Here is a 53989-nt window from a genome sequence, read left to right as displayed (position 1 = left end):
GTCGGCGAAAAACTTCAGCCATCCCCAATCAGTCCCCTCTCCCTCCGGGAGAGGGTTAGGGTGAGGGGCTCTTGATTTACAGCTTATTTGCCGGGAGTAAGGGTCAGGCGGGTCTTGCCATACACCCGGTCAAAGTTCTGCGGCTGCATCGGCAAACCGATGTACTGCCCCTTCAGCCACGCATCAATGCCATTGAGGTAATTCGGACTGACCGGATTCCCCGACTGCCCCGTACCGTTCTGGCCCATCAGCGGCTCAGCCTGGCCGAAGTCGACAATGAAACGCATCGACGGAGCACGCGTGGTGGTGAAATCCTGACCCCAGGCAAACGCCGAAGTGTTCAATGTGGTGTGATCGCCACCCGCTGCCATCGGCCCACGCACGGTCTGGCCATTGCTGTTCTTCCAGGCGTAGCTGTGCAATTTGCCCCACTGCCAGGCCCGATGATCGCCCCCCAATTGATTGTCGCCAGCGCTGATCGCTGCGGCGAAGCTGCGGGCAAGAATCACTGCTTTATCCTCTTTCTGCGGCGTGCGAATGTCGTCCCAGAACGGACTGTCCTCGCGCCCCAACAAGTGGTCAGCCTGCGCTGCGTAGGACAAATCCCCGTTAGCAATAAACGCCTTCCATGCCGGGCTCGATTCCGGGCCGAGCTCATCGAGGAAGATCTGCTTCATGCTCTCTTGCAGGAACAGTTCGTAAATCGCCGCATCTGCCGACGTCGGGCTGAGCTTGCCGTCGAACGCCATCAACCGCGTGAACGCCTCGCGCGCCTTGCTGCGATCCGCTTCCGGCAAGGCATCGATCGCCTGTTTCAGCGGTTGTTTCATGCCCGGCGCTTCGAAGACTTTCTTCAACTTGGCGGCGAAGGTGGTGGTCTGATCGTATTGCATCGCGATCACGCTGCGGCTGTCGTGCTTGCCGCTGCCGGCCAGTTCCGCCAGACGTTCGCCACGCTCCGGTGCGGCCCACGAGTTCGACAACTGCATGCCGTAACCATGAGGAATTACGCGCTGGTTGGCGGTGCCGAGCCAGCCTTGCGCCGGGTCCTGATCATACGGGTGCAGCATCGGGTCGGCGTAACCGTCCCAGTCGTAACGACCTTCCCAGCCCGGCGATGGCAGCAGGCCTTCGCCTTCACGGCGATTCGGGAAGCGGCCGGTGACCTGCCAGCCAATATTGCTCGCATCGGCGAAGACCAGATTCAGGGCGATGGCGCGGATTTCCCGGCTGGCATCCGAAGCTCGTTCTACGGTTTGCGCGCGGGTCAGATCAAAAAATGCATCCAGCGACTTGTCGTCGGTGAAGCTCGGCGTTTGCAAGGCCAGGCCGAAACCGTTGCCTTGCGCCGCCGCTTGAGCGCTGTTGAGCAACGCGCCGTGGCGAGTTTCATACACGGCTTCGCGAATCGGCCGCTGGCCTTTGACGAAATAGGTTTCGTTGCGCACGCCCAGCGGTTGCCATTTGCCATTGACCTCGTAGGTCAGGCTGCTGCCCTGGCGGCGGATTTTTTCCAGGAACAGGTCCTGGTTGTCGCCGAGGACGCTGGTCATGCTCCACGCGACTTTGCCGTTGAAACCACCGAGGACCAGCGGCAAACCGGCAACGGTGACGCCCGCCGCCTGATATTTCGGCGCGCGAATCTGCACGAAGCTCCAAAGCGACGGCGCGGCGAGCGGGCCATGGGCGTCGCTGGCCAGCAGGCTCTTGCCGCTGCGGCTGCGTTGCGGGGCAATTGCCCAGTTGTTCGAAGACGTCGTACCGAGCAGGTTCAGCGCCGACAGTTGCTGGCTGGCGCTGCTCAGCTCGGTCAGCCCCGGGATTTGCCCGTTGAGCTTGAGGCCTTGCAGTTTGTCGGCTTCGGCCAGTGGCAGGTTTTCGTCAGGCGCCGACGGCGTCAGCCACGCCAGTTTGTCGGTGGTCACGGTTTGCGCGAGCACCAGCGAGGAAATCTCTTCCGGCAGGTTGGCCGACTGGCTGAAATTCAGCAGGGCGAAAATCAGCGCCGAATCTTCCGGCTTCCAGTATTCAGGCTTGTAACCGCTGGAGGCGAGGTCGCCCGGCAGTTTGTCGGCGTAGCGGAACAGATAGGCGTTGACGCCCCGTGCGTAGACTTCGAAGAAGCGCTTGAGGCGTGGCGACGAGGCTTTGTACAGCTCGCCGGCGCTTTTCTTCAGATTGACCGCGCGCATGTAGCGGTCGGCATCGAGCATCGACGCACCGGACATTTCCGCCAGACGGCCCTGCGCCAACAGACGCAGGGTAACCATTTGATTGATGCGGTCGCTGGCGTGGACGTAGCCGAGGCTGAACAGCGCATCGTGGAAGGTATTACTTTCGATCAACGGCATGCCCATGGCATTGCGGCGCACCGACACGTTTTGCGCCAGGCCCTTGAGCGGTTGCACGCCGGAGGTCGGCGGGAGGGTGTCCTGAGCGTTCCAGGTCTGGCAACCGGACAGGCCCAAAACACCGGCCACTGCTGCGGCAACGCCGAACCGGGGAAGAAAATGAGTAAGGGCTGGCGAGGCCATGGCAAAGCTCCTGCGGGGGGTAGCGTCAGTAAAGGCGCTACGTTAGTGAGCAGGAGGGTGCCGCGCAAGCGGGCGACAGAGTTATTTCTTCAGTTCTCGACGATCGTTCCAACGCGCAGCAAAGGAATGCCTCAGCGGACGCTCCGCGTTCGGCTTTGAAGGGACGCGGAGCGTCCCGGGCTGCATTCCCACGCAGAGCGTCGGAACGATCAGAGTCAGGGCGGTTCAGGCCTTCGGTGGATTGATTTTCTGCACCAGCGCGTAGGCCTTCACGGTCGCCGGGCGATCCTTGATGTGGTTGAACCAGCGTTGCACATGGGGGAAATCCTCAAGGTTCTGGCTCTGCCACTTGTGCGAGACGATCCACGGATAAATCGCCATGTCGGCAATGCTGTATTCGCTGCCAGCAACGAATTCGTTCTCGGCCAGCTGCTTGTTCAACACGCCGTATAACCGTGCGGTCTCGTCGATGTAGCGCTTGATCGCGTAGGGGATTTTCTCCGGGGCGAACTGGCTGAAGTGGTGATTCTGCCCGGCCATTGGCCCCAGCCCACCCATTTGCCAGAACAGCCATTGCAGCGCCGTTTGCCGACCGCGCAGGTCTTTGGGCAGGAACTTCCCGGTCTTCTCCGCCAGATACAGCAGGATTGCCCCGGATTCGAACAGCGACAGCGGCTCACCGCCATCGGCAGGCGTGTGGTCGACGATGGCCGGGATACGGTTATTCGGGGCGATTTTCAGAAAATGTGGCTGAAACTGCTCACCCTGGCTGATGTTGATCGGGTGCACGTTGTACGGCAGGCCGGCTTCTTCAAGGAACAGGGAGATCTTGTGGCCGTTGGGGGTGGTCCAGTAATACAGGTCGATCATGGAGAACTCCAAAGCAGAAATGGACTTGCGTGCGGACAGCAAACGCCGGCGTCAGGTCGTCCCGTGTGCGTTCGATAGCTTGCTTAGAAGGAAGAGGTGATGCTGAACTGCGCAGAATTCAATGACCCCGCGTGAGAAAAATCGCCATGGAGCTTCAGGCCAACGCTGCACTGATCATCATCGACCAGCAAAAAGGCATTCTGCAGCCGCGCTTGGGGCGAAGGAATAATCCTCAGGCGGAAGTGCGAATACTGGATTTGCTGGGGCTGTGGCGACGTAGCGCGCGTCGGGTGATTCATGTGCAGCACCTGTCGCGTGAGCCCGATTCAGTGTTCTGGCCCGAGCAGGAGGGGGTGGAATTTCAGCAGCGGTTTTTGCCGCAGGAGGACGAATGGCTGATTCAGAAACAGGTGCCGGATGCGTTTAGTGCTACCGGGTTAGAGGCGCGGCTGCGTGAGGCGGGGATTGGGCAATTGATCATCGTCGGTGTGGCGACCAATAACTCGGTGGAGTCGACGGCGCGCACGGCGGGCAATCTGGGGTTCGATGCGTGGGTGGTGGAGGATGCGTGCTTTACCTTCGACAAGGTCGATTATTTCGGCACGTTGCGCACAGCTGAAGAAGTGCACGGGATGTCGCTGGGGAATTTGCAGGGGGAGTATGCGACGGTGGTCAACTCTGCCCGGATTCTAGGGGCTGGCTGAAAAAACTTCGCCGTATGTGCCGGCCCCTTCGCGAGCAAGCTCGCTCCCACAGGGGATGGCATTCCAGCTGAAGAAACCCGCTCACCTGTAGGAGTGAGCCTGCTCGCGATAGCGGTCTGTCAGGCGACAACGATGTTGGATGTGCGGGCCTCATCGCGAGCAGGCTCACTCCTACAGGGACTGCATTTCAACTGACGGAACGCGGTCACTGTGGGAGCGAGCTTGCTCGCGAAAGCGGTCTGTCAGGCGAAACAACTGTCCGCCCCGGGCATCAAGCCCCGTGGCACTTCTTGAATTTCTTGCCATTGCCGCATGGGCAAGGGTCGTTGCGGCCGACGTCTTTCAAGGCGTTGCGCACCGGTTCCTGGTGGGCGTGGCCGCAGTTCGGGCCGTGCACGTGGCCATGGTCATGCTCGTGATGATGGTCGTGATCATGATCGTGGTTGCAGTCAGGGCCATGGACATGAGGTTGCTGGGTCATCGGTGTTGCTCCGGAATTAAATCGGCGGGGATTATCACGCCATTGCGCTCAAGGTGCACGTAGTGGGCGATGAATAAACCGGTTTCCATTTCGCCCTGCAAACGATAGGGAATCTGCTGGTTCGGGTTTTTCAGCAGTTTCACCACGTCTTTTACCTTTGGCCACAGGTTAGTGCGGATCGGCACTTTGAAGTACGCACTGCGCTTGGGCCCGACGGTGAACCAGTGTTCATGCTCGCCTTCGGCCAGCAGCATATCGGCCAGATGAATGCGGTATTCGAGGCCGCGCACGGTCAGATCGCTGTCGTTGGGGTTGTCGATGCGAAAATGCAGGATGAATCTCTGTTCGAGCAGTTTGGCGCGCACCACTTCGACTTTCACCAAATGCACGGCGGGGTCGACGCTGTCATCGCTGAACCACGACGCGCAGCCGCCGAGGTTGAGTACCAGCGTAAGCATCAAGAACTGAAATGTGCGCCTGCGACCGAGCATGTGATAACTCCCTTTGATGCTCAGTCTAGTCCTAAAAGATCGCAGCCTGCGGCAGCTCCTACATGAGATCGCATACCTCTGTAGGAGCTGCCGCAGGCTGCGATCTTTTGATCTTAAGCGCCGAAATACCCTGCACAGCACTTCTTGAATTTCTGCCCGCTGGCGCACGGGCAACTGTCATTGCGCCCCAGCTTCAACTGCACCGTCGGATCAATGAAGTACCAGCGTCCGGTGTTCTGCACGAACGAAGAACGCTCGCGGTGGCTGTGCTCGCCCTGGTCGTCGTGCCAGCGTGCAGTGAAGGTGACGAAGGCGTGTTCCGGCTGGCCGCCAAACACTTCCGAACTCTCGACCTCAAGGCCGAGCCAGGTGCTCTGTGCGCTCCAGTTGCTGATCGACTGGCGATCCAGCCCCGCTTGCTGAGCGGGCAGGGTGGTCGCCACCAGATAGTCGATCAGGCCCAATACGTAGGCGCTGTAGCGCGAACGCATCAGGGCTTCGGCACATGGCGCCGGGTGGCCGTCGTGATAATGGCCGCAGCAGGCATCCAGCAGATTGCCGCTGCCGCAAGGGCAAATGGCTGTACTCATTGCATTACCACCAGTATTTCCCGAAGTTTTCCGGATTGGCCCAGAACCGTGAATTGAGCCAGTCGGGGACTTGTTTGTATTCAAGCAGATCGTAGGTGAACAGAGTCAGCACTTGATCGTCGCGTTGAAAGCGTTCACTGGCTTGCAACGCCAGTGAATAGAAGTCGGTTTCCTGCCAGCCGCTGGCCGACAGGTCTGCCAGCACAGCGATGCGGCTGGCGTTGAGATTGCGAATCCCGCCCAACAGGTTCAGGCCGTCGCGCTTGGGCAAATGTTCCAGACAATCGACCACCAGCGCCAGGTCGAAACGCTGTGCAGCCAGTTCAGCAGGCAGTGCGCCCGGTGCAGCATGCGCGACGACGGTGTCCGGATGCGCCTCTTTGAAGGCATTCAATGCCGGAAACTCGCTGGCGCCGATCAACAGCAAGCGCGCCGGGGCGTAGCGATCCAGTAAAGCGGCCAACGCCTGTTGCGGCGTGCGGGAAGAAATGGCGACGTTCATCGAAGCTCCTCAATCAGACCGCCAAGACTAGCCTGCCTGACGATGTCGGCAAAGTGCCCAGTTCCGCCAGTTACCGGCGATTGCGCCAACGTCCTGTGAACACGGTCGCAAACAGGCATGGCCTATTGCTGGCGGAGATTAAAACTCCGGTCTTTACTCCCTGAATCGGTTCTAAGCCGATCCCTCAGGAGAAAACCAGATGAGCATAGTTCGGACAGCATTACCTTTGATTCTGCTAACCAGTGTGTTGACTGGTTGCGCAGGTTTGCAGAAAACCGACTGGCCGACCTGTGCGGCGGTCGGTGGTGTGGTCGGTGCCGGTCTCGGCGCAACCGAAAGTTCGGCATGGGCCGGCTACGGTGCGTTGCTGGTCGGTGGTACCGCAGCGGCCTATTGCTGGGTGCACGGTGATGGCGACGAAGACGGCGATGGCGTGCCGGACAGTCGCGACAAGTGCCCGGGCACGCCTAAAGGCGTACAGGTCGACGCTGACGGTTGCCCTCCACCAGCGCCTGCACCCGTGGTCGAAGAAGCTGTAGTGGTCAAGGAAGAAACCATTGTTATCCGTGATGTGCACTTCCAGTTCGACAAAGCCACGCTGACCGGCCCTGACAAGCAAGTGCTCGACAAGGTCGCCACCCGCCTGAAACAGGAATCCTCGACGGCGCAACTGACCGTGACCGGTCATACCGACAGCGTGGGCAGCGATGCCTACAACAAAAAACTGTCGGATCGTCGTGCGCACTCGGTGGTGGACTATCTGATCCAGCAGGGTGTGCCGCGCGCCAGCTTCGTTTCGGTGTCGGGTCTGGGTGAAAGCCAGCCAGTGGCCGACAACAAAACTGCGGACGGTCGCGCGCAAAACCGTCGTACCGAAATCAAAATCCAGCGTTAAGCCCCTCTCGCATCCGCGCCTTGTGCAGTCGCGGATGCGGGTCTTTACTCCTGTGTAACCGGTATGGGCCGGTGACACAGGAGCTTTCACAATGACTGTTTTCTCAAGGTCCGTCTTGCCGGTGCTACTGCTAGGCAGCTTGCTCACCGGTTGCGCCACCCACAGCGATGGCACTGCACCCCTCAATCAACGTACGTGGCCGATCTGCAGCCTTATCGGCGGGCTGGTCGGTGGCGGTCTTGGCGCCATTGAAAGTGGCGGCTGGGCTGGCGGCGGCGCAGCGCTGGGGATTCTTACCGGCGGACTGATCTGTTATGCCCAGGACGGCGATGAAGACGGCGACGGCGTGTTCGACCGCCGCGACCGTTGCCCGGACACCCCGGAAAACACCCCGGTCGATCACCGTGGTTGCCCGCTGCCACAGTACCCGGTCACGGAAAAAGTGCCGGAGCCTGTGCCGCAAACTGAGGTCATCACCCTCAGCGATGCCGGCAACGTGCTGTTCGATTTCGACAAGTCCGACCTGACCCCGGCTGCCAAAGCCCAGCTCGATACGCTGATGGACAAACTGCGCAATGCCGACGTGGTGAGCATCAAGGTCATCGGTCACACCGACAGCAAAGGATCGGATGCCTACAACCAGGCATTGTCGGAACGGCGTGCGAGCAGTGTCGCCGCTTATCTGCTGAGCCAGGGCCTGGCGCCGAACAAACTCACCAGTGAGGGTCGCGGTGAAAGCGAGCCGGTCGCCGATAACGCCACCGATGAAGGGCGCGCGCAGAACCGTCGTGTGGAGTTGCACATCAATCGTTAGGACGCGTCTGTAGGGCGCAGGCTAGAGCTGCCGGGCGACGATCAGCGTCGTTTCGGCAGCCATTTGGCAGGCGATCGAAATTTTTTCATTTATCCCTCTGGCTTATCCCCCGCAGAAGCCGTTACTGTGCGCCCAAAGAATAATTCGCAACACGGGGGGCGTATGAAAGTGTTCTGGGGGCTGGGGCGGTTGTTGACCCTGCTGTTCTGCTGCGTGGTGCTGGTCAATCAATTGGTGCCGTTCGTACATCCGCTGCATCTGCTGGTCAACCTGGCCGGCGGTCTGCTGTTGCTGATCCATCTGCTCGAAGTGCTGCTGTGCAACCGCAGCCTCAAAGGTCGCCCCCACCCTTGGCGTGACCGCGGCCGCATCCTGCTGTTCGGCGTATTCCACCTGCAAACCATCCCGGCCCCGGCCGCTCCGGAGGCTTCTTCCCATGCGTAAACTCTGCTTGCTCGCTGCATTCATCAGCCCATTGGCCTGTGCCCAAGTGGTCAGTGTCGAAACCAATTCGCTGATGCGTTTGCCCAACACGGCCAGCACGTTGCAGCTGGAAAAACTGGAAGTGGCCGATTACGGCACGTTGCTGATTCCTGCCAACGTGACCGAGTTGAATGTCGGTGAGCTGCGCCTTGGCCATGAAGCGCGGATCGCCATCGTTCCGGCTGAACAGGCATTGGAATTGAAAGTGGCGCGTGCCGAGCTCAGCGAAGGCAGCCAGATCACCGCGCGCGGGGCGCCGGGGACTTATGAAAAAGCCGCCCGTGCGGGGCGCAATCTGAATCTGCAATTCAAGGCGTTGAGCGCGCCGCAACTGCTGGTCGATGCCCGTGGTGGCACCGGCGCGCCGGGTTTTGTCGGCCTCGATGGCGGGAATGGTGAAGACCCGGGCTGTACTTATGGCGCGGCCGGGCATGGTTTTGATGGCAGTAACGGCAGCGACGGCCAACCGGGCGCACCGGGTGCGCTAGTGCGGCTGGAAGTGCCGCGCGAGTTTCCGGCTGAGCTGATCAAGGTCAACGTGGCGGGTGGCAACGGTGGCCCGGCAGGTGTTGGCGGTAAAGCAGGGAAGGGCGGCCAGTCCAAGGGCTGCCTGGTGTATCGCGCCGATGGCGGCAAGAATGGCAAGGCGGGGGTGGATGGACAGCCTGGGCCGGTGGGGGCGGCGGGGGCTGTGACTGTGCAGCGCTTGTAAGATCACTGATTGTTCCCACGCTCCGCGTGGGGATACAGCCCTGACGCTCCGCGTCACTGGACGCAGAGCGTCCCTTGCGGCATTCCCACGCAGAGCGTGGGAACGATCACGGCCTTGCCGCCGCAATCGCCACCAGCACCAACCCGACAATCAGATTAAGCCCCACCACCCGGCGAATCCGCCCCAACACCGCCGCACCTGCCGGCCAGTCCTTCGCTTCCACCGCTTTACGCAACTCCGGCAGCATCAAACCCTGAATCCGGATAAACAGCGCCGTCATCACCACATACAAGCCCATCATCACCTGCACATACTTCGGCGCGGTCTCAAACCCGACCTGCTGCAAATGCAGCATCCCCACGCCGCTGATCGGCAACAGGATCACCGCAACCCACACCCAACGGAAAAAACCTTGAAACACTTCCACCCACAAGGTCAGTCGGGCTGGGCCGTCGAGTGCCTTCACAGCCGCCGGGCGCAGGACCATCCAGGCGAAAAACATGCCGCCGACCCACACCAGGGCGGACAGCACATGCAGGGGGTAAACGAGGCTAAAAGGTGTCATTGGGGCACTCCGTTCTGCGCGGGATTAATTAGCGGGGTATGATAGCCGCCATCCGAAACTACTGAAAATTTATCCAGCGTTTTTTGCGCCCGAAAATTCATGATCAGCACTGAACTCAAAACCACGATCCAGGGCGCCTACTCGCGTTTTCTAGAGGCCAAGAGCCTCAAACCGCGTTACGGCCAGCGCCTGATGATCGCTGAAATCGCCAAAGTCCTCGGGGATATCGACACCGACGACGAAGGCCGGCGCAGTGGCGACCCCGCGATTGTCGCGGTGGAAGCCGGCACCGGTACCGGCAAGACAGTGGCCTACAGCATGGCGGCGATCCCGACCGCGAAAGCCGCCGGCAAGCGTCTGGTCATCGCCACGGCGACCGTCGCTCTGCAAGAGCAGATCGTCTACAAGGATTTGCCCGACCTGATGCGCAACAGCGGGCTGAATTTCACCTTCGCCCTGGCCAAGGGCCGAGGCCGCTACATGTGCCTCTCCAAGCTCGACATGCTGCTGCAGGAAGGTCACGCGCAAACCGCCACCGCGCAGCTGTTCGAAGAAGAAGGCTTCAAGATCGAGGTCGATGAGGCCAGTCAGAAGCTGTTCACCAGCATGATCGAGAAGCTCGCCGGCAATAAATGGGACGGCGACCGCGACAGCTGGCCGAATGCGCTGGAAGACGCAGACTGGGCGCGCCTGACCACCGATCACAGCCAGTGCACCAACCGGCATTGCCCGAACTTCGGCCAGTGCGCCTTCTACAAGGCCCGCGAAGGCATGGGCAAGGTCGACGTGATCGTCACCAACCACGACATGGTCCTGGCTGACCTGGCATTGGGCGGCGGCGCAGTGCTGCCGGATCCACGCGACACCATTTATGTGTTCGACGAAGGGCATCACCTGCCGGACAAGGCTATCGGCCACTTCGCTCACTACACGCGCCTGCGTTCCACTGCCGACTGGCTGGAAACCACGGCGAAGAACCTGACCAAACTGCTGGCCCAGCATCCGTTGCCGGGCGATCTTGGCAAATTGATCGAACAAGTGCCGGAGCTGGCGCGGGAGATCAAGGCCCAGCAACAGTTCATGTTCAGCGCCTGTGAGCAGGTCGCCGATTTCAAACCCGGCGAAGACGTCGAGGGCCGTGAGCGGCCGCGTCATCGCTTCGTCGCCGGGGTGATTCCCGAGCACATGCGCGAAATGGGCATCGAGCTGAAGAAAGGCTTTTCGCGCCTCAACGATCTGTTCACGCGCCTGACCGACCTGCTCAAGGAAGGTATGGACGGTGAGGTCAACATCGGCATCGCCAGCAATCAGGCTGAAGAGTGGTATCCGCTGTTCGGCAGCCTGTTGTCCCGCGCTTCGGGTAACTGGGAGTTGTGGACGGCGTTTACCGCCGAAGACCCGGAAGACAGCCCGCCGATGGCGCGCTGGCTGACCCTGGCCGAGAGCGGCTCGCTGTTCGACATCGAGGTTAACGCCAGCCCGATTCTGGCGGCGGAAACCTTGCGCCGTAGCCTGTGGAATGTCGCTTACGGTTGCCTCGTAACGTCGGCGACGCTGACGGCGCTGGGCACTTTCGACCGCTTCCGCATGCGCGCCGGTCTGCCGAAAAAAGCCGTCACCGCCGTGGTGCCGAGCCCGTTCCATCACGCCGATGCCGGTGTGTTGCGCGTGCCGGATCTGAAGGCCGATCCACGTGATGCCGCTGCGCATACGGCGGCGATCATCCGTGAGTTGCCGGATCTGGTCGAAGGCTCGCGCGGTACGCTGGTGCTGTTTTCTTCGCGCAAACAGATGCAGGACGTGTTCGACGGCCTCGACCGCGACTGGCGCAAGCAGGTGTTCATTCAAGGCAACCTGTCGAAACAGGAAACCCTGAACAAGCACAAAGCGCGGGTCGATGGCGGTGATTCCAGCGTGCTGTTCGGTCTCGCCAGTTTTGCCGAAGGTGTCGACTTGCCGGGCGCGTACTGCGAGCACGTGGTGATCGCCAAGATCCCGTTCTCGGTCCCGGACGATCCGGTCGAAGCGGCGTTGTCGGAGTGGATCGAGGCCCGTGGTGGCAATCCGTTCATGGAAATCTCCGTTCCCGATGCTTCGCTGAAGCTGGTGCAGGCTTGCGGGCGTCTGCTGCGGACCGAAGAAGACCGTGGCACCATCACCTTGCTCGATCGGCGCCTGGTCACCCAGCGCTACGGCAAGGCGATCCTCAATGCGTTGCCTCCTTTCCGTCGTGAAATATCCTGAGACAACGGTGGGCAGTTTTGCCCGCCGTGTTGTCTATCTCTCTGCCATCGCTTTTCCATTGGCCATTGTTGGTCGTTAGGGAGAACTCCGTTCTTATGATCCGCCGTTCGTTGCCCGCCGTATTTGCCTTGATCTTCGCCACGCCGCTGTTCGCGGCGCCTGCGGGTCAGCAGACCCTGTTCAACTTTGTCCGTCCTGCCGACGTGGTGAAAATCGCCACCGAAAACGCTGATCTGCCGCAAGCCAACGCCGAGCAAACGCCTGAGGGCGAAGTGCTGCGCCGGGTGACGTTCAATCCGGTGGCCCGTCCGACCTTGCGTCTGACGCCGCAGACCGGTGCGTGGGACTGGTCGCAGTCGGGCATGATGACCCTACGGTTGCAGAGCGCAATGGACTGGGCGGTGACGGTCTACGTGCAGATCCAGAGCAACGACGGCCGCACCCTGATCAGCCGCGTCGACCTGCCGGCCGGCCCTGCGCAGACCCTGTTGGTACCGCTGGTGGCATCGTCACCGTTGAGTCTTGGCATGAAAGCCGGGCCACCCATGCCAATGACGGTCGATGGTCAGCGGATTCTGCTCGCCAGCAGCAGCGGTGAGATCGATCGCAGCCAAGTGGTTTCGGTGAGCTTGTCTTTGGATCAGCCGAAAGTCGCCCAGAGTTTGCTGCTGGAGCGTTTCGGTGTGCAGGACGGCGAATCGGTCACCCAGGCCGTTTACGGCAATCTGGTCGATGCGTACGGGCAGTCGACCCGCAGCAAGTGGCCGGAAAAGATCAGCAACGACGAGCAACTGAAATCCGCCGCCGCCAAGGAACAGCAACAACTGAAAACCTGGCTAGCCGAACGTGAAAAGTCCTCGCTGGACAAGTTCGGTGGCTGGAACAAAGGCCTGTCGTTCAAGGCCAGCGGTTTCTTCCGCACTGAAAAGCGTGATGGCCGTTGGTATCTGGTCACGCCTGAAGGTCACCCGTTTTACTCGCTGGGCGTGAATACCGTCAGCCCCAAGGTCAACCAGACCTACGTGGCCGGGCGTGAGTACATGTTCGAATCTCTGCCCAAGCCTGAAGACCCCTTGTCCCGGCACTTTGGCGATGGCGACAACCGTGGTGGCAACGGTGTCGATCAGGGCCGGGGTTACGGCAACGGGCGCTGGTATGACTTCTACGGCGCGAACCTGCAGCGCGTGTACGGTGAACCGTGCAAAGCCGACAGTGAGAGCAAGTCCGGGGTAGCAGAAGCGGCCAGGACTGAAGCCGCAGAGACGGCTGCGGTGAAAGCCGCCGAGCCTGCTCCTGTGCCTGCCGAGCCGAAGTCTGGCGTCGCTGAAGCGGCCAAGACTGAAACGCTACAAACAACCACAGAAAAAGCTGCCGAGCCGTGCAAGGTCACTGTCGATGAGCAACAGTGGGCCAGTCACACGCTCGATCGCCTGCAAGCCTGGGGCTTCAATACGGTCGGCAACTGGAGTGCCGATTCGCTGACTGACGCCGAGCGCGTGCCGTACACCTTGCCGCTGTCGATCGTCGGCGACTACACCAGCATCAGCACCGGCAGCGACTGGTGGGGCGGCATGCCTGATCCATTTGATCCGCGCTTTGCCATGGCCACCGAGCGCGCTGTGGCTATCGCCGCCCGCGACCACCGCGACGATCCGTGGCTGATCGGCTATTACGCCGACAACGAACTGGCCTGGGCCGGCCCCGGTGATGATCCGAAATCACGTTATGCGCTGGCTTACGGCACGTTGAAGATGACCACCGACGTGCCGGCCAAACGTGCGTTTCTCAAGCAACTGCGCGACAAGTATCGCAATCAGGCGGGGCTGTCGAAGGCGTGGGGCATTGATCTGCCGGCCTGGGAGTTGATGGAGGATCCGGGTTTTGTGCCGCCGCTGCCGAGCCCGGAACATCCGGAAATCGAGGCGGACTTCAAATATTTCCAGAAGGTTTTCGCCGACACCTACTTCAAAACCATTTCCGATTCGCTGAAATGGCACGCGCCGAACCAGTTGCTGCTTGGCGGCCGTTTTGCCATCAGTACCCCGGAAGCCGTGGCGTCCTGCGCGCAGTATTGCGATGTGCTGAGCTTCAATATGTACACGCTCAAACCGCAGGACGGCTATGACTTTGCCGCGCTGGGCGCTTTGGACAAACCGGTACTGATCACCGAGTTCAACTTTGGCTCAGCGGATCGCGGCCCGTTCTGGGGCGGCGTCACGCAGGTGGCCAAGGAAGAAGATCGCGGCCCGGCATACGCCAGCTTCCTCAAACAAGCGCTGAGTGAACCGTCGATTGTCGGCGTGCATTGGTTCCAGTATCTGGATCAACCGGTGACCGGGCGTTTGCTTGATGGGGAGAATGGTCACTTTGGTCTGGTGGGCGTGACGGATCTGCCTTATCAGGGTTTCGTCGAGACAGTGCGCAAGAGCAACTTGCTGGCCATTGATCAGCTTGGCAAAGAGGCTGAGAAAGCGGCCGCAGCGGCGGGGCATGAGGCTGAGGGCGGCCGCAAAGGCGAGGCCGGTAAAGGGGCGGGGGCAGGGCATGCCGGTGGTCATTCCGGCAATGGTCACTAACCTTTGATGCTCTAAAACGATCGCAGCCTGCGGCAGCTCTTACATGGCAACGCGTTTCTCTGTAGGAGCTGCCGCAGGCTGCGATCTTTTGACTTTGTCTTTGATCTAACCGTCTGGCCCGCAGCTGTTCCCAAATCCCTCTAGGGCTGGAACAATGCGGGCCACTTTGTAGAGCGTTTTCGCGGGGGAGTTGCGGGTGCAGATTCAGGGACATTACGAGCTTCAATTCGAAGCGGTGCGCGAAGCCTTCGCCGCACTGTTCGACGATCCCCAGGAACGCGGCGCAGCCCTGTGCATCAAGGTCGGTGGAGAAACCGTCCTCGACCTCTGGTCCGGCACTGCCGACAAGGACGGCACTGAGGCCTGGCACAGCGACACCATTGCCAACCTGTTCTCCTGCACCAAAACCTTTACCGCTGTCACCGCGCTGCAACTGGTCGGCGAAGGCAAGCTGCAACTGGATGTTCCGGTTGCGCGCTACTGGCCGGAATTCGCCGCCGCCGGCAAAGAATCCGTGACCCTGCGCCAATTGCTCTGCCACCAGGCCGGTCTGCCAGCCCTGCGTGAATTGCTCGCGCCGGAAGCACTGTATGACTGGCAAACCATGGTCGATGCCCTTGCGGCCGAAGCACCATGGTGGACGCCGGGCACCGGTCACGGTTATGCCGCGATCACTTACGGCTGGTTGATCGGCGAGTTGCTGCGCCGCGCTGACGGTCGCGGGCCGGGCGAATCCATCGTCGCCCGTGTCGCCAAACCGTTGGGCCTGGATTTCCACGTCGGTCTGGCTGATGAGGAATTCCACCGCGTGGCGCACATTGCCCGCGGTAAGGGCAATGCTGGCGATGCCGCCGCGCAACGCCTGCTGCAAGTGACCATGCGCGAGCCCACCGCGATGACCACCCGCGCTTTTACCAATCCACCTTCAGTGCTCACAAGCACCAACAAACCGGAATGGCGGCGCATGCAGCAACCGGCGGCCAATGGCCACGGCAATGCGCGCAGCCTAGCCGGTTTTTATGCCGGTCTGCTCGATGGCAGCCTCCTCGAAAGCGACATGCTAGAAGAGCTGACCCGCGAACACAGCCTCGGCGAAGACAAGACTTTGTTGACCCGCACTCGTTTTGGTCTGGGCTGCATGCTCGATCAGCCGGACGTGCCTAACGCCACCTACGGCCTCGGTCCTCGTGCATTCGGTCATCCGGGGGCGGGCGGTTCCATCGGTTTTGCTGACCCCGAGCATGATGTCGCGTTTGGTTTTGTGACAAATACCCTTGGGCCTTACGTTTTGATGGATCCGCGCGCGCAGCAGCTCGCACGGGTACTTGCCACTTGTCTGTAAAGTTTCATCCGAGGTCCCAGGGTCGGAACCTCACGCGTTTTTTCGTTTCAAAGCGACTGTTTATCCGGGCGAAAGTGCTCTGATTTTTCATTACTTCATTTTGTGGATTTTCAATGTCATCTAAAAAGACCCTCGCCCTGGCCCTGTGTGTAGCGATCACCGGTTGTGCACAGACCCCGAAAAATGATGCGGACGGCGGCAGTTGGTGGCCGTTCGGGTCTTCCGACAAGGTTGCGGCCAAGGAGCCGGCTCCCGCGCCTTTGAAGCCAGCGGCGACTGCACCGGTTGCCAAAACTGAAAGCAGCAACCCTTGGTACTGGCCGTTCGGTTCCGATGACGAAGCCGCCAAGGCTGACATGAAGGCAGAAGTAGCGCCTGATGCCAAGAAACCGGTCGCCGTAGCCAAGGCTGAAGCCGACACCGGCAGCAAATGGTGGTGGCCGTTCGGCGGCAAGGATCAGCCAACCACCAAAGCCGTGCCAATGCCGGATCCGAAAGTCACCCAGGCCTGGCTTGACGACTATGAGCCGCGTCTGCGTGAAGCGGTTAAAGACAGTAATCTGCAACTCGAACGCCGTGAAAACGTGCTGGTCGTGACCGCGCCGGTTGAAGGCTCGTTCAACCCGGACCGCCCTGCCATGTTGCTGCCGGTTACCCTCGGCCCGTTCACCCGCGTAGCGAAAATCCTCGAAGCCGACCCGAAAACTGCCGTTCTGGTTTTGGGCCACAGCGACTCCAGTGGTGCAGCGCCGGCTAACATCAAGTTGAGCCAGGAGCGTGCCCAGGCCATTGCGGCAATCTTCCGTCTCAGCGGTTTGCAGCGTGATCGTCTGATGTTGCGCGGCATGGGTTCGGAAGCGCCGCGCGCCGCCAACGACAGCGTTGAAGGTCGTGCCCTGAACCGTCGTGTCGAACTGCTGGTCACTCCGCAGAACACCATGGTTGCCCTGCTGAGCAAGTACAACATGCCAGCGCCGAAGCCAGTGACCATGGTTGCTGCGCAAGACGTCAAGCCTGCCGCCAAACCAGTCACCCCGGCCCCCGCCGCGAAGAAAGCAGCTGTGCCAGCGACCAAAAAGGCTCCGGTGAAAAAAGCCGCTGCCAAGGCACCGGCTAAAAAGGCCCCGGCCAAGGCCCCAGCTAAAAAGACTGCGCCAGCCAAAGCCGCCGCGACCGACAAGAAAGTCGCCGCGACCGATACCACCAAGAAGTGATCCGCTAACGAAAAGGAATGCGCCATGACCCAGGCTCTGGCAGATATGCGTCGTGATTACACCCGGGATGGCCTGACCGAGGCGCAAGCCCCGGCCGAGCCGTTTGCGCTGTTTCACCAGTGGTTCGCCGACGCGGTGAAAACCGAACAGGCGCCGGTGGAGGCCAACGCCATGACCCTGGCCACGGTCGACAAGGATGGGCGACCGCACTGTCGCATTCTGCTGCTCAAGGGGCTGGACGAGCAGGGCTTCACCTTCTTCACCAATTACGACAGCGCCAAGGGCCAGCATCTGGCGGCCAACCCGTTTGCCGCCATGACCTTCTTCTGGCCGACCCTGGAGCGTCAGGTGCGCATCGAAGGGCGGGTGGTGAAGGTCTCGCCCGCGGAGTCGGATGCGTATTATCAGGTGCGTCCGCTGGGCAGCCGCCTCGGTGCCTGGGCTTCACCGCAGAGCCGGGTGATCAACGGGCGCGGTGAACTGGAAGATTTGCTCAAAGCTACCGAGCAGCGTTTCTCCGATACTCAGCCCGACTGCCCGGAACACTGGGGCGGTTACCGCTTGCTGCCGGAGCGCATCGAATTCTGGCAGGGCCGTCCGAGCCGTCTGCACGATCGCCTCAACTACCGTGTGCAGGGCGCCGACTGGATTCTTGAACGTCTGGCACCTTAAGTAGTCTACCGAGCGGGATAGCCTGCCGCAGCGGCCTCCAGCCACTTCGGCAGGTCCCGGCGCTTGATCTTCTGCGCCTGAGCGTTCGCTAACTGTTCGAGCATGAACGTGCGTTTGTCTTCGTCCTTGCCGGCCAGCGACAGCGCCAGATCGCGATCCATCCAGCGTTTGATCCGCACGTACAACCACCCATGGAAGTACAAACCGGCGGCAGTGGTGACGACGATGATGAAGTAATCCATGAAAATCCTTGGTGTCCGTGGCGCAGAATCGGTAATTTGGCGCTACTGTAGGGCTACATCAGGGAGAGCGTGCAGGTGTCTGTACCGCGCCTGAATGAAAGCCAATTTATCCGGGCGGTGTCGTGACAGGCGTCAAGCCACGGAGTTTAATGACTATATGTTTCTTTGGAGTTGATGCTATGCGTAAGTCTGTTCTGCTGGTTGCTTCCTTTTCCACGATGGCGATGTTGCTTACCGGCTGCCAATCGAGCCTGACCGGTGACTCCTACTCCCGTGACGAAGCGCGTCGCGTGCAGACGATTCGCATGGGCACCATCGAATCCCTGCGCCCGGTCAAAATCGAAGGCACCAAAACCCCGATCGGCGGCATCGCCGGTGCAGCGGTGGGTGGCGTCGGCGGCAGCGCCATCGGCGGCGGCAAGGGCAGCATCGTTGCTGCGGTCATCGGTGCAGTGGCGGGCGGCCTGATCGGTTCGGCAACTGAAGAAGGTCTGACCCGTACCCAAGGTGTGGAAATCACCGTGCGTGAAGACGACGGCAGCATGCGTGCCTATGTGCAGCAGGTTCAGGAGAACGAAGTGTTCCGCGTTGGCGAGCGCGTGCGCATCTCCACCGTTGGCGGGACCAGCCGCGTTTCGCACTAAGCGGAATTTAGGGTAAAGAAAACCCCGATCAGGTGACTGGTCGGGTTTTTTTTTAGGATATTTACTCGCTTCCATAACAACCCATTTGAAAATTGTATTTAGAGTCGTAGAAAGATCGACCGATTAAAGCTTCCAATTGCTTTATCTGCTCTTGGTCGAGGTCATAACCAAAGATTTCTTCTTCGGGATTGACCCAATGCATGATTACTCTGAGCCGCTCAATGTTTCCATCTGGAACGGGGATCTCGAAAACTAACCGAGCTGTGCGTTTATTAAATGCCTCGACGGTGTGATTCAGCTTGAAGTTGCCATAAGTCATTCGATGCATACCAACTGAACTATATGAGTTGCGTCCAAGAGCTTTTCTCCAGTCCAGTCCCCCAAAATTTTGATCTGCTCTTCGTCTAAATCAGAGCCATCGAACTCATCTTCAGGTTGTTGCCAGTTCATCAGCGCCTTCAATGCTTCCTCGTGATGCGCCGCGATCTCTACGGTCAGGAGCAAATTCTCAGTCTTTCGATCGAATACCTCTATTACATGCTTCATTTTTCTACTCTCCTTGTGGAATCGGCAGGCTTTGTTTGTTTCCCTGTTTTCGGGTCGTATTCTCCAAGATGTTTTCCTTGCTTGGTGTACATCTCAACCTTGCCATGCTGAGAGTCCCATTCGTAAATTTTCCCCGATGCATCTTTCCAACGTCTTCGCTTTTTTCCTCCACCGCGAACGGAGGTTTTCAGTGGTGCAGGTTTCACGTCTGGAAAGGCCGGCAGCGAAACAGGGGCGGGGTGGTATTTGAAATCTTTAGGAACGTTTAAGACTATATATACCGGCTGAACCAACGAGCCAGGTGGAAAAACCAGAATAAAATCCCGATAATCCGGCGGATAAACCGGATTGACCAGAATTCCATCCGCTGCTTTTGTCGGCGGGTACACCCAGATGTGCGGTGCCTGCGGTGCAGCCTCCAGCGCGGGGATGCCGAGGATGTCGGAGCCATCCACAGCCGGCGTCCAGATCAGTTCCACACCTTCGCCCAAGTCAGCAATGAACTGGCTGCCACGCAACTTGAACTGCACGACATCAACCATTTCCCAATCGCGATTCTTGCCGGTGTAGAAGCCGTAGCCCTTCAGGCTGCCGTCGGTTTGCTGTTCGACCCTCAGCCGAACACGCGTTCGCGCCTGTTCAAGTCCACGCAGTTGATCGTCGGTATAGAGGGCGCTGTCACCAAGGTTCGATGGCATGAACAACGCAACCAAACCAACCAAAGGCGCAACAGCCGCGCTTGATACAACAGCGGGCACTGCTTCAAACATCGACCCCGCCAGAGCCAGACTGCCAAATCCAGCCGGAATAGCGGTTGCACCGATTTTCTTGAGAGGAACTGCGCCGCTTTCATCGGCTTCACGCGCGCCCAGCAGGATCAGGTCGCCGTAATCCCTCAGGCTGTCGGTCGGCACCATCCCCGAAGGGCTGGAGTAATCGATAATCGCATCCGGCAATTTGCAGGACTTGGCGAATACGCAGCCGGCACGCACGGGCTCTGTCTTTTTGGCCGCCACCTCACGGCTGCGCTCGAAAGCTTCTTGTCGCGCCAGCATGGCGTCGTAAGCGTTTTGTCTGGCATCGCGCTCGGCCAGTTCACTGGCCGTCATGTAACGGTAAGTGACGTGGTGCCCGTCGCCTTGCGGTGGGTTTTGAACCCGGGGAATGTCCTTGTTGCCAGCCACTGATCGTCCTTTCGTTCATCCGTCGACAGCCCTTCGCAAAGGGCTGCGCAACGTTAACGAAGCAGGAAAATGGTGGCTGTAGGACGCTTCGCTAAAGACGTGAGGATTGTTCGCTGTGTAACGGGAACGCACGAAGTTTGTGGCGAGGGTGCTTGACCCTCGCCACAGAGGTTATATCGGTTGGGAGTTCTTGCGACTCGCCGCCGCCGTCACCGCATAACCAATCAACGCCGCCAGAATCGACCCGGTCAAAATCCCCATCCGGTCCATGCCAGCGTAATCACTCACACCCGGTTCAAACGCCAGCGAACCAACGAACAGGCTCATGGTGAAGCCGATGCCGCACAGGATCGCCACGCCCAGCACCTGACCCCAGTTGGCGCCCTGCGGCAGCGCGGCGATGCCGGTTTTGACCGCGAGCCAGGTCAGACCGAACACGCCGACGGTCTTGCCCAGCAGCAGGCCGACCGCAATACCCATCGGTACGTGGTGAGTGAAGCTTTCCACGGTGACCCCGGTCAGCGACAGGCCAGCGTTGGCGAAGGCGAACAGCGGCAGAATGCCGTAGGCCACCCACGGGTGCAGCGCATGTTCGAGGGTCAGCAGTGGCGACGGCTCGGCGTTTTTCGTGCGCAATGGAATGCAGAAAGCCAGGGTTACGCCCGCCAGCGTGGCGTGGACACCGCTCTTGAGGACACAGACCCAGAGGATCAGTCCGATGATCATGTACGGCCCAAGCTTGACCACCCCGAGCCGATTCATCGCCACCAGCGCTGCGATGCACGCTGCCGCCAGACCCAGCGACAGGGTCGACAGTTCGCCGGAATAGAAGATCGCGATGATCACGATGGCGCCAAGGTCATCGATGATCGCCAGGGTCATCAGGAACAGTTTCAGCGATACCGGCACACGCTTGCCGAGCAGCGCCAGTACGCCGAGGGCGAAGGCAATGTCGGTGGCGGTCGGGATCGCCCAGCCGTCGAGGGCTGCCGGGTTGTCACGGTTGAGAAACCAGTAGATCAGCGCCGGTACCAACATGCCGCCGATGGCTGCCGCGCCGGGCAGGACGATCTGTGAAGGCTTCGACAGTTGGCCGTCGAGGACTTCGCGTTTCACTTCCAGGCCGATGAGCAGGAAGAACATCGCCATCAGACCGTCGTTGATCCACAGCAGCAGGGGTTTAGCGATTTTCAACGCACCGATCTGCGCCACCACCGGAGTGTCGAGCAGGCCGGTGTACAGCCACGACAGCGGCGAATTGTTGATAATCAAAGCCAGGATGGCCGCGGCGATCAATAACAGACCGCTGGCAGCTTCCAACTGAAAGAAACGCGTGAAAGTGCTACGCAGAGGCAAGGTCGCTCTCCATCGATAAAGTCATAAGGTGGGACACCCTAACCCGTACTGTTAGTTGTTAAAACAAAAGTTATATTCTTTTTTGTTATATGTCGTTACAAGGTGTCTGGCCCAAGCCATGCTGAGCCTAGCAGTTGCCTGACATATTGAGACTCAGCTGTATCTGTGCGCGCTATAGGATTTTTCCTAAGCTGATGAGTGAGCCTTTTGTACATATTCATCTCCTGCCCGATTCAACGAGAACCATCACCATGAGCGACAACCGACAGTGGGCCCGCGAAGCCATCCGCATCATCGAGGCGGATTTTCAGCGCAGCGCCGACACCCACTTGATCCCCTTGCCGCTGCCGGGTTTTGCTGGCATCGAGTTGTACTTCAAGGATGAGTCCAGTCATCCGACCGGCAGCCTCAAACATCGTCTGGCCCGCTCGCTGTTTCTCTATGCGCTGTGTAACGGCTGGCTCAAACCCGGCGCGCCGGTGATTGAGGCGTCCAGCGGTTCGACGGCGATTTCCGAAGCGTATTTCGCGCGGATGCTCGGCCTGCCGTTTATTGCGGTGATGCCGGCGACCACGTCCAAAGAGAAGATCGCCCAGATCGCGTTCTACGGTGGCCAAAGTCATCTGGTGAAAGATCCCACGCAAATCTACGCCGAGTCCGAGCGTCTGGCCCGCGAGCATGGTGGCCACTTCATCGACCAGTTCACCTACGCCGAACGCGCCACCGACTGGCGCGCGAACAACAACATCGCCGAATCGATTTTCCAGCAGATGCGCTACGAGAAACACCCGGAACCGAGCTGGCTGATTTCCAGCCCCGGCACCGGCGGCACCACCGCGACGCTCGGTCGTTACGTGCGCTATCGCCAGCATTGCACCCGCGTGTTGTGCGCCGATGCCGAGCGTTCGGTGTTCTTCGATTTTTACCAGACCGGCGATGCGAGTCTGCGCCTGGATTGCGGCTCGCGCATTGAAGGCATTGGCCGGCCGCGCGTTGAAGCGTCGTTTCTGCCCAAGGTGATCGATGCGATGGTCAAGGTGCCCGATGCCTTGTCGCTGGCGGCCATGCATTGTCTGGCGCAGCGTCTGGGACGGCACGTCGGTGGGTCGAGCGGGACCAATCTGATCGGCGCCTTGATGGCGGCGCAGCAGATGAAAGCGGCGGGGGAGTCGGGGTCGATCGTGGCGATTCTGTGCGATGGCGGCGAGCGCTATGCCGACACGTATTACGATCAGGATTGGCTGAAGGCGCAGGGGTATGAGTTGAGTGGGTTGATCGACGCAGTGGCGGCGAGTGCCGAACACGGTGAGGCGCTGCCGACTTCAGTCCTGCGCGCCAATATCTGACACACCGAAATCAACTGTAGGAGTGAGCCTGCTCGCGATGGCGTAATAACATTCAACATTGATGTTGAATGGACTACCGCTATCGCGAGCAGGCTCACTCCCACAGGGTTTTGTGTCAGTCAGTCAGTCAGTCAGTCAGTCAGTAAGGCCGAGTATGTCGCGCGCCACGGCTTCAGCAATGCGAATCCCGTCAACACCCGCCGACAGAATCCCGCCCGCATAACCCGCGCCTTCACCGGCCGGGAACAAGCCCTTCACGTTCATGCTCTGCAGGGTTTCGTTACGGGTAATGCGCAGCGGTGACGAAGTGCGCGTCTCAATCCCGGTCAACACCGCATCATGCAGCGAGTAGCCGCGAATCTGCTTCTCGAACGCCGGCAAGGCTTCACGAATCGCTTCGATGGCAAAATCCGGCAAGGCCAGCGCCAGATCGCCCAGCGCCACGCCCGGCTTGTACGACGGCTCGACTTCACCCAGTTCGGTTGAAGGAATGTCATTGATGAAGTCGCCGACCAGTTGCGCCGGGGCCTTGTAATCGCTACCACCGAGGATAAACGCGTGGGATTCCAAGCGTTCCTGCAACTCGATCCCGGCCAGCGGGCCGCCCGGATAATCGACTTCCGGGGTAATACCGACAACGATGCCGGAGTTGGCGTTGCGCTCGTTACGCGAGTACTGGCTCATGCCGTTGGTGACCACGCGGTTCGGCTCGGACGTCGCCGCGACCACGGTGCCGCCGGGGCACATGCAGAAGCTGTAGACCGAGCGGCCGTTCTTGGCGTGGTGCACCAGTTTGTAGTCGGCAGCGCCGAGTTTCGGGTGGCCGGCGTATTTACCCAGACGCGCACGGTCGATCAGCGATTGCGGGTGTTCGATGCGGAAACCCACCGAAAACGGCTTGGCTTCCATGAACACGCCACGGCTGTGGAGCATACGGAAGGTGTCCCGGGCACTGTGGCCGAGGGCCAGAACCACGTGTTTCGAATGCAGGGTTTCGCCGCTGGCCAGTTGTACGCCGACCAGTTGGCCGTCTTCGATCAGCACGTCGGTGACGCGCTCCTGGAAGCGCACTTCACCGCCCAGTTCGCGGATCTGCTCGCGCATGTTTTCAACCATGCCGGTCAGACGGAACGTACCGATGTGCGGTTTGCTGACGTAGAGGATTTCTTCCGGCGCGCCGGCCTTGACGAACTCGTGCAGGACTTTACGGCCAAGGAATTTCGGGTCTTTGATCTGGCTGTACAGCTTGCCGTCGGAGAACGTGCCCGCGCCGCCTTCGCCGAACTGCACGTTGGATTCTGGGTTGAGTACGCTTTTACGCCACAGGCCCCAAGTGTCCTTGGTGCGCTGACGGACTTCGGTGCCGCGCTCGAGGACGATCGGCTTGAAGCCCATTTGCGCCAGCAGCAGGCCGGCGAAGATCCCGCACGGGCCGAAACCGACGACGATCGGACGCTGGCTCAGGTCGCTCGGCGCTTCACCGACGAATTTGTAGCTGACATCCGGCGCCACGTTGACGTTACGATCGTCGGCGAACTTGCCCAACACCTTGGCCTCGTCGCGCACTTGGAGGTCGATGGTGTAGATGAAGCACAGTTCGGAGGACTTTTTGCGCGCATCGTAGCTGCGCTTGAACAAGGTGAAATCGAGCAGATCATCGCTGGCGATGCCCAGGCGATGCACGATGGCAGGGCGCAGGTCTTCTTCGGGATGGTCGATTGGCAGCTTGAGTTCAGTGATTCGTAACATGGCGAGGATCCGGGTTCGCGGGGCGCACAACTGCGCCAGGGCGTTTGAAGGCCGCGATTATAAGCCGCAAAGGCCGGATCCGGTGAGGCTAAAACGCTCAGTCGTTGCGCGATCCGCCGAAATACCCGCAACCGCGCTGCACCTGGCCATCGATGCGCAACTCGGCGCTCATGTGCTGCACACTGCCGGTGCTGCTGTCGACGCAGCGTTGCGGCGCGACCCACAATTCGATGCGCTGGTTGTTGGCTTCGCTGCTCAGATTGAAACGACCGTCGCCCAGTTGTTCTTCAACATAGGGCACGGCAAGCGGCGGCTGGCCTTCGCGATCGATGACCATGCCTTTGCCACTGACTTTGACGTTCCACTCCGGGCCATGGCCGGTGGCGCGCAGGATCAGTTGTTTGAAGTTGGGATCATCGCAGGCCGTGCCGGAACGCTCGACGCGGTACAGCTGAGTCAGATCGAGACGGTCGCCAGCGACCTTGCCGCGCACATCGGCGAATAGCTTGCCTTGCTCGTCGGCGAGGGTCGCCGCTTCTTGCAGAATGCTGGTGCCACCGATGTCATTGACCACCAGTTGGCGCTGATCCTGGCACGGCTGGAACACCAGTTTGCCGTCAGCGGCGGTCAGTTGCCCTTGCATCCGCGTTTGCCCGACGTGCGAGACACTTTCTCGCTGGCCATCGAACAACTGGCAAGCGGCAAACAACGGCAGCAGGGCAACAACGATTAACGAACGGGCAACACGCATCTTCGGCTCTCCAGACAAGTGCCGCCACGTTACTGAGGCTGACTGCCGATCACAAGGTTTGTCTGGCCACTATTGAGTTGGGCATGGGGTCGCCGCATAGTCTTGCGCTTGTCTGGTTTGATGGATCGAGGTGCGCTCAATGCAATGGAAGGTCGCGATACTGCTATTGGTAACGTCATGCGCTGGCACCAGCCAGGCTGCCGATCTTAATTTTTCCTCAGCGGCTGATTTCGCAAGGATGGAAATTCTGCTCAAGGATGATCAGGGCGCCCATCCGGACTTTGCTCAGCTTTCCGTTACCCTGACTCCCGAAGCAACCGCCCGGGCCAAGGCAATCAGTCGTGAGGCGCTGGGCCAGCCATTGAACCTGTCGATCAATGGCCAGCACATTTCAACAACTACATTGCATTCGGAGCTTGGTGGGCTGCTCAGGATCGTGATGCCGCGGCCTGTTGCCAAAAGCCTGTTACCGACTTTGATCGAGTAAATGAAGCTCAGCCAACGTGAAACGTCTGACCTGTCTGCAGGCCTTCGACACTTTTCGCGTAGGCCAATGCCACATCGGCCGCAGGCACTGGTTTGTAACCACGGAAATACGGGGCGTAGCTGCCCATCGCTTCGAGCAGTACGGTCGGGCTGATCGAGTTCACTCGCAGGCCGCGCGGCAGTTCAATGGCGGCAGCGCGGACGAAGCTGTCGAGGGCGCCGTTGACCAGCGCTGCCGAGGCGCCGCTGCGGATCGGATCGTGGCTGAGCACGCCGGTGGTGAAGGTGAATGACGCGCCGTCATTGGCGAATTCGCGACCGATCAGCAGCAGATTGACCTGGCCCATCAGTTTGTCTTTGAGGCCGAGGGCAAAGCTGTCTTCCGTCATCTCACCCAGCGGGGCGAAGGTCACGTTGCCGGCGGCGCAAACCAGTGCATCGAACTTGCCGGTTTTTTCGAACAGCTTGCGGATTGATGCGCTGTCGCTGATATCCACCTGCAAATCACCGCTGCTGCGCCCGATACGGATGACTTCGTGGCGTTGCGAGAGTTCTTTATCCACCGCCGAACCAATGGTGCCGCCAGCGCCTATCAACAGAATCTTCATCGAGCTGTACCTCAAGTGATTGAACGAGGTTTCAGTCTAGAGTGGTTTTTTCTGTGGATAAGCGCACTAATAGGCAACCTTTGGTTTTCAATTGGAAACAATCCATGAGCGAGATGGATGATCTGGCGGCGTTCGCGGTGCTGATCGAGGCGGGCAGTTTTACCTTGGCCGCGCAGCAATTGGGCTGTAGCAAAGGGCAGTTGTCCAAGCGCATCAGCCAGCTTGAGGCGCAGTTTTCTGTGGTGTTGTTACAACGCACCACCCGGCGCTTGAGCTTGACCGCCGCCGGCGCAGCATTGTTGCCGCAGGCCCAGGCGCTGGTCGTCCAGGTGGAAAGGGCGCGTCAGGCCTTGGCGCGGTTGAAGGACGACATGGCCGGCCCGGTGCGCATGACGGTGCCGGTGTCGCTGGGCGAAACCTTTTTTGATGGTTTGCTGTTGGAGTTCTCGCATAAATACCCCGAGGTGCAGATCGAGCTGGAGCTGAACAACAGTTATCGCGATCTGTCCCGGGACGGCTTTGATCTGGGGATCCGCAGCGAGGTGGCCAATGACCAACGACTGGTGGCCAAGCCGTTGCTGGCATGGCAGGAAATGACGTGCGCCAGCCCGGCGTATCTCGAGCGTTTCGGTGAACCGTTGACGCCACCGGCACTGGCCGAGCATCGCTGCTTGCTCAACAGTCACTACAGCGGACGTGAAGAGTGGCTTTACCACCAGCAGCATGAATTGCTGCGGGTGCGAGTGTCGGGACCGTTTGCCAGCAACCATTACAACTTGCTGAAGAAAGCCGCGCTTAGCGGCGCTGGTATCGCGCGATTGCCTTCCTACTTGCTGCAAGCGGAATTGGCTGACGGCAGATTGCGCTGGCTCCTGCGTGACTTTCAGACCCGGCGCATGCCGATGTACCTGGTGCATCCGTATCAGGGTGGATTGCCGAAACGCACGCAGGTGCTCGCGGACTATTTGATCGGCTGGTTCAAGCGCAGCGGTGAGGCGCTGGATCGCCTCCAGCGCTGATCATATGAACATAAATCCCATGTATGAGCTGCCGAAGGCTGCGATCTTTTGATTTTGTTTTTTTCAAAGCAAGATCAAAAGATCGCAGCCTTCGGCAGCTCCTACAGGTCGGCGTTCAGTTGGCGAAATGGCGGGCGATCAGATGATCAATCGACAGCTTGCCCGGCCCGGTCGCCATCAGGTACAGCAACACCGCCGCCCAGGTGCCGTGGGTTGGATAAGCATCCGGGTAGACAAAAAGCTGAATGGTCAGGGTCATGCCCAACAACGCCAGCGCCGAAAACCGCGTAGCGAAGCCAATCAGAATCAGCACAGGGAAGAAGTGCTCGGCAAACGCCGCCAAGTGCGCGGCGATCTCTGCTGACAACAACGGCACGTGGTATTCGCTCTTGAACAACGCAATGGTCGAGTCGGCCAGACGTGGCCAGCCGAGTTGAAAGCTGCCCTCGATCAGATCGATAGCCAGGCCTTCAACCTTGGTCTGCCCTGACTTCCAGAACACCGCGGCAATCGAGAAACGTGCAATGAAGGCGATCAGGCTGTGGGGGATTTTTTCCAGCAGCGCGATGGCGCGGGTGATGAGCGTTTTCATGGCAGTTCCTTGTTATTCAAGTGGGTAATGGCGTTGCGCGCGAACAGTAAGCCGAGGGTTTGAGCGAGGTCGAATTCAGGGCTGTGTTCAGCCGCTGCCAGCAGTGGCTGTCCATCGATCAGGTTGCGGATAAACGTGCTGGCGCCGGGGTCGAGGGCAAACACTTCGACGTCCAGGTCATTGCGCAACACCAGCGCGTGTTGCCTTTGGTTGACGTCGATCCCCTCCAGCGTCGAGTCGTGTTGATGTGCGCCCCAGATCGCGACTACGGCATAGGCTGAGTCGAGCAGGTGAAGGGAGGGATGAAGGTCGAGGCGCAGCTCACTTAGCGTTTGCGCATCAGCCAGTGCTGCCGTGATCTTTTCCGGACGCACGGGAAGGGCGTCGGCCGCGTGGTAGGCGAGGGTGCGCAGGTGCTCAAGGCGCGCCACATCTGCCAGATAAGGCACTCTGCCGGCCGGTTCAAACGCTGCAATGAAGTCCGCAAATGCCTCGCCGTAGCGATTCATCAACGGACTCTGCGGCGGCTGCTGCTGGACGAAAATAGCCGCCATGGCGCGGAAGAATTCATCGCCGACCAATTGCGCAACCACCGGATAACCGTCACTCAACGCATTGATCAGCGAACCCTGCACGTTGTTGCGATACACCGCGAAGCGGCTCGCCGGATCAGCACCGTTGGTACTGCACAGACCTTCGGGGCAGGGCAGTCGCGTGTCGATGAGCGCGGCAGCAAAAGCGCGTTGGCTGCTCATGCGCGGCCTCCGGCATCACGCAAAAACGCATCAGCCTGCTGAGCTTCCGCCAGCAGCACCGCAAACGCCGGCACTTGATTGTCGCGCTCGATCAACGTCGCCACCGGGCCGACGCGTTGCAGCACTTGCCGGTACAAACCCCAGACGTTTTGATCGATCGGCGCGCCGTGATCATCTATCAGCAAACGGTCACCGAGGTTGTCGCAATCTTCGGCATACCCGGCCAGATGAATTTCACCCACCGTGTGTAATGGCAACGCATCGAGATACGCCAGCGGATCACGCTGATGGTTCACGCAAGAAACGTAGACATTGTTGACGTCCAGCAGCAGGCCACAACCGCTGCGGCGGATGACCTCGGCGATGAAATCTGCCTCATCGAGGGTCGAGCGCTGAAACGCCAGATAAGTCGCCGGATTCTCCAGCAGCATTGGCCGTTTGAGCGTGTTCTGCACTTGATCGATATGCTCGCAGACGCGATTCAACGTCGGCGTGTCATAGGCCAGCGGTAACAGATCATTGAGAAACACCGGGCCATGGCTCGACCAGGCCAGATGTTCGGAAAAGGCTTGCGGTTGATAGCGCCGAATCAGCTCGGCAAGGCGTTGAAGATGTTGTTTATCCAGTGGCCCTTCAGCACCGATGGACAAGCCGACACCGTGCAACGACAGCGGATACTGCTCGCGGATCAAACCGAGAAAATGATGAAACGGACCGCCGGCCACCATGTAGTTTTCGGCGTGCACTTCGAAGAAGCCAATGTCCGGTTGTGAGCCGAGCACTTCACGAAAGTGCCCGGTCTTGAGCCCCAGCCCCGCACGGGGCGGGAGCCCGAAAAGGGCTGCCTGAGTGCAGGAGGGGGCATGGTCATTGATTGTGAGCATGATCGTCACTCAGGCAGGCCAACGATCAGGACTTGGCTTTGAAGGCTTCCATCTGACCGAAACCGGTCGGCGAGGTTTTGCTTTCAGTGGTAGCGCAGGTGCCCTTCGGAACGAGTTTCCAGGCGTTGGCCTGGTAGTCCATTTTCGCGGTGCCGGCACAGGTCGTGCCTGCGCCTGCTGCGCAATCGTTGTGACCTTTCATGGCGACGCCGAAGCATTTTTCCATGTCGTCGGCGGCGTGGGCGGTGGAGACGGCGGCGATGCTCAGGGCAGAACCGAGGGCCAGAACCAGGGCAGTGGCGGACAGGGTGCGAGTGGTAGCAGTCATGATGTTTCTCCAGTCTTGGTCAGGGTTTTTACAAGCGGTTTGTGCTTGCTTATCCCACTAGAGAAAGCCCACTGCGATGCGTTACAGCGATGCTCAAATTATTTTTGAATAACCTGCAGGCTGACTTTGTGTTCTATCCCTCCGGACTGCCGAGGCTGTTCTATAGTCAACTCGAAGGCCTCTTTGCCCGGGCCGATTTACCAGGACGGTATCTCATGAAAAAGGATCGCTCAGACTCCGCTGTGCTATCGCGCCGGACTTTATCTTTTGCCCTGGCTTGCGCATTTCCCTTGTGGTTCAGTTCGGTGGCTGCGCAGACAGTTTCCGATCCGCAGGACACCCTCAAGCGCATCAACCTCAACTACAACACCCTCAAAGACGCTTGCCAGGAACCCGACACCGGTGCCGCGCGCGGCCTCTACTATTGCAGTGGCGTGACCTTGCGCATGGTCAACGACGGGCCCTTCAATCCCTGGGATTACAGCCCGTACGCGATCAAGATTGGCGCGACGTCCTACTCGTGGATCCGCAAGGATCTGAGCACGCGAATTCTTATTCACCCGGCGGGTTTCATTCTGCGCACCCCCACCGATGCGGCGGCTATGAAGCTGCCGGTCAAGGAGCAGGGATTTACGTGCATCTACGCCTTCGACGGCGGCACCGGGCCCGAGCGCAAGTGGTATGGCTGCGGTTTCTTCGACAGCCGTGAGCCGCCGCGCGCGGCCCAGGGTGCGATGAACAATCGCAATGCCGCGCTGGCCTATGGCACCTGCGCCGAAGCCGGGGTCAATACCGCCGAGCAGTGGACGCAGAAATACACCGGGTTGATGAAGGGGCCGATCCAATATGGCCAGTGCTCGTGGAACGCGGAAAAACCCAGCGACTGGAAAGCGATGATCCGGGTTCACGAGTCACGGCCGAACACCACCAACAAGGACCCTTTCGCCTTCAGTGCCCAGGTCAATGAGTTCATGTTGAAGAACGCCACGTCGACCAACGATGGCAGCGAAAACATGAAGTACATCGATGCCTTCATCTACAACGTCAACAGCACGCAGAACTTCGCTACGCGCGGTGATCAGGCGCCACCGAAACCGGAGAACGGTTTGAACAGTGCACGCAACTTTCAGAAGAAACTCCACGCACAGGGTTACAGCGTGCCGATCCTGCGCCTGGATTTCACCAAGCCGCCCGAGCAGCGCTTCAGTTATGTCGCCGCTGATCAGGCGATAGAGCCGATGGTGGTGGGCGGTGCACAGCCGACGCCCGTCGCGCCTGCGCCCAACTACATCGCCTCAGCCAGTTGGATAAAACGTTACGACCCGGGCACACGCAAGGATGAGTGGAGCTTGAGCGTCGTCCCCACGGCAGCCGGCCGCGCCTTGCCCAACGAGCAACTCGGGGTTTTGTACGATCAGTTGTTCGCCCTCAAAGGGGCCGACAGCAACTGGCGCGACAATGAAAAATCCGTCGGCAGCATGCGTCAGCAATTGAGTTGCGTCCTGGTCAATTACCGCGCCAAGACGCCATGGAATCTCGAGCCGTTTCGCCCGGGCTTGTCGGACAGCGAGACTCGGGCGGCGGGCTGCAATCCGGTCCCGCGTTGAAGGTGTGTTTGGCTAATCAAGGAGATGCAAGCCATGAAAAAACGGTTGAACAGGATCGCGCCATTGCTGATGTTGCCCCTGCTGGTGCAGGCCACCTGGGCTTATGCGGAGTCATGTGACGAGACGCTGAAAAAGGTCGAAACGTTGTACAACAAGACCGTCGACAGTTGCGGGCAGGATCCCGCGTCAGACTGTTCCGGGTTGCTGGTGCGGGGCACGCATCGGGCGGACCCGGCGAAGGGGCAAAAATGGGATGTGTGGAATCCCAGCCCGAAAGCTGTGGAGCTGGGAACGTTTGCCGCCTCGTATATGCGCGCCGATGGCATCAGCTATGAAGACCCCGGCATGAGCACGCAGAATGGCTACCTCATTACGCCAAGGGATCTGATTCGCGACCCCGAGACGCCGGTGCACGTGTACTGCGCCTTTCCCAATGACGCCTGGACCGACTATCGCAATGACCGGGGGTGCGGCGACAACAAAAACACCACGGCTTCAGAAGCGGTTTGCCAAGCCATGAAACCGCCGATCAGCAATCCGAATGCCTGGGTCGCGCACTTCACCCAGTACAACAACAATCGGCAACAGGACCAGTTGCAGTGTGGCTTCAATATGCGCAATCCGATGAGCAGCAAGGAGCGGGTCGACGCCTTTCGCAACTTCATGGGCGCGCGCAAAGTCATCAACAGTCGCGAGTTTCAAACCCAGACAGAACTGCGACTGGGTAATCCGAAAACCGATGAACTGCCGATTCTGGCGTTTTTCTACAGTGACCAGCGCGGCTTGAACGATGCCATGGCCAATCAGCGCGACTACAAGGCGAAGACCGGCAAGGACCGCAACATCGTCAAGATCGATTTCCCGCGAACCCCGACCGCCAAGGCCACCTTCTCTTGCGTACAAAGCGCACCGGCGCCGACGCAGTTCTGTGAGAAGTACATCGAGTCGAGCACCTGGGTACAACGCCCCGATCCGAAACTGGGGCCGAACACCTGGTCGCTGTCGGTGGTGCCGACCGCTTGCGGGCGCGCGATCAAGGATGACCAGACCGACCGGATGTTTGCCGAGTTGTACAACAAGCACAAGGACGATCAGCAATGGCGGCAGTACAGCGTCAATGGCGGGTCACTGCGTCGGCAGATGGTCTGCCATCTGGCGGCGACCTACGAGGGCAAGCCTGTGCGCAACAAGCCAGAGTGGAACCTTGAGCCGGCACGTCCGTATGTCGATCAGGCCACCGCTGTAGCCCAACACTGCAACCCGTACTGACAATACATCCCGTGTAGGAGCTGCCGAAGGCTGCGATCTTTTGATCTTTGTTTTTAAGATCAAGATCAAAAGATCGCAGCCTTCGGCAGCTCCTACAGGGGGATTTCGCAGGCATAAAAAAACGGCCCGAAGGCCGTTTTTCTGTTTGGCGACATGCATCAACCGCCTAGGTACGCCTCGCGTACTTTCGGGTCGGTCAGCAGCGCTTCACCGGTGCCTTGCATGACCACACGGCCGTTCTCCAGAACGTAAGCGCGGTCAGCGATTTTCAGCGCCTGGTTGGCGTTCTGCTCGACCAGGAACACCGTCACACCGTCCTTGCGCAGCATTTCGATGATGTCGAAAATCTGCTGGATGATGATCGGTGCCAGGCCCAGCGACGGCTCGTCGAGCAGCAGCAGTTTCGGCTTGCTCATCAGTGCACGGCCGATGGCGAGCATTTGCTGTTCGCCGCCGGACATGGTGCCGCCGCGCTGGTTGAAGCGTTCTTTCAGGCGCGGGAACAGGCCGAGGACCTTGTCCATTTGCTCCTGATAATCGCCCTTGTCGGTGAAGAAACCGCCCATCGAGAGGTTTTCTTCAACGGTCAGGCGGGCAAACACCCGACGACCTTCCGGCACCACCGCAATGCTCTTGCGCATGATCTGCGACGAGTCCTGGCCGACCAGTTCCTCACCCATGTAGCGGATGCTGCCGCTGTGCGCCTGCGGCGAACCGCAAAGCGTCATCAGCAGCGTCGACTTGCCGGCACCGTTGGCGCCGATCAGGGTCACGATCTCGCCCTGACGGACTTCGACGTTGACGCTGTGCAGGGCCTGGATCTTGCCGTAGAAGGTGGAAACGTTTTCGAACTGCAGCATTTACGCTTCCCCCAGATAGGCTTTGATCACTTCAGGATTGTCGCGGATCTGCTCCGGCGTGCCGTCAGCCAGAGGCGTGCCCTGGTTGATCACGACGATGTGGTCGGAAATGCTCATGACCAGTTTCATGTCGTGTTCGATCAGCAGCACGGTGACGTTGTGCTCTTCACGCAGCACGCTGATCAGCGCCTTGAGGTCTTCGGTTTCCTTCGGATTGAGGCCGGCAGCCGGTTCGTCGAGCATGAGGATCCGTGGACGGGTCATCATGCAGCGAGCGATTTCCAGACGCCGTTGCTGACCGTAGGCCAGGGTGCCGGCGGTACGGTTGGCGAACTCTTTGAGGTTGACCTTTTCCAGCCAGTATTCGGCGAATTCCATGGCCTCGCGTTCGCTTTTGCGGAACGCCGGGGTCTTGAACAGACCAGCCAGAAAGTTCGTGTTCAAGTGACGGTGCTGGGCGATCAACAGGTTCTCTACCGCCGTCATGTCCTTGAACAGGCGCACGTTCTGGAAGGTGCGCACCACGCCTTTGAGGGCGATCTTGTGGCCCGGCAGGCCTTGAATCGGCTCGCCGTCCAGCAAGATGCTGCCGCCGGTTGGCTGATAGAAACCGGTCAGGCAGTTGAACACGGTGGTCTTGCCGGCGCCGTTCGGCCCGATCAGTGCAACCACTTGTTTCTCTTTGACGGTCAGGGCCACGCCGTTGACCGCCAGCAAGCCGCCGAAGCGCATGCTCAGGTTCTCAACTTTCAAGATCTCGCGGCTCATTTTCGCAACTCCATGTGTGGGCGTTGCATCGGCAGCAGACCTTGTGGACGCCAGATCATCATCAACACCATCAGCGCACCGAACATCAACATGCGGTACTCGCTGAACTCACGCATCATTTCCGGCAACAGGATCATCACCACGGCCGCCAGGATCACACCCAGCTGCGAGCCCATGCCCCCCAGCACGACGATGGCGAGGATGATCGCCGACTCGATGAAGGTGAACGACTCCGGGGTCACCAGACCCTGACGGGCGGCGAAGAAGCTACCGGCGAAACCGGCGAAGCTCGCACCGAGGGTGAACGCCGACAGCTTGATGATCGTCGGATTCAGACCCAGTGCCCGGCAGGCGATTTCATCTTCACGCAGCGCTTCCCACGCACGGCCGATCGGCATGCGCAACAGACGGTTGATGATGAACAGCGCCGCCAGCGCCAGCAACAGAGCAACCAGGTAAAGGAAAATTACCTTGTTGATCGAGTTGTATTCGAGGCCGAAGTATTCGTGGAAGGTCTGCATGCCTTCCGCCGCTTTACGCTCGAAGGTCAGGCCGAAGAATGTCGGTTTCTCGATGTTGCTGATGCCGTTCGGACCGCCAGTGATGTCGGTCAGGTTACGCAGGAACAGACGGATGATCTCGCCGAAGCCGAGGGTCACGATCGCCAGATAGTCACCGCGCAAACGCAACACCGGGAAGCCCAGCAGGAAGCCGAACGTCGCCGCCATCAGGCCGGCAATCGGCAGGCAGATCCAGAAGCTCAAGCCGTAGTAGTGCGACAGCAGCGCGTAGCTGTAGGCGCCGACGGCGTAGAAGCCGACGTAACCGAGGTCGAGCAGACCGGCCAGACCAACGACGATGTTCAGACCGAGGCCAAGCATCACGTAGATCAGGATCAGCGTCGCGATGTCCACCGCGCCACGCGAGCCGAAGAACGGCCACACCAGGGCACCGATGATCAGCGCAATGATGAAGTAGCGTTGCGTGGTCGGCAGGGTCAGGAAGTTGCTGGCCTTGGCCGGGATCAACGGCATACCCGGCGAGGATTTCCACGCCTTGCTGATCTGCTGGTTGAACAGCACCCGCAGGAACATCAGCACCGAGCAGATGGCGATGGTCGCCAGAATCATCGGGCTGGTGTTGTGCACTTCGAGGTTGATGCCGACGATGGTCAGTTTCAGACCGAGTACCGGGTAGGCCACAGCCCACACCAGCAAGGCACTGAACAGCGCCTGTTTAAGATTTCTAGTCATACTTTCTCAACCTCCGGACGGCCCAGAATGCCGGTCGGACGGAACAACAGCACCAGAACCAACAAGCCGAAAGCCACGACGTCCTTGTACTGGTCGCCGAAGATATCGGCGCCAAACGCTTCCGCCACCCCAAGCACCAACCCGCCGAGCATGGCGCCGGGGATGCTGCCGATGCCGCCGAGTACCGCTGCGGTGAAGGCTTTGAGACCGACGAGGAAACCGGCGTTCGGGTTGATCACGCCGTATTGCATGCTCAGCAGCACGGCCGCGATGGCCGCCAGCGCAGCACCAATGACGAAGGTCAGGGCGATGATGTTGTTGGTGTTGATGCCGAGCAGGTTGGCCATCTTGATGTCTTCGGCGCAGGCGCGGCAGGCGCGACCCAGGCGAGAGCGGGAGATGAACAGCGTCAGGCCGAGCATGGCGACCAGGGTCACCACGAACACCACGATTTGCATGTAGGAAATCAGCACTTCATGTGCGCCACCTGGCCCGAAGGAAATATTCCCGGGGATCAGGTTGGGGATGGATTTGTCCTTGGAGTCTTGCGCCAGCAGAACCGTGTTCTGCAGGAAGATCGACATACCGATGGCGGAGATCAGCGGGATCAGACGGTTGCTGCCGCGCAGGGGGCGGTAGGCGATCCGTTCGATGCTGTAACCATAGGAACTGGTGACAACGATGCTCGCGATGAAGGCTGCGGTCATCAACAGCGGGACGTTGTCGATTCCCATCATGGCCAGCCCGGCGATGGCGATGAACGCCACGTAGGAACCGATCATGTACACCTCGCCGTGGGCGAAGTTGATCATTCCAATGATGCCGTAAACCATCGTATAGCCGATGGCAATCAGGGCATACGTGCTGCCAATGGTCAGACCATTAACCAGCTGCTGGAAGAAGTGATAGAGGTCAGGCATTACAACGCTCCTAAAAACCTGATACGCATTTCACTGGTGGAGTCATTTTCCCGCCCGGCCCCGTGGATCTTTATCCACTTCGAATCCGGGTTTTGCCAGCGAACCGCTGATGACGGTTTTGAGATTTTCAGGTGGGGAGACTGGCGGATCACGCCAGCGCGGCCCATACATTCGTAAAACAAAGCCCACGGCACGCCGTGGGCTTTATTGGCAGTCAGTCAGGCAGCGCCTTACTGAGGCGAAACTTCAGTTTTTGGTTTGCCGAAGTGCCACTCGTAAACCACAAATTTGAAGTCCTTCAGGTCGCCCTTGGCGTCGAAGCTCAGGTCGCCAGTCGGGGTTTTGAAGGTGCCGGCGTGAATGGCTTCGGCCACTTTGGCAGGGTCTTCGGATTTGGCTGCGGTGATACCGCCGGCAATCACTTCAACCGCCGAGTAGGAAGGGAACACGAACGGGCCGCTCGGATCTTCTTTCTTCGCCTTGAATGCATCTGCCAGAGCGATGTTGGCCGGATCCTGGTCGAAGGATTTCGGCAGGGTCACCAGCAGACCTTCGGAAGCGTCTTTGGCGATCTGCGAAATGGAGTCGTTACCCACGCCTTCCGGACCCATGAACTTGGCTTTCAGGCCTTTTTCAGCCGACTGACGCAGGATCAGGCCCAGCTCCGGGTGGTAGCCGCCGTAGTAAACGAAGTCGACGTTGGCTTGCTTGAGTTTGGCGATGATCGAGGAAAAGTCCTTGTCGCCGGCGTTGACGCCTTCGAACACGGCAACTTTGGTGCCTTTCTTCTCGAGGGTGGCTTTAACGGCGGTGGCGATGCCTTCACCGTATTGTTGCTTGTCGTGCAGCACAGCAACGATTTTCGGTTTTACGTGATCGGCAATGTAGTTACCAGCGGCAGGGCCTTGGGCGCTGTCCAGACCGATGGTACGGAAGACCATTTTGTAGCCACGGGCGGTGATGTCCGGGCTGGTGGCAGCCGGGGTGATCATGATCACGCCTTCGTCTTCGTAGATATCCGAAGCCGGTTGAGTGGAGCTGGAGCACAGGTGACCGACCACGAACTTGACGCCGTCGTTGACGACCTTGTTCGCGACCGCTACCGCTTGTTTTGGATCGCAGGCATCGTCGTATTCAACGGCTTCGAGTTTCTTGCCGTCCACGCCGCCCTTGGCGTTGATTTGCTCGATGGCCATTTTTGCGCCACTGAACTGCATGTCGCCGTACTGGGCTACTGGACCGGTTTTAGGGCCGGCGATACCGATTTTGATGGTGTCAGCTGCGAACGAATGGCTGGCAACCCCGGCCAGAACCATAGCGGCAAACAGTTTGGAAATCTGCTTAGTAGCCTTAGTCATAGTGCTCCACTCTTACTGTTGTAATTTTTTTGAGTTCTGGCGCCGTAGCAGCAGAACCGGGTCAGATATCTTTGCGATACCCTCCGGAAATGCCCCCGGCAACTGTACCGGTACAGTGTAGAGCGCCGGTTGTCAGCCTGGGAAGCGGGCGCCGAGGGGCAAAACTTGGAGGTGTCGCATTTTTGAATGAAAAAGACAGAATTGCGGCGGGGCGTTTGTGGGCATATATCCCAATCAGCAGCATTCCTTGGCGTTCCTGCTCTTTTCGTTCGGTGCAGCCATTTGCAACCGGGTTTTGCTGGCGGACCACCGACGTTATTATTCGCGTCGATTTCTTTTCCGGACAGCACCCATGAATCAAGAACCTAGCACCCTCTATGCCAAGCTGCTTGGTGAAACCGCATCTATTACCTGGAAAGAGTTGGAGCCGTTCTTCGCCAAGGGTGCCCTATTGTGGGTCGACCCTGCGCTGGATTTGATCGCCGCCGCTGAGGCCGTGGCGTCGGATGATGGCGAGAAAGTGGCTGCCTGGCTGGCCGAAGACAAAGTCGCCAAGCTGTCTGAAACGCGGGCGCTGGATCTTTTCGAACGCGATCCTCAACTGTGGGCAGTGGTGGTTTCGCCGTGGATTCTGATCCAGGAAAGGGCGGGCGCTGCCGACGTTGCACCTTGATGGTGCGTCCACTGGTCGGCGAAAAGTGTGTAGCGGAGTAGCGTGATGGCACGTTGCCGTGGAGAAAGGCCACAAGCGAGGGTGGCATCACGGTGACGTAAACGTAACGGGAACAGTTTAGAGAGCAGCCTAACGGCTGCTTAATTGTTTCTGGATATGATCGTTCCCACGCTCCGCGTGGGAATGCATCAATGGACGCTCTGCGTCCGCATTGGGACGCAGAGCGTCCCGGGCTGCATTCCCACGCAGAGCGTGGGAACGATCGTGGGAGCGAGCCTGCTCGCGAAGGGGGCGACTCGGTCTGGCGTCAGACCGAGAAAGACTTGCCGGTATGGTTATTGAGGGAAATAACCTTGGTCTTGCCAATCCGGTGACGATAAATCTCACGCAGGTACTTGATCGACTTCTTCACACAATCGCGCGACAGGCGAATGTCGTTGATCGAGACAAACTTCTCTTTGTCGTTGATCAGCTCGCGGTACTTCTTTTCGTACATCGGCTTGATCGCGTACCAGTTGGTATCGAGGATTTTCGCCGGGTTCTCGAATTCGTTGAGCAGGTCGTCGATGCGGTCTTCGTCGAATTCTTCGTTGATGATGAAATCGAGGATCGAGTTATCGAGGGTCTCGTCAAAACGGTACGGGTTCTTCGCGAAGCAGCGCTTGATAAACGCCACGATCAGGGTCAGGAAGTCATCCGACAGGCACGGGCTCTTGGCGATCAATGTAGTCAGCGAGAGGTTGGCTGAAGCACCGATTACCAACGCATAGCGCTTGAGCGTGGTGTTGGGGAACAGGCTGTTGAGGTGGGTCTTCAACCGGTTCAGGTCCATGTACGACAGCTTGTAGTCTTTCGGCAGCGAAACGATCGAGACCACCGACGAGCAGTTCTTGAAGAAGTGCAGGTCGTGCAGGGCGGCGGCGTCGTAGCCGGAATTCTTGTACTGCTCCAGCGAAGCGCGATAACGCTTGGACTCAATCGGCAACAGGCTGATGCCTTCAATCGCCTGAGTCACTTTGTTGAAGTGCGGCAGGTCGATCGAGCGGAAGAACAGGTCGTCGATGTTCAGGCGCTGCGGCTCTTTGTCGAACACCTTGAATTTGTCGCTACTCGGCGGCGGGGTTTCCGGCACCACCGATTCGGCGTAGGCGATCGCCACCGGGCCGGCCAGACTCATGAACAAGTCGTTGGCGTCGAGGCGAATGGTTTCGCCGATGTCGATGCCGGCGCGGCGGAAGTAGTTCTGGTCGTAGTCAGTGGTGACTGCCTGCGCCGTCAGAATGTTGAAAATCTGCTGCGAGATGTACTGGTTGGCGTGTTTTTCCATCGCATTGACATCAATGTTCTGGATGTTGCCGTCATCGCTCTCTTCGGCGTAACGCATGATGTCGTTGGAAATCAGCATCATCGCGTTCCATGGGCGGATACGGCCCATGACGCTGGCTTCGCTGCTGTCTTCGTTGGCGAAGTTGTAAGAGAAATCCCACTCTTCCGAGAGGTATTTGCACAACAGGCGACCGGCGTTGATGTGCAGCGCCTCGGACATTTCGCTGCGGTGATCGGAAATGTTCGGCAGCACGCAAATGCCGCTGGTGAAGATCGGTTCGAACACGAACGAATGACCGCTCTTGCCGTCATGCTCGTCCATCGGCTTGGTGTCGAACGTCTTGTTCATGTACGAGTGCTGCTGGGCCAGGCCGAACTCCGAGGCCATGCCGGAACCGGTACCGCCGCCAGCACTGAAGATCGAGAAATACAGACGCGACTGGTTGGCTTTGATGCCGCAGCTGTCGATCAGGTAAGAGTGGATCATTTTCCAGTCAGGGCTGGAGAAACGCTGGGTGTCCTTGTTGAGGATAATCTTCGCCAGGTACTGGCCGAGGATCGGCGCGTTACCGGCGCCACCGGCGTGGACTTCGGACAAGTCCATGATCTTCATTTTGCTGTAGTCGCGCAGGAAGCCGCTTTTCTCGCCTTTGCGCGAGAAACGGATGCGCCCGGCGATGTCCTTGTCGAGGTCGCCGAGCATCACCAGCGGTTCGACCAGGAACACCGGTTTGGTCGATTTGTTCGGGCCGATGCGCAGGTTGTTCTTGATCCACTGCGCCGGGCTGTAGCCCTTGTCGGCCAGACGCCGATCCGCCGCGCGATCTTCGTTGTTGAATTCGTTGAGGTAGAACTTGCGCGCGTTGTACACCAGCTCCGCGACATCTAGAGCAATGTTGGAGCCGCAGCGACCGAGGCCGATCAGGCACACCGAAGGGAATTCCTGATCGTTGTGCTGTTCGTTATCGCCTTCCAGGTGCGGCGGACGCGGGAACACCAGATCACGCAGGCCGTCGAGGTTGTCGAGGATGCGGTCGGTATTGGTTTCGGTGAAGTACAGGTATTGCTGAGTCGACAGCGGGCGCGACGTGACCAATGGCTTCGACGATGACGGGCTGTTGGCGGCAGGGCTCAAAGTCAGATCGGATACCGCAGTGGCGGGATTGTTTTTAGAAGTCATTGTGCGCCATATACCTGGACTGGGTTGGCTCGCGGGCCAGTTGCCTGCGAACCTCACGGAATAAGATCTCGCGTCTTTTGTGCGCGAATTGAGCCCGAGCATCAGGGTTTTGGCCTGACTGTCGCTGGGGGGAATCCTTTCCTGATCGTTGATGAATCGGCCATTATTCGGCGATCTTTAATCGAAAAGAGGCAAAATGATGTCAACGCTACCTTCGTTGGGGTTCGCCGGAATCGGTCTGATGGGCCTGCCCATGTGCCGGCGTCTGTTGGCGGCGGGTTACCCGCTGACCGTGTGGAACCGCAACCCGACCAAGTGCGCGCCACTGGTCGAGGCCGGTGCCCGACAGGTCGCAAGCCCTGCGGAACTGTGCGCACACGCCGACATGGTGATGTTGTGTCTGGCCGATACGGCAGTGGTGCGCGAAGTCGTGTTCGGCCCGCACGGTGTCGCCGAAAGTGCGAAAAAAGGCCAGTTGCTGGTGGATTTCTCCAGCCTGGAACCGACGGCCACGCGCGACATGGCCGCCGAACTGCTGGAGAAAACCGGCATGGCCTGGCTGGATTCACCGGTGTCCGGCGGCGTGGTCGGTGCCGAGGCCGGTAGCCTGGCGATCATGGTCGGTGGCGAAGTAGCAGATCTTGAACGCGTGCGTGCAGTGCTGCTCAACCTCGGTCAGCGTGTCACGCACATGGGCGGCATAGGCGCGGGCCAAGTGACCAAGGCCTGCAACCAGATGATCGTCGCCTGCAATGCGCTGGTGATCGCCGAAGTAGTGGCGCTGGCCGAGCAGGCCGGGGTCGATGCCAGCCTGATCGCCGAAGCGTTGGCCGGTGGTTTTGCCGATTCGAAACCGTTGCAGATCCTCGCCCCGCAAATGGCCGAAAGCCGTTTCGAACCGATCAAGTGGCACGTGCGCACCTTGCTCAAGGATCTTGATACGGCAGTGAAATTTTCTCGCGAACAAGGCTCGGCGACACCGATCAGCGGATTGGCCGCACAACTGATGCGCCTGCATGGGGCGCAAGGCTATTTGGAGCAGGATCCAGCGACACTGGTGCAAATGTACCGCGCGCCAGAATCAACGGATTGACCGCGTGTGAATGCTTGCGCTGGTTGATTTCTTCCAGCACCGGGCGCAGCTCATCCAGCGGCACCGGGCGGCTGAGCAGGTAACCCTGGATGAAGTCGCAGCCCGAGCGTTCAAGGAATTCGTACTGCTCCAGGCTTTCCACGCCTTCGGTGACCACCTGCAAATGCAAGGTGTGCGCCATGACGATGATCGCCTGGACGATTTCCATGTCTGCCGTGGCCTTGGGGATGTCGAGGATGAACGAACGGTCGATTTTCAACGTGTTGAGCGGCAGACGTTTGAGGTAGGCGAGCGACGAATAGCCGGTGCCGAAGTCGTCGATCGACAGCGACACACCGAGCGCACGGATCTGCCGCAGCAGCACCAAGGTGTTGGCGATATTGCCCATCAAGGCGTTTTCAGTGACCTCCAGTTCCAGCCGTTCCGGCGCTACGCCGGCGCTGCGCAACGCATTTTCGATTTCAGTGGCCAGTTCTTCGCGGGCGAGATTGAGCGGCGAGCAGTTCCAGGCGATTTTCAGTTCTTCGCAGCCATGTCGTGACAGTTCACCCAGATCCTTGCACGCGCGGCGCAGCACCCAGTTGTCCAGTTCGGCGATCAGGCCGTTGTTTTCGGCGATGGTGATAAAGCGATCCGGGGTCAGCAAGCCGTGCAGCGGATGCTGCCAGCGGATCAGCGCTTCGAGCTTGGTGACGCGGCCGGTTTTCAGTTCGAAGATCGGTTGGTAATACAGCGTCAAACCGTTTTCTTCGCGCAGGGCGTGGCGCAGTTCTTCTTCCAGTTGCAGCTCGAAGCTGGCGCGGGTCTTGAGGTTGGAACTGAAAAAATGCAGACCGTTGCGTCCTGCACCCTTGGATTGATACAGCGCCAGATCGGCGTGCTTGAGCAGTTCCTCGCAGGTGGTGCCATCCTCCGGAAACAGGCTGATGCCGATGCTGGTGGTCATCACCATGCGGCGCCCGGCCAGTTCGATCGGCTCCTTCATCTTGAGCATGATGCGCTGGGCCATATTGCGGGCTTCTTCACGCTCACGAAGACTGATGAGGATGCAGAACTCGTCACCGCCGAAGCGGGCGACCACGTCTTCATGACTGCGCACCGAGCTTTTTATGTGCTGGGCGATGACCTTGAGCAGTTCGTCACCGGCGTCATGGCCGAGGCTGTCGTTGATCCGTTTGAAGTGGTCGATGTCGAGAAACATCACCGCGAGCATGCCGCCTTCGCTGGTTTTCTGGCTGAGTTTCTCGGCGAATATCTGGTTGAAACCACGACGGTTGATCAGGTTGGTCAGGGCGTCGTAGTTGGCCACTTGCTGCAGTGACATCCGGGCTTGATCGAGTTGGCTGAGCAGCGCGTTGACCCGCCGCAAATCGTGGTCCTTGTTCTGCAATTTCTTGTCGGCCAGCGCGGCGCTGATCGCGCTGCCAAGGATCAGCAAAGTGATCAGCGCGACCGTAAGCCCCAATTGCAGGTGGTTGGTTTCGGCTGCTATCGACGGCAAGCTGTTTGCCGGCAAGACCAGATTCAGCGCAGCCATGCCGGTGAAATGCATGCTGAAAATGCCGGCACCGAGGATCAGTGCTGCGGCGTACTTGAGCATCTGATGCACCAGGCCACTGCCTTCACGCAAATAGCCAGCCACCCACAGCGCGGCGAAACTGGCGCCGATGGCGATGGCGATCGACAGTAAGAACAGCGACGGTTGGTAATAAGCGGTAGCGCTCGATTTCATCGCAGCCATGCCGACGTAATGCATGCCGGCGATGCCCAGACCGATGACGATCGCGGTTTTCAGGTACCGCAACAGACTGGGCTTCGCTTCGCTCAGCGTGTGCATGGCCAGCCAAGAGGCGAGCAGGGCGATCAGCAGGGAAAACAGGGTGATCGGCAGGTCGTAATGGATTTCAATCGGCGCCTGAAATGCCAGCATGCCGATGAAATGCATGGCCCAGATGCCGCCGGCCAGACAGGTCGCGCCGATCCAGCGCCAAAGGCGTTGCGAGCTTGGATCTTCGGCGTGGCCAACTCGCTCGGCCATATCGAGGGTGGCAAAACTGGCAGCGCAGGCAACCAGATAGGCCACCAGCACCAGCAAGGGATTATGTGTGCAATCTAAAATGACCTGCCCGCTCTCCGGCAGCTCGGTAACAAACTGCAAACCAAGCCACTCCATAGCATGCCCCATTTCTGAAGTCGTCCTTACTGCGCGGTCAACGCAGGCGAATGACTGGAGTATAGAGGCGGTTTTTGCTGTGGAAGGGGTAGTGGCACATTGGCGCTAATGATTTCGGCATTAGCGTCATAGCGATTGGCGCTAAAGGCTTACGCGATCTGTTCGAAAGGGATTTGCGCCCAGTCCGGTTGCAGGGGCGGCAAGCCGAAACGCGCACGGGCCTTGTCGCAATCGACATTTTGTTCGCCGTTTTCCCATGACGACTCGAATTCGCGGCAGGGGCTGGAGCGCAATTCATAAATCGAACACTTCACCTCGCTGCCGACTTCGCCGACCAACGCCGTGCAGCGCGGCGATTTGCAGTCGGTGCCGTTCATCGCCACCCGGCTGGGACTGATCTGTGTGACCAGCTCATCAGGCACCGTGCCGCCGGAAGATGAGCACTCACCCCAAAAGAAAGACACGCGAAAATGGGAACAGCAGGCACCGCAATTCAGACACGGACTGACTTCAGACATGGGCGAGGGTATCAAAGGGATTGATCGGGAGATCCGGACGGATCCGGCGGCCATTCTAGGCTTTGCCGCAGACTTGGGAAGGGGGGCGCGAAACTATTTTTTTGTGGCAAGGTTTTGCCGCAAAAGCCCCGATTTTCGGGGGATTCAAGTGTTATCAAGGGCTTACGTTTCGTTACAGTGGCATGGCCCGATATCAGGCAGACGAATGATCACAGACAGCTTCCGACGGGCTGACTAGATTGCAGGTTCCGGGCTCGGATGCGTTGGCAGTGAAGCCCTATAACAATAAAGAGACGGACCCATGCAGAACTCGACCCAAGCGGCGAATGCCTGGCGCATTCTGTTCCTGCTGTTCCTCGCCAACCTGTTCAACTTCTTCGACCGCACCATTCCGGCGATCATCATCGAGCCGATCCGCATGGAATGGCACCTCAGCGACTTTCAACTGGGGATTGTCGGCACCGCATTCACCATCGTTTACGCCATCGCCGGCCTGCCTTTGGGGCGGATGGCCGACACCGGCTCGCGCAGTAAATTGATGGGCTGGGGCCTGGCGACGTGGAGTGCGCTGACGGCGGTCAATGGTCTGGTCGGCAGTTTCTGGAGTTTCCTGATCGTGCGCATGGGCATCGGCATCGGCGAAGCCAGTTATGCGCCGGCGGCCAACTCGCTGATCGGTGATCTGTTCCCGGCGCATCGTCGGGCGCGGGCGATGGGCATTTTCATGCTCGGGTTACCGCTGGGATTGTTGCTGGCGTTCTTCACCATCGGTGCGATGGTCAAGGCGTTCGATAGCTGGCGTGCGCCGTTCTTCATTGCGGCGGTGCCGGGTCTGCTTCTGGCGATTTTCATGTTCTTTATCAAAGAGCCGAAGCGCGGCGCGGCGGAAACCGTGCAAGTGTCTCAAGAGAAAGTCGACAAGCCGATCCGGCGGATCCTGGCGGTGCCGACCTTTCTCTGGTTGGTGATGGCCGGGTTGTGCTTCAACTTCGCCACCTATGCCTGCAACTCGTTTCTGGTGCCAATGCTGCAGCGTTATTTCCTGATGCCGTTGCAGGAAGCGGCGGTGGCTACCGGGATGATCGTCGGCGTCACCGGTCTGGTCGGCCTGACGCTGGGCGGCTGGATTGCCGACAAGATTCACCAGCGCGTGGCCAATGGGCGGCTTTTGTTTGCAGCGTTGAGCCTGATCATTTCAACGCTGTGCACGGCATGGGCGCTGCATGCCGGGCGTATCGAGATCGGTGTATTCGTGGCGGTGTTCAGTGTCGGTTGGTTGTTTGCCTACAACTTCTATACCTGCGTTTACACGGCGATTCAGGACGTGGTCGAACCGCGTTTACGGGCGACAGCGATGGCGTTGTTCTTTGCCGGGTTGTATCTGCTCGGCGGTGGCTTGGGGCCGGTGGTGGTGGGTGGTTTGTCGGATCATTTTGCGCACACGGCGATGTTGGCGGCGGGGGCTGAGCAGATGACCGAGGCGTTCAAGGCTGTGGGGCTGCATGACGCGATGTACCTGATTCCGGTGGCGCTGTTTTTGACCATGGTGTTTCTGTTTCTGGCGGCGCGGTGTTTTGTGCGGGATGCGCAGCGGATGAAGGAGGGGTTGGTTGCGGTGGTTGAGCCAGAAGTTGCAGTAGCGACTGCTTAAGATAAAAAGATCGCAGCCTTCGGCAGCTCCTACATGGGAATGCGGTTTCCTGTAGGAGCTGTCGAAGGCTGCGATCTTTGCTTGATCGTTCCCACGCTCTGCGTGGGAATGCAGCACGGGACGCTCTGCGTCCCTTTCCAGAGCTGGAACGCGGAGCGTCCCTTGAGGCATTCCCACGCAGAGCGTGGGAACGATCGGCCCGCATCGCTGCGGGCCTTGTTGTTTCAGCGTTGGAGCAGGGCGGTTTAGCCCGCCACCAACACCCGAATCGCTTCCAGTCGCAACGCCGCTTTATCCAGCATCGCCAGACCCTGCTCACGCTGTTCACGCAACGCCACCAGTTCGCTGTCACGTACGGTCGGGTTGACCGCTTGCAACGCGGTCAGGCGCGCCAGTTCTTCGTCGGTGTCGGCCGCCAGACGGCGACAGGCCTCGGCCACGCGCTCGGCGTGACGCGGGGCGATCTTGTCTTCACCGGCGTTGATCCGTGGCGTCAGCTGATCGCGCTGGGCCTGGATGAACTTGTTGGCGCTGGCACGTGGCACGCTTTCCAGCTGATCGTTCAGCGTTTCGAACGAGACGCGTGGCGACAGATCGTTGCCATTGGCATCGAGCAGGCAGCGCAGGGCGGCCGGCGGCAGGTAACGGCCCAGTTGCAGCGAACGCGGCGCTACCACTTCGCTGACATACAGCAATTCCAGCAGTACGGTGCCCGGCTTCAGTGCCTTGTTCTTGATCAGCGCGACGGCGGTGTTGCCCATCGAACCGGACAGCACCAGATCCATGCCGCCCTGCACCATCGGGTGTTCCCAGGTGATGAACTGCATGTCTTCGCGCGACAGCGCCTGGTTGCGGTCGTAGGTGATGGTCACACCTTCGTCGTCGCCCAGCGGGAAGCTGGCGTCGAGCATTTTCTCGCTTGGCTTGAGGATCAGGGCGTTTTCCGAATGGTCTTCGCTGTCGATGCCGAACGCGTCGAACAGGGTTTCCATGTAGATCGGCAGGGCAAACTGATCGTCTTGCTCAAGGATGTCTTCGACCAGCGCCTCACCTTCGCCAGCACCACCGGAGTTGAGCTCCAGCAGACGGTCGCGGCCGGTGTGCAGCTCGGCTTCCAGACGCTCGCGCTCGCTGCGCGCTTCGTCGATCAGCGCTTGCCACTCACTATCGTCGGCTTCTTCGAGCAGTGGCAGCAGGCGCGGGCCGAACTGGTGCTGCAAGGCGTTGCCGGTCGGGCAAGTGTTGAGGAACGCGTTCAGCGCTTCGTGATACCACTGGAACAGGCGCTCTTGCGGGCTGGTTTCCAGGTACGGCACGTGCAGTTCGATGATGTGCTTCTGGCCGATCCGGTCGAGACGACCGATACGCTGCTCGAGCAGGTCCGGGTGCGACGGCAGATCGAACAGCACCAGGTGGTGTGCGAACTGGAAGTTACGACCTTCACTGCCGATTTCCGAGCAGATCAGCACTTGCGCGCCGAATTCTTCGTCGGCGAAGTACGCGGCGGCGCGGTCACGCTCAAGGATGTTCATGCCTTCATGGAACACCGTGGCCGGGATGCCGGAACGCACGCGCAGGGCGTCTTCCAGGTCCATCGCGGTTTCGGCGTGGGCGCAGATCACCAGCACTTTGGTGCGCTTGAGCATTTTCAGCTGATCGATCAGCCACTCGACGCGCGGGTCGAATTTCCACCAGCGCTCTTCTTCGCTGGCTTCCGGTTGTGCCTGGAAGCTGACTTCCGGGTACAGCTCGGCGTGTTCGCCCAACGGCAGTTCGAGGTATTCGTCCGGGCACGGCAGCGGGTACGGGTGCAGTTTGCGCTCGGGGAAACCCTGCACGGCAGCGCGGGTGTTACGGAACAGCACGCGGCCGGTGCCGTGGCGATCGAGCAGTTCGCGCACGAGGCGGGCGCTGGCTTCGGTGTCGCCATCGTTGACCGCGGTCAGCAAGGCTTCGCCTTCGTTGCCGAGGAAACCCTGAATGGTTTTGTGCGCTTTGGCCGAGAGACGGCCCTTGTCGAGCAGCTCCTGTACGGCTTCGGCCACCGGGCGATAGTTGTCGCTCTCGGCGCGGAACGCGGCCAGGTCATGGAAACGGTTCGGATCGAGCAGGCGCAGACGGGCGAAGTGGCTGTCCTGGCCGAGTTGTTCCGGGGTGGCGGTGAGCAGCAGCACGCCCGGGATGACCTCGGCGAGTTGCTCGACCAGCGAGTATTCGGCGCTGGCTTTCTCTTCGTGCCAGACCAGGTGATGCGCTTCGTCGACCACCAGCAGATCCCAACCGGCGGCGAACAGAGCGTCCTGCGCCTTCTCGTCGTCGACCAGCCATTCCAGCGCGACCAGCGCCAGTTGGGTATCTTCGAACGGGTTGGCGGCATCGCTTTCGATGAAGCGTTCTTCGTCGAACAGCGCGACCTGCAGGTTGAAGCGGCGGCGCATCTCCACCAGCCACTGGTGCTGGAGGTTTTCCGGGACGAGGATCAGCACGCGGTTGGCGCGGCCCGAGAGCAGTTGGCGATGGATCACCAGACCGGCTTCGATGGTTTTACCCAGACCCACCTCGTCCGCCAGCAGAACGCGCGGCGCGATGCGGTCAGCGACTTCACGGGCGATGTGCAATTGGTGCGCGATCGGTTGCGCACGCACGCCACCCAGGCCCCAGAGCGAGGATTGCAACTGGCGGCTGGTGTGTTCGAGGGTGTTGTAACGCAGCGAGAACCACGCCAGCGGGTCGATCTGCCCGGCGAACAGACGGTCGCTGGCCAGGCGGAACTGAATGAAGTTCGACAGCTGGGTTTCCGGCAGGGTGACGGCTTCGTTCTGCCCGTTGAGACCGTGATAGACCATCAGCCCGTCGACGTCGTCGACTTGCTGCACGGTCATCTTCCAGCCCTCGAAGTGGGTGATGCTGTCACCCGGCGAGAACCGCACGCGGGTCAGGGGCGCATTCCGTAGCGCGTACTGGCGGGTTTCGCCAGTGGCCGGGTAAAGCACGGTCAACAAGCGGCCGTCCTGTGCCAGAACGGTGCCTAAACCAAGCTCTGCTTCGCTGTCACTGATCCAGCGTTGCCCCGGTTGATACTGCTGCGCCATGCTGCCTGACTCCCACCTTGAAAAAGCGGGCTATCTTAACGGAATGCGACCCTGAGGCCAAAGGAATACTGGGGTAGGAGCTGCCGAAGGCTGCGATCTTTTGATCTTGGGGAACACTTGGAATCGGTGTTGTCCCATTAAAAGATCGCAGCCTTCGGCAGCTCCTACAGTGCCAACCCGGTCACAAGTTTGCGACCGACGGCTCAAGGCGCCTTTGCCACAGCCGATAGCCTGCTGACAGGAGACCCTTTATATGTTGCCACCGATGCTCCCCCTGAGCGCTGTGCCGATCACTTCCCAGCAGGATCCGATCCGCCAGCGGCCGGATATTCCTCCGGTGGTGCCGGTGCAGGAAAGCTCCAACGAAAGCACGATCGATCTGCAAAAGCGCGATCCGGAAGAGGATCGCCTGATGGCGCGCGAAGAACAGCGCCGCCAGCAGGAGCGTGACCGTCGTCGGCGCGAAGCCGACGAAGATCCCGAAGAGCATCTGGCCGTGCCCGGCACCGAGCTGAACGCCGACAACACCGTGCCGGTGGTGCCGCTGATGGAAGACCAGCCGCGTCAGGGCTTGTGGGTCGATATCGAGATCTGAGGCTGGGCGGCCATTTCGCTCAGCGCTGTCAGTAATACGTCGATTTCTGCCTCGCTGTTCAGGTAGCTCAGAGAGATCCGCGCAATGTTCTCAAGCCCTCGCGCCTGCATGTCCAGCGGGGTGTAGGCGACACCATTGGCGCCAATGTTGATCCCTCGCATGGCCAGCGCCTGTTTCAATGCCAGACAATCCCAGCCCTCAAGCGTAAAGGCGATCAGCCCTGATTGCTGATGCTCGCGGCCGAGATCCTGCAATGACAATCCGCGAATGTCCTGCAAGCGTTGGCGCAGCGGGCGGCTCATCTGCCCGATTCGCCGGCATATGGCCTGCGCACCGATGCGGTTGTGTTCTTCCAGCGCATTGGCCAGTCCGGCCAGTAGCGCCAATGACACTTCACTGGTTTCGAAACGCCGGGCATCCTCGCGCAAGGCAAACCGCTGGCCGTCCCACGGCGCCGAAAGCACGTCGCGCTGCACCGGCAGCAAACGCTGCATGAAGCTCGGCCGCACATAGAGAACCGCGGTGCCGCGCGGGCCTCGAAGGTATTTGCGTCCCGCGCCTTTGAGCACATCGCAATGCAAGGCCTGAACATCGCAAGGTAACTGCCCCAAGGCCTGGCCAGCATCGACGAAGTAGGGGATGCCGTGTCGTTGCGCGACCTGACCAATCTGCGCGGCGGGATTGATCAGGCCACCGTTGGCGGGCAACCAGGTCAGTGCGATCAGCCGCACGTTGTGGTCAATCATCTGCGCCAGTGCCTGCGGATCGACTGCACCGTGGGCGTCACAGGGAATGACGTCCAGACGTGCCCCGGCCTTCACCGCTTCAGCGATGCACGCCAGATTGCCGGCCCACTCATGGCGCCCGACCAGAATCCGCTCACCCGATTGCCAGGGCCCCAGCGCATTGAATGCCTGACTCCATGCTGCCGAGCCGCTGCTGGCGAAGGCGATGCTCTCGGGTTCGGCATTCAGCATTTGCGCGGCTGCGGTGCGCGCCCGTTGCTGAATCTGCAGATCGGCGGCCTCCATCGGCCCGCCCAGTGCTTCGCGTTGCAACTGCTCGATTATCGCATCGAGGGTGGCCTGACTTGGCAGTGAAGAGCCGGCGTGGTTGAAATGAATGATCCGCGCGCAGCCGGGTGTGGCTGCCCGCTGGTGTTCGACGTCCTCGCTGTTCACGGCTTGAGCTCGAAAATCGCGTCAAGTTCTACCGCCACTCCACTGGGCAGGCTGGCGACGCCGACGGCGGTGCGGACATGCCGGCCCTTGTCGCCCAGCGCGTTGACCAGCAGGTTGGAAGCGCCATTGGCGACCGCGCCCTGACGCTGGAACTGGGGCGTGGCGGCGATAAAAACACCGAGGCGGATAATTCTCACCAGTTTCGATAGGTCATCGCCCAGGGCATCGCTCAGTTGGGCAAGCAAACCCAGTGCGGCGAGTTCGGCAGCGTTGATCCCCTCTGCTTCGCTGATGGCTTCACCGAGCCGCCCGATGAATGCAGGTTTGCCATCCAGCAACGGAATCTGTCCTGAGATGAACAACTGGTTCTGACTGACAACGTGGTTGATATAGTTGGCGATGGGCTGGCTCGGTGTTGGCAGGTGCAGGCCGAGTTGTTCGATACGCTCGCGCAGAGATTCGCTCATGTTGAGACCTCCTGAATGAAGGGCCTCAGCATGTTGAAACGAGGGGAGGGCGACAAACGGATAGATTTAATCCGATGAATCGAAATGGCTCATGCGTCGACGGCTTCATCCAGCCATTGGCTGAAACACGCGGCCGGCGCGGACAAGGGCCGTTCCGGCGTCACCAGCCAATAGCCGATGTCACCCCGTAGCGGCGCGGTATCAAAGGCCGGCACCAAGGAGCCTTCCTTGAGGCGGCGAGCGATCAGGCATTGCCGTCCCATGGCGATGCCCTGACCGGCGACGGCTGATTCGACCACGATGTTGTAGTCATGCAGCATGACGCTCGGCACCTGAGCCAGATCTATGCCGCTGTGCTGGCTCCAGTCAGTCCATTCGAACGGTTGCAGCGATTTGGCCATCAACAGGGGACCGTTTTGCACACCCGTTCGCTTGAAGGCCGGGCTGCACACTGGTGTCAGCGTTTCGGTCATGAAGCGTCGGGCCTGGACGTCCGGCCAATGGCCCTTGCCGTAACGAATGGCCAGATCGACTTCGCCACCCTTGACGTCGGCCAACTGCACGGCGGGGATCAGTTCGACATGGATGTCGGGGTGTTTGGCCCGGAAGTCGCTGAGTCGCGAGGCCAGCCACAAGGTGGCAAATGACGCCAGCAGGCCGATTCGCAAGGTCGTGCGTTGATTGCCGCGCAACTCGCGGCTGGCGGCGGCGATGGCGGCGAGTGCCGGTTCGATCTGGCGATAGTAGGCTGCGCCGGCAGGTGTCAGGTCGATTGCGCGGGTACGCCGGACAAACAGTCGCTGATCCAGAAATGCTTCGAGTTTGTGTACCTGATGGCTGATCGCACTTTGCGTCACAGACAACTCGTCGGCGGCCTTGATGAAGCTCAAGTGGCGGGCCACGGCTTCAAAAACGCGCAAGGCCATCAGCGGTGGCAGATCCTGGTGCAAAGGCACGGCAAACATCCTCGGGTTTGGCGCAAAGCGCAGATTCTGCGGGCAAAACTGTTGTTCGGTACATCAATTGTTGCCTGTCGTCGCTGGCAATGGCTGGTCAGTGCCAACGTCAGGCGGCATTATTGGCGCAGTCCTGCCGGTGATGTGGCAGTTGTGATTCATTCAAGTGATGTAATGACGCCATGAGCCAAGACGACAAACTGATTGACCTCGGCGCTGAGCGCGCCAAGCGCGTGCATGATCTCAACGAGAAGCGCCTGAACGAAGTGCGCCAGGCGTTCGAGCAGGCCATGCCGTTGGGAAAAACCAGGAAAAAGTCGAAAAACAAGCCGAAAAAGCGTTGATCTGTCCCTGCATCCGTTGATACAGGTCATTTAATTTCCCTCCTTCTACCCCCTTCGTTGCTGGTATTGATCCCGGTCAATTTGTGCGCCTGTGTGTTTGGTAACTTAGCTCCATCGCAGCAGAGCAGGGGCCAGGAGGCCAGTCATGTTTTTCGATAACGTGGTGTTTGCCGGGGTCCTGACTGTAGGGCTGATGGTTCTGTTTTTTGCAGGGTTTGGATTTTTTATCTGGAAGGATGCGAATAAGCGCAAGAAGTGATTCTTCTGGATTGATGAGCACGCAAGGCATTTTGGGGCGACTTCGGTTGCCCCTTTTTTTTGTGTCTTGGCGGCCTTTGGGCCGACCATGTTGTGGGTGTGCTTGGTGAATATCCGTTGCTGCGGTAACGGCGGCTTAGGGTTCCGCCCTGACGGCGGGTCACCTTTTCCAAACGCCGAAAAGGTAACCGACAAGGCTTGCTCCTGCGTGCGGCCCGCTCGCTGGGGCTCGGGGTTCCTTCGCTGCGGGATCGATCCGGGCGCAGCG

Annotated in this window: 53 protein-coding genes; 22 read left to right on the top strand and 31 right to left on the bottom strand. The window is 59.6% G+C overall.

What is annotated here, in order from left to right; translation table 11 throughout:
* Positions 1-83: 83 nt before the first annotated feature.
* On the bottom strand, positions 84-2534 hold the full coding sequence (locus FGA82_RS28620; RefSeq protein ID WP_141129694.1) for a penicillin acylase family protein: 2451 nt from the start codon (positions 2532-2534) through the stop codon (positions 84-86).
* A gap of 225 nt (positions 2535-2759) precedes the next feature.
* The gene (locus FGA82_RS28615; RefSeq protein ID WP_141129693.1) at positions 2760-3404 is read right to left on the bottom strand and encodes a glutathione binding-like protein; all 645 of its coding nucleotides are present in this window, start codon (positions 3402-3404) and stop codon (positions 2760-2762) included.
* Between the two features lie 146 nt (positions 3405-3550).
* Here FGA82_RS28615 and FGA82_RS28610 point away from each other — a divergent pair, with 146 nt between their 5' ends.
* Entirely contained in the window at positions 3551-4108 is a 558-nt protein-coding gene (locus FGA82_RS28610; protein WP_141129696.1) for a cysteine hydrolase family protein, read from the top strand.
* Between the two features lie 271 nt (positions 4109-4379).
* Here FGA82_RS28610 and FGA82_RS28600 read toward each other — a convergent pair whose 3' ends face one another.
* From FGA82_RS28600 to FGA82_RS28585, 4 genes are all read right to left on the bottom strand, one after another.
* On the bottom strand, positions 4380-4589 hold the full coding sequence (locus FGA82_RS28600; protein ID WP_064120819.1) for an SEC-C metal-binding domain-containing protein: 210 nt from the start codon (positions 4587-4589) through the stop codon (positions 4380-4382).
* On the bottom strand, positions 4586-5080 hold the full coding sequence (locus tag FGA82_RS28595; RefSeq protein ID WP_141129692.1) for an LEA type 2 family protein: 495 nt from the start codon (positions 5078-5080) through the stop codon (positions 4586-4588). The genes FGA82_RS28600 and FGA82_RS28595 overlap by 4 nt, the downstream gene beginning before the upstream one ends.
* 113 nt (positions 5081-5193) lie before the next feature.
* On the bottom strand, positions 5194-5670 hold the full coding sequence (locus FGA82_RS28590) for a YchJ family protein (RefSeq protein ID WP_141129691.1): 477 nt from the start codon (positions 5668-5670) through the stop codon (positions 5194-5196).
* A 4-nt stretch (positions 5671-5674) separates the two neighbouring features.
* Entirely contained in the window at positions 5675-6172 is a 498-nt protein-coding gene (locus tag FGA82_RS28585; protein ID WP_141129690.1) for a DUF6231 family protein, read from the bottom strand.
* A gap of 199 nt (positions 6173-6371) precedes the next feature.
* On the opposite strand from FGA82_RS28585, the gene FGA82_RS28580 reads away from it, so the two are divergent.
* The 4 genes from FGA82_RS28580 (at position 6372) to FGA82_RS28565 (ending at position 9076) form a co-directional block, all read left to right on the top strand.
* Positions 6372-7067, top strand: coding sequence for an OmpA family protein (locus FGA82_RS28580; RefSeq protein ID WP_007918596.1), 696 nt, complete (start codon positions 6372-6374; stop codon positions 7065-7067).
* 91 nt (positions 7068-7158) lie between these two features.
* Positions 7159-7881 carry an OmpA family protein gene (locus FGA82_RS28575; RefSeq protein WP_141129689.1) on the top strand — a complete coding sequence of 241 codons (723 nt, stop codon included), beginning with the start codon at positions 7159-7161 and terminating at the stop codon, positions 7879-7881.
* A 162-nt stretch (positions 7882-8043) separates the two neighbouring features.
* The gene (locus FGA82_RS28570) at positions 8044-8325 is read left to right on the top strand and encodes a DUF1145 domain-containing protein (RefSeq protein ID WP_141129688.1); all 282 of its coding nucleotides are present in this window, start codon (positions 8044-8046) and stop codon (positions 8323-8325) included.
* Positions 8318-9076, top strand: coding sequence for a collagen-like protein (locus FGA82_RS28565; protein ID WP_141129687.1), 759 nt, complete (start codon positions 8318-8320; stop codon positions 9074-9076). The genes FGA82_RS28570 and FGA82_RS28565 overlap by 8 nt, the downstream gene beginning before the upstream one ends.
* Positions 9077-9182: 106 nt before the next feature.
* Here the strand turns inward: FGA82_RS28565 and FGA82_RS28560 are convergent, their stop codons facing one another.
* Positions 9183-9641, bottom strand: a complete 459-nt coding sequence (locus FGA82_RS28560; protein ID WP_122853602.1) for a DUF2269 family protein — start codon at positions 9639-9641, stop codon at positions 9183-9185.
* A 99-nt stretch (positions 9642-9740) separates the two neighbouring features.
* Between FGA82_RS28560 and dinG the strand changes: the two genes are divergently transcribed.
* The 5 genes from dinG (at position 9741) to pdxH (ending at position 17689) form a co-directional block, all read left to right on the top strand.
* The gene (dinG, locus tag FGA82_RS28555) at positions 9741-11885 is read left to right on the top strand and encodes an ATP-dependent DNA helicase DinG (RefSeq protein WP_034154974.1); all 2145 of its coding nucleotides are present in this window, start codon (positions 9741-9743) and stop codon (positions 11883-11885) included.
* Between the two features lie 95 nt (positions 11886-11980).
* A complete protein-coding gene (locus FGA82_RS28550; RefSeq protein WP_141129686.1) occupies positions 11981-14461 on the top strand; it encodes a beta-galactosidase in 2481 nt (826 codons plus the stop codon).
* Positions 14462-14657: 196 nt separating this feature from the next.
* The gene (locus FGA82_RS28545; RefSeq protein ID WP_141129685.1) at positions 14658-15803 is read left to right on the top strand and encodes a serine hydrolase domain-containing protein; all 1146 of its coding nucleotides are present in this window, start codon (positions 14658-14660) and stop codon (positions 15801-15803) included.
* Between the two features lie 113 nt (positions 15804-15916).
* Positions 15917-17017, top strand: a complete 1101-nt coding sequence (locus FGA82_RS28540; protein ID WP_141129684.1) for an OmpA family protein — start codon at positions 15917-15919, stop codon at positions 17015-17017.
* Between the two features lie 24 nt (positions 17018-17041).
* Positions 17042-17689 carry a pyridoxamine 5'-phosphate oxidase gene (pdxH, locus tag FGA82_RS28535; RefSeq protein WP_141129683.1) on the top strand — a complete coding sequence of 216 codons (648 nt, stop codon included), beginning with the start codon at positions 17042-17044 and terminating at the stop codon, positions 17687-17689.
* 5 nt (positions 17690-17694) lie between these two features.
* On the opposite strand, the gene FGA82_RS28530 is transcribed toward pdxH, so the two are convergent.
* Entirely contained in the window at positions 17695-17931 is a 237-nt protein-coding gene (locus FGA82_RS28530; RefSeq protein WP_141129682.1) for a hypothetical protein, read from the bottom strand.
* Positions 17932-18110: 179 nt separating this feature from the next.
* Here FGA82_RS28530 and FGA82_RS28525 point away from each other — a divergent pair, with 179 nt between their 5' ends.
* Positions 18111-18575, top strand: coding sequence for a glycine zipper 2TM domain-containing protein (locus FGA82_RS28525; RefSeq protein ID WP_008086349.1), 465 nt, complete (start codon positions 18111-18113; stop codon positions 18573-18575).
* A 61-nt stretch (positions 18576-18636) separates the two neighbouring features.
* Here FGA82_RS28525 and FGA82_RS28520 read toward each other — a convergent pair whose 3' ends face one another.
* The 4 genes from FGA82_RS28520 to nhaA form a co-directional block, all read right to left on the bottom strand.
* Positions 18637-18894, bottom strand: a complete 258-nt coding sequence (locus FGA82_RS28520) for a DUF7683 domain-containing protein (protein ID WP_249384299.1) — start codon at positions 18892-18894, stop codon at positions 18637-18639.
* On the bottom strand, positions 18891-19121 hold the full coding sequence (locus FGA82_RS28515) for a DUF7683 domain-containing protein (protein ID WP_141129681.1): 231 nt from the start codon (positions 19119-19121) through the stop codon (positions 18891-18893). Before FGA82_RS28515 ends, FGA82_RS28520 begins: the two co-directional genes overlap by 4 nt.
* Positions 19118-20305 carry a colicin E3/pyocin S6 family cytotoxin gene (locus FGA82_RS28510; RefSeq protein WP_141129680.1) on the bottom strand — a complete coding sequence of 396 codons (1188 nt, stop codon included), beginning with the start codon at positions 20303-20305 and terminating at the stop codon, positions 19118-19120. The genes FGA82_RS28515 and FGA82_RS28510 overlap by 4 nt, the downstream gene beginning before the upstream one ends.
* Positions 20306-20476: 171 nt before the next feature.
* On the bottom strand, positions 20477-21661 hold the full coding sequence (gene nhaA, locus FGA82_RS28505) for a Na+/H+ antiporter NhaA (RefSeq protein WP_141129679.1): 1185 nt from the start codon (positions 21659-21661) through the stop codon (positions 20477-20479).
* A gap of 251 nt (positions 21662-21912) precedes the next feature.
* Between nhaA and FGA82_RS28500 the strand changes: the two genes are divergently transcribed.
* Positions 21913-23007, top strand: coding sequence for a PLP-dependent cysteine synthase family protein (locus tag FGA82_RS28500; protein ID WP_141129678.1), 1095 nt, complete (start codon positions 21913-21915; stop codon positions 23005-23007).
* A 135-nt stretch (positions 23008-23142) separates the two neighbouring features.
* On the opposite strand, the gene FGA82_RS28495 is transcribed toward FGA82_RS28500, so the two are convergent.
* Both FGA82_RS28495 and FGA82_RS28490 read right to left on the bottom strand, forming a co-directional pair.
* The gene (locus tag FGA82_RS28495; RefSeq protein ID WP_141129677.1) at positions 23143-24756 is read right to left on the bottom strand and encodes an NAD(P)/FAD-dependent oxidoreductase; all 1614 of its coding nucleotides are present in this window, start codon (positions 24754-24756) and stop codon (positions 23143-23145) included.
* Positions 24757-24853: 97 nt separating this feature from the next.
* Positions 24854-25507 (bottom strand): COG3650 family protein, encoded by a 654-nt coding sequence (locus FGA82_RS28490; protein ID WP_141129676.1) that lies wholly within the window; start codon positions 25505-25507, stop codon positions 24854-24856.
* A gap of 139 nt (positions 25508-25646) precedes the next feature.
* On the opposite strand from FGA82_RS28490, the gene FGA82_RS28485 reads away from it, so the two are divergent.
* A complete protein-coding gene (locus FGA82_RS28485) occupies positions 25647-25994 on the top strand; it encodes a hypothetical protein (RefSeq protein ID WP_141129675.1) in 348 nt (115 codons plus the stop codon).
* A 7-nt stretch (positions 25995-26001) separates the two neighbouring features.
* On the opposite strand, the gene FGA82_RS28480 is transcribed toward FGA82_RS28485, so the two are convergent.
* The gene (locus tag FGA82_RS28480; RefSeq protein ID WP_122600752.1) at positions 26002-26601 is read right to left on the bottom strand and encodes a short chain dehydrogenase; all 600 of its coding nucleotides are present in this window, start codon (positions 26599-26601) and stop codon (positions 26002-26004) included.
* Between the two features lie 104 nt (positions 26602-26705).
* Between FGA82_RS28480 and FGA82_RS28475 the strand changes: the two genes are divergently transcribed.
* On the top strand, positions 26706-27620 hold the full coding sequence (locus FGA82_RS28475; RefSeq protein WP_141129674.1) for a LysR family transcriptional regulator: 915 nt from the start codon (positions 26706-26708) through the stop codon (positions 27618-27620).
* 115 nt (positions 27621-27735) lie between these two features.
* Here FGA82_RS28475 and FGA82_RS28470 read toward each other — a convergent pair whose 3' ends face one another.
* From FGA82_RS28470 to FGA82_RS28455, 4 genes are read right to left on the bottom strand one after another with little or no spacing between them, the layout of a single operon-like run.
* Positions 27736-28212 carry a DoxX family protein gene (locus FGA82_RS28470; protein WP_141129673.1) on the bottom strand — a complete coding sequence of 159 codons (477 nt, stop codon included), beginning with the start codon at positions 28210-28212 and terminating at the stop codon, positions 27736-27738.
* On the bottom strand, positions 28209-28967 hold the full coding sequence (locus tag FGA82_RS28465; RefSeq protein ID WP_141129672.1) for an HvfC/BufC N-terminal domain-containing protein: 759 nt from the start codon (positions 28965-28967) through the stop codon (positions 28209-28211). Before FGA82_RS28465 ends, FGA82_RS28470 begins: the two co-directional genes overlap by 4 nt.
* Positions 28964-29851 (bottom strand): MNIO family bufferin maturase, encoded by an 888-nt coding sequence (gene bufB / locus FGA82_RS28460; RefSeq protein WP_141129671.1) that lies wholly within the window; start codon positions 29849-29851, stop codon positions 28964-28966. Before bufB ends, FGA82_RS28465 begins: the two co-directional genes overlap by 4 nt.
* Positions 29852-29876: 25 nt before the next feature.
* Positions 29877-30179, bottom strand: a complete 303-nt coding sequence (locus tag FGA82_RS28455; RefSeq protein ID WP_141129670.1) for a BufA1 family periplasmic bufferin-type metallophore — start codon at positions 30177-30179, stop codon at positions 29877-29879.
* A gap of 305 nt (positions 30180-30484) precedes the next feature.
* On the opposite strand from FGA82_RS28455, the gene FGA82_RS28450 reads away from it, so the two are divergent.
* Complete coding sequence (locus FGA82_RS28450; protein ID WP_249384298.1) at positions 30485-31786, top strand: DUF2599 domain-containing protein; 1302 nt, start codon at positions 30485-30487, stop codon at positions 31784-31786.
* A 33-nt stretch (positions 31787-31819) separates the two neighbouring features.
* Complete coding sequence (locus FGA82_RS28445) at positions 31820-33055, top strand: DUF2599 domain-containing protein (protein WP_141129668.1); 1236 nt, start codon at positions 31820-31822, stop codon at positions 33053-33055.
* A gap of 158 nt (positions 33056-33213) precedes the next feature.
* Here FGA82_RS28445 and FGA82_RS28440 read toward each other — a convergent pair whose 3' ends face one another.
* The 5 genes from FGA82_RS28440 to FGA82_RS28420 all read right to left on the bottom strand — a co-directional run bounded on the left by FGA82_RS28440 (position 33214) and on the right by FGA82_RS28420 (position 38214).
* Positions 33214-33915: an ABC transporter ATP-binding protein gene (locus FGA82_RS28440; protein ID WP_008082262.1), complete on the bottom strand. Its 702-nt coding sequence runs from the start codon at positions 33913-33915 to the stop codon at positions 33214-33216.
* Positions 33916-34683, bottom strand: coding sequence for a high-affinity branched-chain amino acid ABC transporter ATP-binding protein LivG (livG, locus tag FGA82_RS28435; protein WP_077571419.1), 768 nt, complete (start codon positions 34681-34683; stop codon positions 33916-33918).
* Positions 34680-35936, bottom strand: a complete 1257-nt coding sequence (locus FGA82_RS28430; RefSeq protein ID WP_141129667.1) for a high-affinity branched-chain amino acid ABC transporter permease LivM — start codon at positions 35934-35936, stop codon at positions 34680-34682. The genes livG and FGA82_RS28430 overlap by 4 nt, the downstream gene beginning before the upstream one ends.
* Positions 35933-36856 (bottom strand): high-affinity branched-chain amino acid ABC transporter permease LivH, encoded by a 924-nt coding sequence (gene livH, locus FGA82_RS28425; RefSeq protein ID WP_034154997.1) that lies wholly within the window; start codon positions 36854-36856, stop codon positions 35933-35935. The genes FGA82_RS28430 and livH overlap by 4 nt, the downstream gene beginning before the upstream one ends.
* 230 nt (positions 36857-37086) lie before the next feature.
* Complete coding sequence (locus tag FGA82_RS28420) at positions 37087-38214, bottom strand: branched-chain amino acid ABC transporter substrate-binding protein (protein ID WP_034154998.1); 1128 nt, start codon at positions 38212-38214, stop codon at positions 37087-37089.
* 352 nt (positions 38215-38566) lie between these two features.
* Here FGA82_RS28420 and FGA82_RS28415 point away from each other — a divergent pair, with 352 nt between their 5' ends.
* A complete protein-coding gene (locus FGA82_RS28415) occupies positions 38567-38887 on the top strand; it encodes a DUF2288 domain-containing protein (protein WP_141129666.1) in 321 nt (106 codons plus the stop codon).
* Positions 38888-39194: 307 nt separating this feature from the next.
* On the opposite strand, the gene FGA82_RS28405 is transcribed toward FGA82_RS28415, so the two are convergent.
* A complete protein-coding gene (locus tag FGA82_RS28405) occupies positions 39195-41393 on the bottom strand; it encodes a hypothetical protein (protein ID WP_141129664.1) in 2199 nt (732 codons plus the stop codon).
* A gap of 196 nt (positions 41394-41589) precedes the next feature.
* Between FGA82_RS28405 and FGA82_RS28400 the strand changes: the two genes are divergently transcribed.
* Positions 41590-42486 (top strand): NAD(P)-dependent oxidoreductase, encoded by an 897-nt coding sequence (locus FGA82_RS28400; protein ID WP_171057380.1) that lies wholly within the window; start codon positions 41590-41592, stop codon positions 42484-42486.
* Here the strand turns inward: FGA82_RS28400 and FGA82_RS28395 are convergent.
* Complete coding sequence (locus FGA82_RS28395) at positions 42377-44659, bottom strand: putative bifunctional diguanylate cyclase/phosphodiesterase (RefSeq protein WP_141129662.1); 2283 nt, start codon at positions 44657-44659, stop codon at positions 42377-42379. The two genes, FGA82_RS28400 and FGA82_RS28395, sit on opposite strands and share 110 nt — an antisense overlap.
* Positions 44660-44808: 149 nt before the next feature.
* Positions 44809-45177 carry a YkgJ family cysteine cluster protein gene (locus FGA82_RS28390; RefSeq protein WP_007918504.1) on the bottom strand — a complete coding sequence of 123 codons (369 nt, stop codon included), beginning with the start codon at positions 45175-45177 and terminating at the stop codon, positions 44809-44811.
* A gap of 301 nt (positions 45178-45478) precedes the next feature.
* Here FGA82_RS28390 and FGA82_RS28385 point away from each other — a divergent pair, with 301 nt between their 5' ends.
* Positions 45479-46828 carry a spinster family MFS transporter gene (locus FGA82_RS28385; RefSeq protein ID WP_141129661.1) on the top strand — a complete coding sequence of 450 codons (1350 nt, stop codon included), beginning with the start codon at positions 45479-45481 and terminating at the stop codon, positions 46826-46828.
* A gap of 245 nt (positions 46829-47073) precedes the next feature.
* On the opposite strand, the gene rapA is transcribed toward FGA82_RS28385, so the two are convergent.
* A complete protein-coding gene (gene rapA / locus FGA82_RS28380; RefSeq protein WP_141129660.1) occupies positions 47074-49920 on the bottom strand; it encodes an RNA polymerase-associated protein RapA in 2847 nt (948 codons plus the stop codon).
* Positions 49921-50173: 253 nt separating this feature from the next.
* On the opposite strand from rapA, the gene FGA82_RS28375 reads away from it, so the two are divergent.
* Positions 50174-50515, top strand: coding sequence for a hypothetical protein (locus FGA82_RS28375; protein ID WP_025110749.1), 342 nt, complete (start codon positions 50174-50176; stop codon positions 50513-50515).
* Here the strand turns inward: FGA82_RS28375 and FGA82_RS28370 are convergent.
* The 3 genes from FGA82_RS28370 to FGA82_RS28360 form a co-directional block, all read right to left on the bottom strand.
* Positions 50485-51696 (bottom strand): aminotransferase class V-fold PLP-dependent enzyme, encoded by a 1212-nt coding sequence (locus tag FGA82_RS28370; protein ID WP_141129659.1) that lies wholly within the window; start codon positions 51694-51696, stop codon positions 50485-50487. The two genes, FGA82_RS28375 and FGA82_RS28370, sit on opposite strands and share 31 nt — an antisense overlap.
* Positions 51693-52163, bottom strand: coding sequence for a RidA family protein (locus FGA82_RS28365; protein WP_141129658.1), 471 nt, complete (start codon positions 52161-52163; stop codon positions 51693-51695). Before FGA82_RS28365 ends, FGA82_RS28370 begins: the two co-directional genes overlap by 4 nt.
* A gap of 89 nt (positions 52164-52252) precedes the next feature.
* Positions 52253-53119, bottom strand: coding sequence for a LysR substrate-binding domain-containing protein (locus FGA82_RS28360; protein ID WP_141129657.1), 867 nt, complete (start codon positions 53117-53119; stop codon positions 52253-52255).
* 182 nt (positions 53120-53301) lie between these two features.
* Here FGA82_RS28360 and FGA82_RS32250 point away from each other — a divergent pair, with 182 nt between their 5' ends.
* Together FGA82_RS32250 and ccoM are read left to right on the top strand one after the other, a co-directional pair.
* Positions 53302-53463, top strand: coding sequence for a hypothetical protein (locus tag FGA82_RS32250; protein WP_171057379.1), 162 nt, complete (start codon positions 53302-53304; stop codon positions 53461-53463).
* A gap of 145 nt (positions 53464-53608) precedes the next feature.
* Complete coding sequence (gene ccoM, locus FGA82_RS32725; protein WP_003222396.1) at positions 53609-53722, top strand: cytochrome c oxidase subunit CcoM; 114 nt, start codon at positions 53609-53611, stop codon at positions 53720-53722.
* Positions 53723-53989 lie beyond the last annotated feature (267 nt).

The sequence above is a fragment of the Pseudomonas fluorescens genome (assembly GCF_005938625.1).
GTDB classification, from domain to species: domain Bacteria; phylum Pseudomonadota; class Gammaproteobacteria; order Pseudomonadales; family Pseudomonadaceae; genus Aquipseudomonas; species Aquipseudomonas fluorescens_BD.
This window is presented reverse-complemented; position numbering and strand designations above follow the sequence as displayed.

What these genes read in the sequence shown, in the direction of transcription:
- FGA82_RS28620 (WP_141129694.1), bottom strand. Translation starts at nt 2,534, where the DNA reads ATGGCCTCGCCAGCCCTTACTCATTTTCTTCCCCGGTTCGGCGTTGCC.
- FGA82_RS28615 (WP_141129693.1), bottom strand. Translation starts at nt 3,404, where the DNA reads ATGATCGACCTGTATTACTGGACCACCCCCAACGGCCACAAGATCTCC.
- FGA82_RS28610 (WP_141129696.1), top strand. Translation starts at nt 3,551, where the DNA reads ATGGAGCTTCAGGCCAACGCTGCACTGATCATCATCGACCAGCAAAAA.
- FGA82_RS28600 (WP_064120819.1), bottom strand. Translation starts at nt 4,589, where the DNA reads ATGACCCAGCAACCTCATGTCCATGGCCCTGACTGCAACCACGATCAT.
- FGA82_RS28595 (WP_141129692.1), bottom strand. Translation starts at nt 5,080, where the DNA reads ATGCTCGGTCGCAGGCGCACATTTCAGTTCTTGATGCTTACGCTGGTA.
- FGA82_RS28590 (WP_141129691.1), bottom strand. Translation starts at nt 5,670, where the DNA reads ATGAGTACAGCCATTTGCCCTTGCGGCAGCGGCAATCTGCTGGATGCC.
- FGA82_RS28585 (WP_141129690.1), bottom strand. Translation starts at nt 6,172, where the DNA reads ATGAACGTCGCCATTTCTTCCCGCACGCCGCAACAGGCGTTGGCCGCT.
- FGA82_RS28580 (WP_007918596.1), top strand. Translation starts at nt 6,372, where the DNA reads ATGAGCATAGTTCGGACAGCATTACCTTTGATTCTGCTAACCAGTGTG.
- FGA82_RS28575 (WP_141129689.1), top strand. Translation starts at nt 7,159, where the DNA reads ATGACTGTTTTCTCAAGGTCCGTCTTGCCGGTGCTACTGCTAGGCAGC.
- FGA82_RS28570 (WP_141129688.1), top strand. Translation starts at nt 8,044, where the DNA reads ATGAAAGTGTTCTGGGGGCTGGGGCGGTTGTTGACCCTGCTGTTCTGC.
- FGA82_RS28565 (WP_141129687.1), top strand. Translation starts at nt 8,318, where the DNA reads ATGCGTAAACTCTGCTTGCTCGCTGCATTCATCAGCCCATTGGCCTGT.
- FGA82_RS28560 (WP_122853602.1), bottom strand. Translation starts at nt 9,641, where the DNA reads ATGACACCTTTTAGCCTCGTTTACCCCCTGCATGTGCTGTCCGCCCTG.
- dinG (WP_034154974.1), top strand. Translation starts at nt 9,741, where the DNA reads ATGATCAGCACTGAACTCAAAACCACGATCCAGGGCGCCTACTCGCGT.
- FGA82_RS28550 (WP_141129686.1), top strand. Translation starts at nt 11,981, where the DNA reads ATGATCCGCCGTTCGTTGCCCGCCGTATTTGCCTTGATCTTCGCCACG.
- FGA82_RS28540 (WP_141129684.1), top strand. Translation starts at nt 15,917, where the DNA reads ATGTCATCTAAAAAGACCCTCGCCCTGGCCCTGTGTGTAGCGATCACC.
- pdxH (WP_141129683.1), top strand. Translation starts at nt 17,042, where the DNA reads ATGACCCAGGCTCTGGCAGATATGCGTCGTGATTACACCCGGGATGGC.
- FGA82_RS28530 (WP_141129682.1), bottom strand. Translation starts at nt 17,931, where the DNA reads ATGGATTACTTCATCATCGTCGTCACCACTGCCGCCGGTTTGTACTTC.
- FGA82_RS28525 (WP_008086349.1), top strand. Translation starts at nt 18,111, where the DNA reads ATGCGTAAGTCTGTTCTGCTGGTTGCTTCCTTTTCCACGATGGCGATG.
- FGA82_RS28520 (WP_249384299.1), bottom strand. Translation starts at nt 18,894, where the DNA reads ATGACTTATGGCAACTTCAAGCTGAATCACACCGTCGAGGCATTTAAT.
- FGA82_RS28515 (WP_141129681.1), bottom strand. Translation starts at nt 19,121, where the DNA reads ATGAAGCATGTAATAGAGGTATTCGATCGAAAGACTGAGAATTTGCTC.
- FGA82_RS28500 (WP_141129678.1), top strand. Translation starts at nt 21,913, where the DNA reads ATGAGCGACAACCGACAGTGGGCCCGCGAAGCCATCCGCATCATCGAG.
- FGA82_RS28495 (WP_141129677.1), bottom strand. Translation starts at nt 24,756, where the DNA reads ATGTTACGAATCACTGAACTCAAGCTGCCAATCGACCATCCCGAAGAA.
- FGA82_RS28490 (WP_141129676.1), bottom strand. Translation starts at nt 25,507, where the DNA reads ATGCGTGTTGCCCGTTCGTTAATCGTTGTTGCCCTGCTGCCGTTGTTT.
- FGA82_RS28485 (WP_141129675.1), top strand. Translation starts at nt 25,647, where the DNA reads ATGCAATGGAAGGTCGCGATACTGCTATTGGTAACGTCATGCGCTGGC.
- FGA82_RS28480 (WP_122600752.1), bottom strand. Translation starts at nt 26,601, where the DNA reads ATGAAGATTCTGTTGATAGGCGCTGGCGGCACCATTGGTTCGGCGGTG.
- FGA82_RS28475 (WP_141129674.1), top strand. Translation starts at nt 26,706, where the DNA reads ATGAGCGAGATGGATGATCTGGCGGCGTTCGCGGTGCTGATCGAGGCG.
- FGA82_RS28470 (WP_141129673.1), bottom strand. Translation starts at nt 28,212, where the DNA reads ATGAAAACGCTCATCACCCGCGCCATCGCGCTGCTGGAAAAAATCCCC.
- FGA82_RS28465 (WP_141129672.1), bottom strand. Translation starts at nt 28,967, where the DNA reads ATGAGCAGCCAACGCGCTTTTGCTGCCGCGCTCATCGACACGCGACTG.
- bufB (WP_141129671.1), bottom strand. Translation starts at nt 29,851, where the DNA reads ATGCTCACAATCAATGACCATGCCCCCTCCTGCACTCAGGCAGCCCTT.
- FGA82_RS28455 (WP_141129670.1), bottom strand. Translation starts at nt 30,179, where the DNA reads ATGACTGCTACCACTCGCACCCTGTCCGCCACTGCCCTGGTTCTGGCC.
- FGA82_RS28445 (WP_141129668.1), top strand. Translation starts at nt 31,820, where the DNA reads ATGAAAAAACGGTTGAACAGGATCGCGCCATTGCTGATGTTGCCCCTG.
- FGA82_RS28440 (WP_008082262.1), bottom strand. Translation starts at nt 33,915, where the DNA reads ATGCTGCAGTTCGAAAACGTTTCCACCTTCTACGGCAAGATCCAGGCC.
- livG (WP_077571419.1), bottom strand. Translation starts at nt 34,683, where the DNA reads ATGAGCCGCGAGATCTTGAAAGTTGAGAACCTGAGCATGCGCTTCGGC.
- FGA82_RS28430 (WP_141129667.1), bottom strand. Translation starts at nt 35,936, where the DNA reads ATGACTAGAAATCTTAAACAGGCGCTGTTCAGTGCCTTGCTGGTGTGG.
- livH (WP_034154997.1), bottom strand. Translation starts at nt 36,856, where the DNA reads ATGCCTGACCTCTATCACTTCTTCCAGCAGCTGGTTAATGGTCTGACC.
- FGA82_RS28420 (WP_034154998.1), bottom strand. Translation starts at nt 38,214, where the DNA reads ATGACTAAGGCTACTAAGCAGATTTCCAAACTGTTTGCCGCTATGGTT.
- FGA82_RS28415 (WP_141129666.1), top strand. Translation starts at nt 38,567, where the DNA reads ATGAATCAAGAACCTAGCACCCTCTATGCCAAGCTGCTTGGTGAAACC.
- FGA82_RS28405 (WP_141129664.1), bottom strand. Translation starts at nt 41,393, where the DNA reads ATGACTTCTAAAAACAATCCCGCCACTGCGGTATCCGATCTGACTTTG.
- FGA82_RS28400 (WP_171057380.1), top strand. Translation starts at nt 41,590, where the DNA reads ATGATGTCAACGCTACCTTCGTTGGGGTTCGCCGGAATCGGTCTGATG.
- FGA82_RS28395 (WP_141129662.1), bottom strand. Translation starts at nt 44,659, where the DNA reads ATGGAGTGGCTTGGTTTGCAGTTTGTTACCGAGCTGCCGGAGAGCGGG.
- FGA82_RS28390 (WP_007918504.1), bottom strand. Translation starts at nt 45,177, where the DNA reads ATGTCTGAAGTCAGTCCGTGTCTGAATTGCGGTGCCTGCTGTTCCCAT.
- FGA82_RS28385 (WP_141129661.1), top strand. Translation starts at nt 45,479, where the DNA reads ATGCAGAACTCGACCCAAGCGGCGAATGCCTGGCGCATTCTGTTCCTG.
- rapA (WP_141129660.1), bottom strand. Translation starts at nt 49,920, where the DNA reads ATGGCGCAGCAGTATCAACCGGGGCAACGCTGGATCAGTGACAGCGAA.
- FGA82_RS28375 (WP_025110749.1), top strand. Translation starts at nt 50,174, where the DNA reads ATGTTGCCACCGATGCTCCCCCTGAGCGCTGTGCCGATCACTTCCCAG.
- FGA82_RS28365 (WP_141129658.1), bottom strand. Translation starts at nt 52,163, where the DNA reads ATGAGCGAATCTCTGCGCGAGCGTATCGAACAACTCGGCCTGCACCTG.
- FGA82_RS32250 (WP_171057379.1), top strand. Translation starts at nt 53,302, where the DNA reads ATGAGCCAAGACGACAAACTGATTGACCTCGGCGCTGAGCGCGCCAAG.
- ccoM (WP_003222396.1), top strand. Translation starts at nt 53,609, where the DNA reads ATGTTTTTCGATAACGTGGTGTTTGCCGGGGTCCTGACTGTAGGGCTG.